Origin of the sequence: Pseudomonas psychrophila HA-4 (assembly GCF_000282975.1) — a bacterium.
Taxonomy (GTDB): Bacteria; Pseudomonadota; Gammaproteobacteria; order Pseudomonadales; family Pseudomonadaceae; genus Aquipseudomonas; species Aquipseudomonas psychrophila_A.
Genome location: NZ_ALJC01000067.1, coordinates 1 through 40,503, shown reverse-complemented (window position 1 = coordinate 40,503; position 40,503 = coordinate 1). Strand labels below are relative to the sequence as shown.

General features: G+C 57.5%; 39 protein-coding genes and 1 pseudogene. 13 read left to right on the top strand and 27 right to left on the bottom strand.

All coding sequences use genetic code 11. The features are described from left to right. Positions 1-110: 110 nt before the first annotated feature. Positions 111-1,898 carry a KinB sensor domain-containing domain gene (locus B347_RS0108435; RefSeq protein WP_019409265.1) on the bottom strand — a complete coding sequence of 596 codons (1,788 nt, stop codon included), beginning with the start codon at positions 1,896-1,898 and terminating at the stop codon, positions 111-113. Between the two features lie 10 nt (positions 1,899-1,908). Further along, positions 1,909-3,255 (bottom strand): sigma-54-dependent response regulator transcription factor AlgB, encoded by a 1,347-nt coding sequence (algB, locus tag B347_RS0108430; RefSeq protein WP_019409264.1) that lies wholly within the window; start codon positions 3,253-3,255, stop codon positions 1,909-1,911. Positions 3,256-3,699: 444 nt separating this feature from the next. Here algB and B347_RS0108425 point away from each other — a divergent pair, with 444 nt between their 5' ends. The 4 genes from B347_RS0108425 to B347_RS0108405 all read left to right on the top strand — a co-directional run bounded on the left by B347_RS0108425 (position 3,700) and on the right by B347_RS0108405 (position 7,461). Then, positions 3,700-3,999, top strand: a complete 300-nt coding sequence (locus B347_RS0108425; RefSeq protein ID WP_019409263.1) for a hypothetical protein — start codon at positions 3,700-3,702, stop codon at positions 3,997-3,999. Positions 4,000-4,092: 93 nt separating this feature from the next. After that, a complete protein-coding gene (locus B347_RS25850) occupies positions 4,093-4,257 on the top strand; it encodes a DUF1328 domain-containing protein (RefSeq protein ID WP_019409262.1) in 165 nt (54 codons plus the stop codon). A 555-nt stretch (positions 4,258-4,812) separates the two neighbouring features. Beyond that, the gene (gltP, locus tag B347_RS0108410; protein ID WP_019409260.1) at positions 4,813-6,126 is read left to right on the top strand and encodes a glutamate/aspartate:proton symporter GltP; all 1,314 of its coding nucleotides are present in this window, start codon (positions 4,813-4,815) and stop codon (positions 6,124-6,126) included. 105 nt (positions 6,127-6,231) lie between these two features. Then, positions 6,232-7,461: a nucleoside recognition domain-containing protein gene (locus B347_RS0108405; protein WP_019409259.1), complete on the top strand. Its 1,230-nt coding sequence runs from the start codon at positions 6,232-6,234 to the stop codon at positions 7,459-7,461. A gap of 54 nt (positions 7,462-7,515) precedes the next feature. Here the strand turns inward: B347_RS0108405 and B347_RS0108400 are convergent, their stop codons facing one another. The 7 genes from B347_RS0108400 to B347_RS0108370 all read right to left on the bottom strand — a co-directional run bounded on the left by B347_RS0108400 (position 7,516) and on the right by B347_RS0108370 (position 14,476). Further along, entirely contained in the window at positions 7,516-8,142 is a 627-nt protein-coding gene (locus tag B347_RS0108400; RefSeq protein ID WP_019409258.1) for an ABC-type transport auxiliary lipoprotein family protein, read from the bottom strand. After that, positions 8,139-9,077: an MlaD family protein gene (locus tag B347_RS0108395; RefSeq protein ID WP_019409257.1), complete on the bottom strand. Its 939-nt coding sequence runs from the start codon at positions 9,075-9,077 to the stop codon at positions 8,139-8,141. Before B347_RS0108395 ends, B347_RS0108400 begins: the two co-directional genes overlap by 4 nt. Position 9,078: 1 nt before the next feature. After that, the gene (locus B347_RS0108390; protein WP_019409256.1) at positions 9,079-9,882 is read right to left on the bottom strand and encodes an ABC transporter ATP-binding protein; all 804 of its coding nucleotides are present in this window, start codon (positions 9,880-9,882) and stop codon (positions 9,079-9,081) included. Continuing rightward, the gene (locus B347_RS0108385) at positions 9,879-11,009 is read right to left on the bottom strand and encodes an ABC transporter permease (RefSeq protein ID WP_019409255.1); all 1,131 of its coding nucleotides are present in this window, start codon (positions 11,007-11,009) and stop codon (positions 9,879-9,881) included. The genes B347_RS0108390 and B347_RS0108385 overlap by 4 nt, the downstream gene beginning before the upstream one ends. 79 nt (positions 11,010-11,088) lie before the next feature. Further along, complete coding sequence (locus B347_RS0108380; RefSeq protein ID WP_019409254.1) at positions 11,089-12,132, bottom strand: DUF5924 family protein; 1,044 nt, start codon at positions 12,130-12,132, stop codon at positions 11,089-11,091. A 186-nt stretch (positions 12,133-12,318) separates the two neighbouring features. After that, positions 12,319-12,984, bottom strand: a complete 666-nt coding sequence (locus B347_RS0108375) for a fumarylacetoacetate hydrolase family protein (protein WP_019409253.1) — start codon at positions 12,982-12,984, stop codon at positions 12,319-12,321. 97 nt (positions 12,985-13,081) lie between these two features. Further along, positions 13,082-14,476 (bottom strand): FAD-binding oxidoreductase, encoded by a 1,395-nt coding sequence (locus B347_RS0108370; RefSeq protein ID WP_019409252.1) that lies wholly within the window; start codon positions 14,474-14,476, stop codon positions 13,082-13,084. A gap of 206 nt (positions 14,477-14,682) precedes the next feature. Between B347_RS0108370 and serA the strand changes: the two genes are divergently transcribed. After that, positions 14,683-15,912 carry a phosphoglycerate dehydrogenase gene (serA, locus tag B347_RS0108365; RefSeq protein ID WP_019409251.1) on the top strand — a complete coding sequence of 410 codons (1,230 nt, stop codon included), beginning with the start codon at positions 14,683-14,685 and terminating at the stop codon, positions 15,910-15,912. A gap of 134 nt (positions 15,913-16,046) precedes the next feature. Here serA and B347_RS0108360 read toward each other — a convergent pair whose 3' ends face one another. After that, entirely contained in the window at positions 16,047-16,472 is a 426-nt protein-coding gene (locus tag B347_RS0108360; RefSeq protein ID WP_019409250.1) for a DUF4399 domain-containing protein, read from the bottom strand. A 138-nt stretch (positions 16,473-16,610) separates the two neighbouring features. Here B347_RS0108360 and B347_RS0108350 point away from each other — a divergent pair, with 138 nt between their 5' ends. Further along, a complete protein-coding gene (locus B347_RS0108350) occupies positions 16,611-17,099 on the top strand; it encodes a transporter substrate-binding domain-containing protein (RefSeq protein WP_019409248.1) in 489 nt (162 codons plus the stop codon). Between the two features lie 119 nt (positions 17,100-17,218). Here B347_RS0108350 and B347_RS0108345 read toward each other — a convergent pair whose 3' ends face one another. From B347_RS0108345 to B347_RS0108335, 3 genes are read right to left on the bottom strand one after another with little or no spacing between them, the layout of a single operon-like run. Then, positions 17,219-18,472 carry a c-type cytochrome gene (locus B347_RS0108345; RefSeq protein ID WP_019409247.1) on the bottom strand — a complete coding sequence of 418 codons (1,254 nt, stop codon included), beginning with the start codon at positions 18,470-18,472 and terminating at the stop codon, positions 17,219-17,221. A 12-nt stretch (positions 18,473-18,484) separates the two neighbouring features. Further along, entirely contained in the window at positions 18,485-20,269 is a 1,785-nt protein-coding gene (locus B347_RS0108340; protein WP_026014067.1) for a GMC family oxidoreductase, read from the bottom strand. 2 nt (positions 20,270-20,271) lie between these two features. Then, complete coding sequence (locus tag B347_RS0108335; RefSeq protein WP_019409245.1) at positions 20,272-21,018, bottom strand: gluconate 2-dehydrogenase subunit 3 family protein; 747 nt, start codon at positions 21,016-21,018, stop codon at positions 20,272-20,274. A gap of 296 nt (positions 21,019-21,314) precedes the next feature. Between B347_RS0108335 and B347_RS0108330 the strand changes: the two genes are divergently transcribed. Continuing rightward, on the top strand, positions 21,315-21,953 hold the full coding sequence (locus B347_RS0108330) for a dual specificity protein phosphatase family protein (protein WP_019409244.1): 639 nt from the start codon (positions 21,315-21,317) through the stop codon (positions 21,951-21,953). Positions 21,954-22,005: 52 nt separating this feature from the next. Here the strand turns inward: B347_RS0108330 and B347_RS0108325 are convergent, their stop codons facing one another. Then, positions 22,006-23,064 (bottom strand): aminopeptidase, encoded by a 1,059-nt coding sequence (locus tag B347_RS0108325; RefSeq protein ID WP_019409243.1) that lies wholly within the window; start codon positions 23,062-23,064, stop codon positions 22,006-22,008. A 332-nt stretch (positions 23,065-23,396) separates the two neighbouring features. Here B347_RS0108325 and B347_RS0108320 point away from each other — a divergent pair, with 332 nt between their 5' ends. Further along, entirely contained in the window at positions 23,397-23,813 is a 417-nt protein-coding gene (locus tag B347_RS0108320) for a hypothetical protein (protein ID WP_019409242.1), read from the top strand. A 3-nt stretch (positions 23,814-23,816) separates the two neighbouring features. Here the strand turns inward: B347_RS0108320 and B347_RS0108315 are convergent, their stop codons facing one another. Together B347_RS0108315 and B347_RS0108310 are read right to left on the bottom strand one after the other, a co-directional pair. Further along, positions 23,817-24,050 carry a DUF1161 domain-containing protein gene (locus B347_RS0108315; protein WP_019409241.1) on the bottom strand — a complete coding sequence of 78 codons (234 nt, stop codon included), beginning with the start codon at positions 24,048-24,050 and terminating at the stop codon, positions 23,817-23,819. A 139-nt stretch (positions 24,051-24,189) separates the two neighbouring features. Beyond that, a complete protein-coding gene (locus tag B347_RS0108310; RefSeq protein WP_019409240.1) occupies positions 24,190-24,621 on the bottom strand; it encodes an OsmC family protein in 432 nt (143 codons plus the stop codon). 214 nt (positions 24,622-24,835) lie between these two features. Between B347_RS0108310 and B347_RS0108305 the strand changes: the two genes are divergently transcribed. Continuing rightward, positions 24,836-25,840: an LLM class flavin-dependent oxidoreductase gene (locus B347_RS0108305; RefSeq protein ID WP_019409239.1), complete on the top strand. Its 1,005-nt coding sequence runs from the start codon at positions 24,836-24,838 to the stop codon at positions 25,838-25,840. 93 nt (positions 25,841-25,933) lie between these two features. Here B347_RS0108305 and B347_RS0108300 read toward each other — a convergent pair whose 3' ends face one another. Continuing rightward, positions 25,934-26,158: a DUF1161 domain-containing protein gene (locus B347_RS0108300; RefSeq protein ID WP_019409238.1), complete on the bottom strand. Its 225-nt coding sequence runs from the start codon at positions 26,156-26,158 to the stop codon at positions 25,934-25,936. Between the two features lie 121 nt (positions 26,159-26,279). Next, complete coding sequence (locus B347_RS0108295) at positions 26,280-26,495, bottom strand: dodecin (protein WP_019409237.1); 216 nt, start codon at positions 26,493-26,495, stop codon at positions 26,280-26,282. Positions 26,496-26,651: 156 nt separating this feature from the next. Between B347_RS0108295 and B347_RS0108290 the strand changes: the two genes are divergently transcribed. Continuing rightward, positions 26,652-26,978: a DUF883 family protein gene (locus B347_RS0108290; protein ID WP_019409236.1), complete on the top strand. Its 327-nt coding sequence runs from the start codon at positions 26,652-26,654 to the stop codon at positions 26,976-26,978. Here B347_RS0108290 and B347_RS0108285 read toward each other — a convergent pair. Continuing rightward, a complete protein-coding gene (locus B347_RS0108285; protein ID WP_019409235.1) occupies positions 26,975-27,871 on the bottom strand; it encodes a LysR family transcriptional regulator in 897 nt (298 codons plus the stop codon). The genes B347_RS0108290 and B347_RS0108285 overlap by 4 nt on opposite strands. Before the next feature lie 113 nt (positions 27,872-27,984). Here B347_RS0108285 and trpB point away from each other — a divergent pair, with 113 nt between their 5' ends. Both trpB and trpA read left to right on the top strand, forming a co-directional pair. Then, complete coding sequence (gene trpB, locus B347_RS0108280) at positions 27,985-29,220, top strand: tryptophan synthase subunit beta (RefSeq protein ID WP_019409234.1); 1,236 nt, start codon at positions 27,985-27,987, stop codon at positions 29,218-29,220. Beyond that, a complete protein-coding gene (trpA, locus tag B347_RS0108275) occupies positions 29,220-30,026 on the top strand; it encodes a tryptophan synthase subunit alpha (protein WP_019409233.1) in 807 nt (268 codons plus the stop codon). The genes trpB and trpA overlap by 1 nt, the downstream gene beginning before the upstream one ends. Positions 30,027-30,166: 140 nt before the next feature. Here trpA and epsC read toward each other — a convergent pair whose 3' ends face one another. The 7 genes from epsC to phoB all read right to left on the bottom strand — a co-directional run bounded on the left by epsC (position 30,167) and on the right by phoB (position 39,703). Next, positions 30,167-31,093 (bottom strand): serine O-acetyltransferase EpsC, encoded by a 927-nt coding sequence (gene epsC, locus B347_RS0108270; protein ID WP_019409232.1) that lies wholly within the window; start codon positions 31,091-31,093, stop codon positions 30,167-30,169. A 95-nt stretch (positions 31,094-31,188) separates the two neighbouring features. Continuing rightward, positions 31,189-32,565, bottom strand: a complete 1,377-nt coding sequence (locus B347_RS0108265) for a M16 family metallopeptidase (RefSeq protein WP_019409231.1) — start codon at positions 32,563-32,565, stop codon at positions 31,189-31,191. 87 nt (positions 32,566-32,652) lie between these two features. After that, a complete protein-coding gene (locus B347_RS0108260) occupies positions 32,653-34,311 on the bottom strand; it encodes a Na/Pi cotransporter family protein (RefSeq protein WP_019409230.1) in 1,659 nt (552 codons plus the stop codon). Between the two features lie 197 nt (positions 34,312-34,508). Beyond that, the gene (locus B347_RS0108255) at positions 34,509-35,816 is read right to left on the bottom strand and encodes a CitMHS family transporter (protein ID WP_026014066.1); all 1,308 of its coding nucleotides are present in this window, start codon (positions 35,814-35,816) and stop codon (positions 34,509-34,511) included. A gap of 307 nt (positions 35,817-36,123) precedes the next feature. Further along, positions 36,124-37,464, bottom strand: a complete 1,341-nt coding sequence (locus B347_RS0108250) for a hemolysin family protein (RefSeq protein ID WP_019409228.1) — start codon at positions 37,462-37,464, stop codon at positions 36,124-36,126. Between the two features lie 125 nt (positions 37,465-37,589). Beyond that, positions 37,590-38,912, bottom strand: coding sequence for a phosphate regulon sensor histidine kinase PhoR (phoR, locus tag B347_RS0108245; protein ID WP_026014065.1), 1,323 nt, complete (start codon positions 38,910-38,912; stop codon positions 37,590-37,592). 98 nt (positions 38,913-39,010) lie between these two features. After that, positions 39,011-39,703 (bottom strand): phosphate regulon transcriptional regulator PhoB, encoded by a 693-nt coding sequence (gene phoB, locus B347_RS0108240; protein ID WP_019409226.1) that lies wholly within the window; start codon positions 39,701-39,703, stop codon positions 39,011-39,013. Between the two features lie 152 nt (positions 39,704-39,855). On the opposite strand from phoB, the gene B347_RS0108235 reads away from it, so the two are divergent. Beyond that, positions 39,856-40,233 carry a COG4315 family predicted lipoprotein gene (locus B347_RS0108235; RefSeq protein ID WP_019409225.1) on the top strand — a complete coding sequence of 126 codons (378 nt, stop codon included), beginning with the start codon at positions 39,856-39,858 and terminating at the stop codon, positions 40,231-40,233. A gap of 87 nt (positions 40,234-40,320) precedes the next feature. Here B347_RS0108235 and B347_RS24770 read toward each other — a convergent pair. Continuing rightward, positions 40,321-40,503, bottom strand: a pseudogene (locus B347_RS24770) (DUF2931 family protein); the annotation flags it as partial.

Genomic DNA, 40,503 nt, shown 5'->3' with positions numbered 1-40,503 from the left:
GGGGGGGGGGACGCCAACCCTTGTGGGACCGAGCTTGTGAGCTTTTAAAAGGTCACGAGTAAGCTCGTTCCTACCTTTGGCTGCCTGTACGCCACAGATCGCGCATCGCCCTACAACGGCAACGCCATATAGAACTGCGTGCCTTGCCCAGGGCGTGAATACACGCCGATACGCCCACCATGCAATTGCACGATCTCCTTGCACAACGCCAGCCCAAGCCCAGCGCCGCCCTTTTTACGGCCTACTTGTACGAAAGGCTCGAAAATACGCCCTTGCTGGCCGTAGGCAATGCCTTCGCCATTGTCTTCGATGCTGATAATGATCCGTTCTCCATGACGCCGAGCTTGTAGGCGAATCAGCCCACCACTCGCGGTATGACGCAAGGCGTTGCCCAGTAGGTTATCCAGCACGCGCTCCAATTGGGCCTGATCGGCATTGAGGCTCGGCAGCGGGGACTGAAGGTCGATCAACAGCTCTATGTTTTTGGCGGCAGCTCGCCCTGCAAAACGAGTACGGGCCTGTTCAAGCATCTGTTCAAGATCACACGGGGCCAGCGTGAGCTTTTGCAAACCATTCTGGTAGCGAGAGAAATTCAGCAGGTCATTGATCAGTTGCATCAGCCGCTGCATTTCTTCGTTGACGGTGTTCAGCAAGTCGGTTTCGCGTGATTGAGGGTCAAAGCGTGCACGCTCCAGAAACAATCCGAACGCCATGTGCATACCGGTGACGGGAGTCCGCAACTCGTGGGAGGCGCGCAACACAAACTCGCTGCGCACGCGTTCAAAGGCTCGCTGTTCGGTCACGTCGTGCAGCACCATCACGGCGCCTAGAATCGGCCCTTTGGGCTGGCTTACGGGTGTCAAGCTGTAAGTCAGCAGGCGGGTTTCACCTTCAATGTCGACGCTTAAGTCCTCGGGGGCGCGATCAAGGTTGCCGCCGCCCAGCACCGTGAGTAATTGCTGGTCGAGCTCAGGGCGTTCCAACGCCTCACCCAACGGCTGACCGAGCCTCCCTTCGCCCCAGCCCAACTGGCGTTGAGCCACGGGGTTTAGATGCTCAAGACGGCCTTGCTGGTCGATCATCAGCAAGCCGTCATCAATGCTGTCGAGCACCGCTTGCAGCCGTTGCTGGCCTGCCAGCAACTCGTCAATATTGGTTGCCTGATGCTGGCGCAAGGCTTCGGCCATGATCCCGAAGCGGCGCGTCAGCAGGTTCATTTCGGTAGCGGATGACAGCGGTAACACCACTTCAAAATTGCCTTTGCCGATATTGTCGGCGGCCTTGGCCAAGGCTTCGATGGGGGCACCAAATCGACGGGCAATCCCGTGGGCAGTAATAAAACCGATAATCAGCACCGCCAACCCAACCAGGCCCAGCAGTGAGGCGATGATGATGGCGCGGTCACGGGCGGAAGACTGCGCGGTGTAAATGTTGTCCAGCGCCTCGCGATGCTCGCGGATCAGACCATTGCGTAAATGGTTGAAACGCTCGGCCAGTTCCTTGTCACTGGTCAAATCAAGCGAATTGGCATGGGCTTTTTTGAACGCGTCTATAAAAAGCTCGTAGTCTTTGCGAGCTTGGGCAAAACCATTTTCCAGGTTGTTTTTGCGTTCATGCGCCATGCCTTCATCGAGCAGCTTGAGGTACGCCTGCGCAGACTCCTCTAGGGCTTTGGGGTCTGGTTGATTGGGAAGCATCAGGATCAGTTGGTCACCCAACGACTGGCGCAGCTTGAGGCCTAGATCGAGGGTGATGAAGTTGTTGCGGATCAGCGCTTCTTGGGATTTTGCCATTTGCATCACGCTGACGACGCCGAGCAACAGCCCGAGCAGTGCCACCGTGATCAATGCCGAAATGCTGAGGAATAACCGGGTGCGCAGCTTGATAGCCAGTTTCATCGGATAGGGCTCACAGGTTGTACTGCTTGCGCTTACGATAGAGCGTCGATGCATCAATGCCCAGGGTTTTTGCTGCTTGATCCAGGGTGTCGCTGGTGGCTAGAACCGCGCCGATATGGGCCTTTTCCAACTGGTCGAGGCTCAGTGCGGCACCAATGCGCGGGGCGTTGGGCACGGTTTGTTCAGCCATGCCCAAGTGGCTGACTTCGACCACTTCTTGCGGACAAATGATACTCGCGCGCTCAACCACGTTACGCAGTTCACGAATGTTACCTGGCCATCGGTAGTTGGACAGCGCCAGGCGCGCTTCCTGGCTAAAGCCACGGGCAGGGCGCGCATACTCTTTAACGAAGCGGGCCAGAAAGCGATCAGCCAAGGTCAGGATGTCTTCGCTACGCTCGCGCAACGGCGGCAAGTGCAAGGTGATGACATTCAGGCGGTAGAGCAAGTCCTCGCGAAAACGGCCGTCGCGCACCATGTCTTCAAGGTTGAGGTTGGTGGCGGCCAGGATCCGCACATCGGCGCGGCGTGTCACCGGATCACCGACGCGCTCGTAGGCTTTGTCCTGAATGAAGCGCAGCAACTTGGGCTGCAAGGCCAGCGGAAAGTCCCCGATTTCATCCAGAAACAGCGTTCCGCCGTCGGCTTGGCTGACCCGGCCCAAGGTGCTTTCACTGGCTCCGGTAAACGCGCCGCGGGTGTGGCCGAACAACTCGCTTTCCATCAGCTCTGCGGTCAACGAGGGGCAGTTAATGGTCACGCAGGACTTTTTGGCCCGTTTGCTCCAGCCATGAATCGCCTGTGACAGCTCGCCTTTACCGGTCCCTGATTCACCGAGAATAAGGATGTTGGCGTCAGTGCCTGCCACTTGGCGGGCGGTTTCCAGCACCGCCATCATTGCAGGGCTATGGGAGTCGAGGCCGTCTTTAGGCTTGCGTACTTCGCCTTCGAGGGCTTCGAGTCGGGCGGACAGTTGGCGTACTTCCAATTGTTTGGCGGTTGCCAGACGTAGTTGGTCAGGGCTGCACGGTTTGACCAGATAGTCAGCAGCACCGGCTTGAATAGCATCCACGGCGGTGTCGACGGCGGAGTGTGCGGTCACGATAACGACCCGCATCCAGGGCGCTTGAATACGCATCTGGGCCAGCACATCTAGGCCATTGTCCTCGCCTAGGCGCAGGTCCAGAAAGCACAAGTCGAACACTTGGCGTTGCAGCAAGGCATCGGCCTGCGCCGCGCTGTTGGCCGTTGCAACGGTATAGCCCTCGTCTTCGAGGCAATACCGAAATGTGCGCAAGATCGCGGACTCATCGTCGACCAGCAGAATGCGGCCCTGTTGATCTTTGGCTGATTCCATATCAGGCGCTCCTTAATGAGTGTCTTGGTTAGTGTCGCAATAATCGGGCAAGTTGCATGATTATTCACGAATGATTCACCGGTGAGCAGAAAAGTCTTGCTGTTATTTTCGTAAACCACTGATTTTAATGAATTAAATTCAGATTTCTCGACGTCTTTTCGCGCATGTTAATTCTCGCGGCGAACTTTTTGTGCCTGATGTGCCCTGACCGACGCTACAGCGCTTTAATCGATCGTGCAGAACGCACGGTTAGGCCCGGGCGTATCGTGCAATCTGCGAGTTAGAGTCTGCGCTAATCGTAATTAAGTCGTTGATTTGTAAGTGATTTATATAAATTTTAAAACTGGCATGCAGCCTGCAATATCTCGTGTATTGAAGTCACACAGCCCAGCAGGGCGTGCCGCAACCCCACAAGAACGACCACCCAGTGGCAGGAGTTTGAGCATGAATCGTCAAGGTTTCGCCAGCATGCGTCTTTCAACGTTGAACGTGCAGCAAGGCCTGTTCGCTAGCCTTGCGCTCGTGGTCACGTTGATCGGTGGTCAGCAATGGGGGCGTTGGGAACAGATGCAGCAACCGGTGGCAACGCCAGTTCAGCACGTCGTGACGCAACAGCAGCACTTCGGCGCGATTCGCTCCAGCTTACAGAACTCAAGCCAAGCGACTGGCCGCTATGACTTTGCCGCGGCTGATGACACACAAATTGCACATTCCCAACCGGCGCCGGAACGTTGGGTGTTTTAAGTGTTCACACGTTTAAGGCCCTTGCCGGGCCTTGAGTAGAAAAACGACTTCACCCTTTCACACAGAAATCACACAGCCATAAGGAGATTCACCATGTTGAGTTGGGCAGTTACCTTCCTGATTATCGCCATCATCGCTGCTGTTCTGGGCTTCGGTGGTATCGCAGGCACCGCCACCGGCATCGCCAAGATCCTCTTTGTCGTATTCCTGGTGATGTTCATTGTGTCCTTCATCTTTGGTCGTCGCGGTCGAGGTTGAAAGCCCGCAAACCTGTAGCCGCTTCGCAACCTGCGGCAGCGGCTACAAAATGACCAATTGCCTGTTCACCGCATAACCTCCTTTCATCGGTAATTCCTTATTACCGTTCATTTTTTTCAAAAATTTGTGGCTCGAACGGCCCTCTTGAACGTCGACCGTATATCGACTACTAGCAAAATGATTGCTTCGCTATTTTCGTTTTGTGTTGTGGGATATTTCTTAAATATCAGCGCCGTTTTTGATTCTTCTTCTGCCCCAAAATGACCTTGAAACAGCCGGTCTACGGCGGTTATGGCGTCTATTCTGTCAGTACACTCCCCTTGGAATTTGATGTCTTGTCCGACAAAACGCATGCCGATTCGGCATAGGGTAGGCGTTTACGGCATTAGACGGTTACGCCGTGCATGGGAATAGTTGCGCCTTTTTTCGCCTGCCAAAGAGCCTATTGGTCTCGATTTGGGCGACCTTCTACGGGGGTACAGGTTCTGGTTTCTGCGCTTTTAAGTGCTCTAGTCGGAACGTGTGCCCGAGTCCACTTGAAGTAAGGGTAATGACATGAAGAAGGCAAAACTTAGCCTCGCCTGGCAGATCCTAATCGGTCTGGTCCTCGGGATTGCAATTGGCGCACTGCTCAACCATTTCAGTGCAGAAAAGGCCTGGTGGATCAGTAACGTTCTGCAACCTGCTGGCGATATCTTTATCCGTCTGATCAAGATGATCGTAATCCCAATCGTGATTTCATCACTGGTTGTCGGGATTGCAGGCGTGGGGGATGCGAAGAAACTCGGTCGCATCGGTTTTAAAACAATCATTTACTTCGAGGTGGTCACCACCATCGCGATTTTGGTCGGTCTGGTACTGGCCAACGTGTTCCACCCGGGCGCCGGGATCGACATGAGCACGCTGGGCACGGTTGATATTTCCAAATATCAAGCCACGGCCGCTGAAGTGCAGCATGAACATGCGTTCATCGAAACCATCCTCAACTTGATCCCGTCCAACATCTTCGCGGCCATGGCTCGCGGTGAGATGCTGCCGATCATCTTCTTCTCGGTACTCTTCGGCCTCGGCTTGTCGAGTCTGAATGCCGAACTGCGCGACCCGCTGGTGAAAACCTTCCAAGGTGTGTCCGAGGCGATGTTCAAAGTCACTCACATGATCATGGGCTACGCGCCAATCGGTGTGTTTGCGCTGATCGCAGTGACGGTTGCCAACTTCGGTTTTGCCTCGCTGGTGCCGCTGGCCAAGCTGGTGATTCTGGTTTATGCGGCCATCCTCTTCTTCGCCTTTGCGGTACTGGGCCTGATCGCCAAGCTGTTCGGCTTCTCGGTGATTAAGCTGATGCGCATCTTCAAAGATGAGCTGGTACTGGCTTACTCCACCGCCAGCTCTGAAACCGTGCTGCCGCGTGTGATCGAGAAGATGGAAGCTTACGGCTGCCCGAAAGCGATTTGCAGCTTTGTGGTGCCAACTGGCTACTCATTCAACCTCGACGGTTCGACCCTGTACCAAAGTATCGCGGCCATCTTTATTGCCCAGCTGTATGGCATTGACCTGTCTATTAGCCAGCAACTGCTGTTGGTACTGACCCTGATGGTCACCTCCAAAGGCATCGCCGGTGTACCGGGCGTGTCCTTCGTGGTGCTGCTGGCCACCTTGGGCAGCGTGGGTATCCCGCTGGAAGGCTTGGCCTTCATCGCAGGCGTTGACCGTGTGATGGACATGGCACGTACTGCGCTGAACGTGATTGGTAACGCGTTGGCGGTGCTGGTCATCTCGCGCTGGGAAGGCATGTACGACCAGGCTAAAGGCGAGCGCTACTGGAACTCGCTGCCGCACTGGCGTAGCAAGGAAGCAGCCAAAGGTTAATCACCTTAGCTAAGAGCCTTACTCCCCAAACCCCGGACTTGTCCGGGGTTTGTTGTTTCTGGGGTCTGGCCGTTATCATTCGCCGTCTATTCCGGGAGTTTTCTGATGCTTAACGGCCTATGGCTCAGCTTTTTCGTTGTCGCAGCCGTGTCGGCACTCGCCCAATGGCTGGTGGGTGGCAATGCGGGGATCTTCGCGGCGATCGTAGAAAGTATCTTCGCCATGGCCAAGCTGTCGGTCGAAGTGATGGTTCTGCTGTTCGGCACCCTGACCTTGTGGCTGGGGTTTCTGCGTATTGCCGAGAAAGCCGGCATTGTCGATTGGCTGGGCAGGGCGCTGGGGCCGTTGTTCAAGCGCTTGATGCCAGAAGTGCCGCCGGGGCACCCGGCACTCGGCTTTATCACCCTGAACTTCGCCGCCAACGGCCTGGGTCTCGACAATGCCGCCACGCCGATTGGCCTTAAGGCCATGCGTGCCCTGCAAGAGTTGAACCCCAGCCCGACCAGCGCGAGCAATGCGCAAATCCTCTTTCTGGTGCTCAACGCCTCCTCGTTGACCCTGTTGCCCGTGACCATCTTTATGTACCGCGCCCAGCAAGGGGCGGCAGATCCGACGTTGGTGTTCCTGCCGATCCTACTGGCGACCAGTGCCTCGACCTTGGTGGGTCTGCTCTCGGTGGCCTTTATGCAGCGCCTGCGGCTGTGGGACCCCGTGGTGCTGGCCTACCTGATACCGGGCGCGTTGGTCTTGGGCGGGTTTATGGCGTTGCTGGCAACTTTGTCGGCTACGGCGCTGGCTAGCTTGTCGTCGATCTTGGGCAACTTGACGCTATTCGGGCTGATCATGCTGTTTTTGGTGATTGGTGCGCTGCGCAAAGTAAAAGTCTACGAAGCGTTCGTCGAAGGGGCCAAAGAAGGCTTCGATGTGGCCAAGAACCTGCTGCCGTACTTGGTGGCGATGCTCTGTGCGGTCGGCGTGCTGCGGGCCTCGGGTGCGCTGGACTTTGGCTTGGACGGCATTCGCCACGTGGTCGAGTGGCTGGGCTGGGACACGCGTTTTGTGGATGCGCTACCCACTGCGATGGTAAAACCGTTCTCGGGCAGTGCAGCGCGGGCGTTGCTGATTGAAACCATGCAGAACCAAGGCGTGGACAGTTTTCCAGCGTTGGTGGCAGCGACCGTGCAAGGCAGCACAGAAACCACGTTCTATGTGCTAGCGGTGTACTTCGGTGCGGTGGGCATCCAGCGCGCCCGGCATGCCGTGGGCTGCGCTTTACTGGCGGAGTTTACAGGCGTGGTGGCGGCGATTGGCGTTTGCTACTGGTTCTTCGGCTAAACCTTCGCCCCAAATCTACTGTGGGAGCAAGCCGCTCCCACAGGTTATAGCTGTTTAGCGTTGCGCCTGCCCTTGTTGCAACACCCACTGCACCACGTGTGGCATCAGGGCATCAGTTGCCTGTCCAAACCCTGCCACAACCCCCGGCACCAATGGATTGGTCAGCGGCTGACGCACTTCGAAGCGCTTAGCGCCAATGATCCGTTGATCGCTGGAGCGCACCAGTCGGGCGTTGTATTGCACGATAACTTCCGGGTCTTTGCCGTTGTAATGGGTCTGGAACGCCAACAGCTCGCCGCCTAGCTCGTAATCGGACTGCAAGTTGCTGTCGTCGGTGCTCAAAGCCTTGACGTGACCGTCTTGCAAGAAGGCATCCAGCAGCCGATTGCGCAGCAGTGCCGGGGCCGGATCGCTCCAGCGCGCCCCCTTGTAGTTGCTGACCAAGTTGCCCTCGGGTATCACGGCAATGTTCTGGCTGTTGAGCGCGTTACTGGCCATTGGCTTGTCCAAACGCAATGACCACGTCACAGGTGCGCTCTGGCTGGTAGCAATCGGCGTTTGTGCATCAGGCAACCGATACACATCAACGACCTCAGGTTTGGGCAAAATCGAGCAAGCGCTGATCAAGCTCAGGCTGGCCGCCAAGAAGAATGAGCCTGCCAGGCGATAAGTAAGGGTCATGGCGTGAATTCCTTGTTCTGCTCGCGGCCTAGCAAGTAACCGCTCGGGTTGGCTTCCAGACGCCGCGAAATACCCCGCAGCGTACCGAGGGTTTCGCGTAACTCATTGACCGCAGGGCCTAACTGATTAAGCCCTTGCAGCCCGCTGTTGAGCGAGTCTTGGTTGTTGTTGATCAGTTTGTTGATGGTCGAAGTGCTTTGCTCCAGCGATTTCATGGCTTGCTCGGCGCTGGTGAACATTTGCTTGCCTTGGTCATTGAGCAAGCCGTTGGCGTTGCGCATTAACGCAGTGGTTTGCTCAAGCGTTGTGGTGGCTTGTTTGCCCACTTGTGACAGCTGCTTGAGGGTTTGGGCAATGTCCCCACGCTGGCTGGAAATCGCCGTGGTGGTTTGCTCAAGGTTATCCAGGGTTTTGCTCACGCGGTCGACGTTCTCATGGGAGAACAGTCGGTTGGCGTTGTGCAGCAGTATGTTGATGTTGGCCAGCATGTCGTTGCCATCGGTCAGCAACCGGGCAATCGGGGAGGGCGCGGCCACAATCACCGGCAGCTTGCCGTCTTTAGCGGTGAGCATTGGGCTGCTCGGGTCGCCGCCGCTGAGCTGGATGATTGAGGTGCCCGTCACGCCGGTCAGCGCGAGTTTGGCTTTGGTGTCGATCTTGACCGGTGTACCCGCCGCTAGGCGAATACGCGCCAGTACGCGACGTGGGTCTTTGTCGTCCAGACGCAATTCGATCACGTCACCGACCTTAATCCCGTTGTATTGCACCGAGCTGCCTTTGGACAAGCCACTGACCGCCTCGTTGAACACCACTTCGTAGTCCTTGAACGTGTTGTCCATGCTCGATTTGGCCAGCCAGAGGCCAAAGAGCATGGCCCCGGCGACGACCAACACGCTGAGCAGGCCGATCAATACATGATGGGCGCGGGTTTCCATGTTATTGCTCCTTACGCTGGGTTGCCGCTTCATACGCGGCGCGGCCACGGGGGCCATGGAAATACTCATGAATCCACGGGTCGTCGAAGTCTTCGACTTCGGCGATAGGTGCTGCCACCAACACCCGTTTTTGCGACAACACCGCCACCCGATCAGTGATGGTGTACAGCGTGTCGAGGTCATGGGTGACCAGAAACACGCTCAAACCCAACGCATCACGCAGGGTCAGAATCAGTTGGTCGAACGCCGCCGCGCCAATCGGGTCGAGCCCGGCAGTGGGTTCGTCAAGAAACAGAATATCCGGGTCCAGAGCCAGCGCGCGGGCCAGTGCCGCGCGCTTGACCATCCCACCGGATAATGAAGATGGGTATTTATCGGCAGCAGACAGTGGCAGCCCGGCCAGAGCCAGCTTGACGCACGCCAGGTGTTCAGCGTCGGGGCGGCTTAGTCCAGCATGCTCGATCAAGGGCAGGGCGATGTTCTCTGTCACCGTTAGCGAAGAAAACAGAGCGCCTTTCTGAAACAGCACACCAAAGCGCCGTTCAATCAGTGAGCGCTCGGCCTCATGCAGGCTGAGCAAGTCTTTGCCGAACACCCGCACTTCGCCTTCAGTGGGTCGACGCAGGCCAACGATGCTGCGCAACAGCACCGATTTACCCGTGCCAGAACCGCCGACCACGCCGAGAATTTCACCTTTGTACACATCCAGGTCGAGGTTCTCGTGCACGCTTTGGCTGCCAAAGCGATTACACAGGCCGCGTACCTCGATCACCGCCTCGCGGGGCGCCTTCGTTGGCGTACTCACCAGCCCATCTCCATAAAGAACAACGCGGCCACGGCGTCGAGGAGGATCACGATAAAGATCGACTGCACCACGCTGGAGGTGGTGTGCGCGCCAACCGACTCGGCGCTGCCGCTGACTTTAAAGCCCTCAAGACAGCCCACGGCCGCGATTAGAAAGGCAAAGAAGGGGGCTTTGACCATGCCCACCAGAAAGTTTTTGACCCCGATGTCGGAGTGCAGCATCGAAATAAACATGTCCGGCGAAATGCCGATGGATACAACGCACACCACCGCGCCGCCGAGAATACCGGCCATCATGGCTAAAAAGGTCAACAGCGGCAGGGCGATCAACAGGGCCAGCACCCGTGGCAATACCAGCAAATCCATCGGATCGAGGCCCAATGTGCGGATCGCATCGATTTCTTCGTTGGCCTTCATAGAACCGATCTGGGCGGTAAAAGAACTGGCTGTGCGGCCCGCCATCAGGATGGCAGTGAGCAACACGCCAAACTCACGCAGAAACGAAAAAGCCACCAGGTCGACGGTGTAAATGCCCGCGCCAAAGTTGGACAGTACCGTGGCCCCCAAAAACGCCACTACGGCGCCCACCATGAAGGTCAGCAGCGCCACAATGGGCGCGGCGTTAAGGCCGATTTGTTCGATTTGCGCCACCACCGGGGTGATACGCCATTGTTTGGGGCGAAAGAAATTGCGGGCCAGGGTTTGCAAGATCACCCCGATAAATCCCAGCAGTTGCAGCGTGTCTTGCCATAACTTGTCGACCGAGCAGCCGATGCGGCTCAGTAATTGGATGCCGAGGTTCACTTCGACCGCTTTAACCGGCACACAGAAGTCGCGCATGGAGGAATAAACGGTTTGCAGCAAGGCGCGATCAGCCGCGGGGAGTTTGGTCGCGGAGTCGGCCAGTTGAGCGACGCGTTCGGAGCCCAGCAATTCGACCAGCAAGGACGCGCCAGCGGTGTCAAGCCGAGAGACGTCATCGAGATCAATCTGGGTGCGAGCGTCGTACTTGCCCGCGAGCTGTTCGGTCAGCAGTTTTAGCCGGGCATAGTTAACCAGCGTCCATTGACCACTGATTTTCAGCCGCGCCGGATTGCTTGACGTGTCTAGTTGGGCATCGCCCGCCATGGCAGTAATAGTCGTAGGCTCCATGCTCAGTACGCTTAAACGCAGACCATATGTAATAGCACAATCTTATAAAAGTGTTTCAGTTTGCTTGCATATTGGTCGCGGGGGATTGATCTGTGTCGGTCACTTCGAAGCGCAGCACACCAATCATTTGCCCGTCTTCGGTCAGTACCTGCACTTGCCAGCGTCCGACCGAGTTGGGCGGGAAGTTTAGCTTGTGGGTCCAAGCCCGGTAGCCTTCCTTGCGCCCGCCGCGAATATCCAGGGCAATGCGATCAACTTCTTGGCTGTTGAGTTTCCATACGTGATAAATCCGCTCGTTCAGGCCGCGCGGGGCATTGATTGAGGTGTAGGCATAAAGGCCATTGCTGCGCAGCTGATTGACGCTGATCTGCTCGATGCTCTCGCCGGGCGTGCGGTCTTGCAACTGAGTCGTGACCGCCACTTCGGTCATCCACAGCGTCGCCGGCGGCACCCACGAGCGTAGCAGCCAGCCAGTGCCGCCCAGCGCAAGAACAATCAGTGGCAGTACCAGCCAGCCGCGCCAGGTTTTCAGCGGCAGGCTGACAGCCATGCTCGGGATGGAAAGCAGCACAGCGGTGCCCAGTGCCAATTTGTAGCTCTCGGCGGTGGTCAGGTTGAGAATGATCGGCAGCGCAGTCAGCAGCGCCGCGAACAAGGCCAGCGTGTGCATGCCCAAGTATAGCCAGCGCCGTGGGGCCAGCCATTTGTAATACAGCGGATCGGTGATCGTCACCAGCGCGGCGGCGCCAAGCAGGCCAGTAAACACCAGTTGGCCGCTGTTCCAGGTGGTGGTGACAAAGAAGAAGGGCAGGACGAAAAACAGGCTTTCTTGATGGATCATCTGCGTTGCATAACGCAGCAGAGGCGGGGGGATTTCGCGTTTAAACACCCGTGCAAACCATTGGGTGAGGGTGTTTTCGAGCATCAACCAGACCCAGCTCACCAGCAGGATTACGGCGATCCAGCGGGCCATGCCTTGTTGGCGGTCCACCAGAATAAAACTGCCCACACCCGAGCAAAAACCGAACAGCGCGATCAGCCCTGGATAGCGCTTCATCAACTCAAGGATGCGCTGTACGTAGTGGTTCCAGTTTGGCATTCGGTGGTTCACATTCTGCGTAGGAAAAATCCACAACAGAATAACGGTTTAGCGCGGTTGGCGTCCGGGGGATTGCGCCCCGGTTGGCGAATACCCCCGTAGGAGCTGCCGAGGAACGATGGCTGCGATCTTTTGATGTTCAAGGTCAAAAGATCGCAGCCTGCGGCAGCTCCTACAAGGGGCGTCTCAGCGCACGTTGCTTTCGAAACGGCTCACGCCTGGCAGCTCCAGCACCAACTCGTCGCCAACGTTCAACGGACCAACACCGACAGGGGTGCCGGTCATGATGACGTCGCCCGCTTGCAGCGAGAAACACGCAGCCATGTGCTGAATCATCGGCACAATCGGGTTGAGCATCAGGGCGCTGTTGCCGTCCTGACGCACTTCGCCGTTGATGGTCAGGCGAATGCCGATGTCCTTCAGATCAGTGAAGGTGCAGCTCGGCACGAACGGCGCGAGGACGCAGGCGCCGTCGAACGACTTGGCGATTTCCCACGGCAAGCCTTTGGCCTTGAGTTCGGCTTGCTTGTCACGCAGGGTCAGGTCCAGTCCAGGAGCGAAACCGGAAATTGCATCCAGCACTTCTTCAGCGCTCGGGTTGTTCGAGAGCGGTTTGCCGATCAGTACCGAGATTTCTGCTTCGTAATGCACCGAACCGCGCTCGGTCGGAATCGCAAACCCGCCTTCGAGGGCTACCACGCAACTGCCGGGCTTTATAAACAGTAGCGGTTCAGACGGGATCGGGTTATCCAGCTCTTTTGCATGCTCGGCATAGTTACGGCCGATGCACACCACTTTGCCGATAGGAAAGTGAATCCGGGTACCGTCGACATATTGGTGCTGATAGCTCATGGGGACTCCTTTGGAGTAGCTGCAAGCTGCAAGTTATAAGCTTCAAGAGAAGAGCTAAAGGCCGTGCAAGTCCGCTTCAAACTTGCTGCGGCCTTGTTCACACGGCGAAAATCTTGCCCGGGTTCATGATGCCGTTCGGGTCGAACACGGCCTTGAGCGCTTTCATGTATTCAATCTCAACCGGCGAGCGGCTGTAGGTCAAGTAATCGCGCTTGGTCATGCCCACGCCGTGCTCGGCAGAGATCGAGCCGTTGTACTTTTGAACCGTTTCAAACACCCACTTGTTGACCGTCGCGCACTTGGCGAAAAACTCGTCCTTGCTCAGGTTTTCAGGCTTGAGGATGTTCAAGTGCAGGTTGCCGTCGCCAATGTGGCCGAACCAAACGATTTCGAAGTCTGGGTAGTATTCGCCGACAATCGCGTCAATTTCTTTCAGAAAGGCCGGTACTTTCGACACGGTGACCGAGATGTCGTTTTTGTACGGCGTCCAGTGTGAAATAGTCTCGGAGATGTATTCGCGCAGTTTCCACAGGTTTTGCAGCTGGGTTTCGCTCTGGCTCATCACGCCGTCTAGCACCCAGCCTTGTTCCATGCAGTGCTCGAAGGTTTCCAGTGCGGCAGTGGCCACTTCTTCAGTGGTCGCTTCAAATTCCAGTAGCGCGTAGAACGGGCAGTCGGTCTCAAACGGTGACGGTACGTCGCCTCGGCCCATGACTTTAGCCAGCGCCTTGTCGGAGAAGAACTCAAATGCCGTCAGATCAAGCTTGTTCTGGAAAGCGTGCAGCACCGGCATGATCGAATCGAAGTCGGCCGTACCCAGCACCATCGCCGTCAGATTTTTCGGCGCGCGATCTAAGCGCATGGTTGCTTCAACCACAAAGCCCAACGTGCCTTCCGCGCCGATAAACAGCTGGCGCATGTCATAGCCGGTGGCGTTTTTGATCAGGTCTTTGTTCAGTTCCAGTACGTCACCCTTGCCCGTCACGACTTTCATGCCCGCGACCCAGTTGCGGGTCATGCCGTAGCGAATCACTTTGATCCCGCCGGCGTTGGTGCCGATGTTGCCGCCGATCTGGCTAGACCCGGCCGAGGCGAAGTCCACCGGGTAGTACAGGCCGTTTTCTTCGGCCAGGTTTTGCAGGTGCTCAGTCACCACGCCCGGCTGGCAGACCACTGTGCGGTCCGTGAGGTTGATGTCCAGCACCTGGTTCATGTAATCGAATGACACCACCACTTCGCCATTCGCCGCCACGGCCGCCGCCGACAGGCCAGTACGGCCACCCGAAGGCACCAGCGCGACCTTGTGGGCGTTGGCCCACAGCACGATGGCTTGAACTTGCTCAGTGGTTTTCGGGAACACAATGGCTATCGGGGCAGGAGCGTAGTGCTTGGTCCAGTCCTTGCCGTAAGCGTTAAGGGAGTCGGCGTCGGTCAAAACCTTGCCAGGCTCAACCAGGGTCTTCAGCTCATCAATCACGGCAGGATGGGTCATCAACAGAACTCTCGAACAATTCATGGTCATCCTGAGAACGCTTCACGTCGCAGGAATGGGTGTTTAGCGGGGCGCTTATGCTAGCATACGGCCCCCCCGCTGAATCGAGCCGTAGGACGATTCTCGGTGCCGGTCTTCATGCCGGCCAGGTCAGCTCAGGCTGTCCATTCCCTGCCATTTTTTCTCTGGGACACAGGTTTACGCAGATGAGCAAGACTTCTCTCGATAAGAGCAAGATCAAGTTCCTTCTTTTAGAAGGCGTCCACCCATCGGCTGTTGAAGTACTGAAGTCTGCTGGTTACACCAGTATCGAGTACATCACGAGCTCCTTGCCTGAAGCCCAGCTTAAGGAAAAGATCGCTGATGCCCACTTTATCGGCATCCGTTCTCGTACCCAGCTGACCGAAGAAGTGTTCGACTGCGCCAAGAAACTGGTAGCTGTTGGTTGTTTCTGCATCGGCACCAACCAGGTCGATCTCAACGCTGCTCGCGAGCGCGGTATCGCTGTATTCAACGCCCCTTACTCCAACACCCGTTCGGTGGCCGAGTTAGTGCTGGCGGAAGCGATCCTGTTGCTGCGTGGCATCCCTGAGAAAAACGCTTCCTGCCACCGCGGTGGTTGGATCAAAAGTGCCGCCAACTCCTTCGAAATTCGCGGCAAGAAGCTGGGCATTGTGGGTTACGGTTCGATTGGTACTCAGCTGTCGGTATTGGCTGAAGGCTTGGGCATGCAGGTGTTCTTCTATGACACCGTGACCAAACTGCCGTTGGGCAACGCGACTCAGGTCGCCAACTTGCACGATCTGTTGGGCATGTCCGACATCGTGACGTTGCACGTCCCTGAAACCGCAGCCACTCAGTGGATGATCGGTGAGAAAGAAATCCGCGCCATCAAAAAGGGCGGCATTCTGATCAACGCTGCACGTGGCACCGTGGTTGTACTGGACGCCTTGGCTGACGCGATCAAGGACAAGCACCTGATCGGCGCCGCTATCGACGTATTCCCAGTTGAGCCGCGCTCCAACGACGACGTGTTCGAAAGCCCGCTGCGCGGCCTCGACAACGTGATCCTGACCCCGCACATCGGTGGTTCTACTGCTGAAGCCCAAGCCAACATTGGCCTGGAAGTGGCAGAGAAGCTGGTCAAGTACAGCGATAACGGTACGTCGGTATCGTCTGTGAACTTCCCAGAAGTGGCCCTGCCGGCTCACCCTGGTAAGCACCGTTTGCTGCACATCCACGAGAACATTCCGGGTGTGATGAGCGAGATCAACAAAGTCTTCGCCGAAAACGGGATCAACATCTCGGGTCAGTTCCTGCAAACCAACGAAAAAGTAGGTTATGTAGTGATCGACGTCGACGCCGAGTCTTCCGACCTGGCGCAAGAGAAGCTGCAAACCATCAACGGCACCATCCGTTGCCGCGTGTTGTTTTAAAACAGCAGCTTCGAGCGGTTAAGCCTCAAGCGGCAAGTTAAAGGCAAAAGCAGATCTGCTTTTGCTTGCCGCTTGTAGCTCAAAGCTTGCAGCTCGAATAAAAAAGGGAGCCCCCTTTCGAGGGCTCCCTTTTTTTATTTCACATTTACGGTGATTTTTTTCGACACGATCACCGGGTCAAACGCTTGGTGGCCGGTGTCACCCAGTTCAAGCTGCAACGTATGTTTGCCGGGCGTCAGGGTCAGTTCGGTTTCAGTCTGCGCCTTGCCGAAATGCACGTGCTGAGCATCTGCCGGAATCACCTGACCTGGGGCAATTGGCTGGTCCACGTCAATCAACAAGTGGTGGTGACCAGAATGCGGGGATACATCGCCAGCGGGCTTTAGGTCGATGCCTTCAATGCCAAACTTTACGGTGAAGGTTTTATCGACAGTGGCGCCATCCGCGGGGGAAATAATCGACACTTTTGCGCCTTCGGGGGCTGGAGTGGCAGCAAAGGCCATTACCGAAGCGCCCATCAACACAGAAGCCAACGCAACACGAGACAGTAGGGTTTTCATTTTTTCTCCAGTTTTTTTGCTAATTCTGTAGGGTTGCGACAACTTTCAGATGATTTGCTGTCCAACGCCGCAATGAACAACATAAAGCAAAGCGGACGCCAATTGCGAATCGCTTGCAACAAGATCAAAGGAGTGACCATGCGTTTTTTGCCGGGCCTGATACTTCTATTGCCATTGGCGAGTCCTATTGTTCACGCCGAACTGATTGATGACGTTAACGACCGTGGTGAGTTGCGCATCGCCCTTGAGGGCAACTTGCCGCCATTCAGCTTCAAGCAACAAGACGGGCGTTTAACCGGTTTTGACGTTGAACTGGGCGAGTTGCTGGCTCAGGAACTGGAGGTGCATCCGTCTATCCTCGTCACAGACAGCAACGACGTATTGCCGGGGGTTGAAAGCGGCAAGTTCGACGTTGCAATCAATCACATCGCTTTGACTCCCGAACTTCAGGATCGGTTCGATTTCAGCGAGCCTTATTTAGCCTCGCCCACACTGGCGATCCCTTTTCAGAAAGGCAACCCGGCGTTTCAGGGTAGCCTGGACAAAGCCTTGCAGCGCATCAAGGCGGATGGCCGTTTGGCCGCGTTGTCCGAGAAGTGGCTGGAGATGGACGCTACGGATCAATAGACCGCTGCACCCTTGTGGGAGCGGGCTTGCCCGCGAGGGTATCGACGCGGTTTAACAGAAAAACCGCATCGCCTGCATCGCTGGCAAGCCAGGCTCCCACAGGTTTTGTAGCGCTGGCGTCAGTCGCGCAAGGCCTTCACGTCCGCAGGCTTCACGTCAGACCCTTTATTGCCCCAACTGGTACGGATGAAGTTGACCACATCGGCCACTTCTTGGTCCGATAGCCGCCAGTCAAACCCCGGCATGGTAAAGGTCGATGGCGCGGTATGCGTCGCGGGCAATGTCCCGCCTTTAAGTACGATATGAATCAGCGATGTCGGGTCATCTGACTGCAACACCGGGTTGCCCGCCAATGCTGGGAACACGCGTGTGTAGCCATGACCATCAGTACGATGGCAGGCCGCGCAGTTGTCGATGTACACCGCTGCGCCGCGCTTGCTGTCATCACCATTCCACAGGGCGTCGGCCACCGCCGGGTCGTATTGATGTGGGGCGTTGGTTGAGTCGACCGCAGGCAAGGTCTTCAAGTAGCGCGCGATAGCCGTCAGGTCCGCGTCAGACATGTATTGCATGCTATGCACGATCACATCGCTCATGCCGCCGAACACGGCGCTGCGATCACTGCGACCAGTCTTGAGAAACTGCACCAGTTGTTCTTCGCTCCAACTGCCCAAACCGTCCTTGTGGTCGCCGCGCAGGTTCTTCGCGATCCAGCCTTCCAGCGGCGCACTGCCTGACAGGAACGTGCTGCCGTCAGTCGCACTCAGCGATTTTTCCTGCAGGGTCAGCGCCCTTGGCGTGTGGCAGGCGCCGCAATGCCCTAGGCCCTCCACGAGGTACGCGCCGCGACTCACCACCGGGTTTTGCCCCAGCATCGGCGTGAAGTCGGCCACCGCAGGGGCAAACGTCCAGCGCCACATTGCCAACGGCCAGCGCATGCTTAACGGCCACGGAATATCGACGGCTTTATTCTCTTGAGCGACCGGCTTTACGCCCTGCATGAAGTAGGCATACAGCGCCTGCATATCGGCCTGGTTGACCCGCGCGTATGACGGGTACGGCATGGCCGGGTACAACGTGCTGCCGTTTTTGGCGACGCCATGGCGCACGGCGTTGTCGAAGTCGTCAAAGCTGTAGGCGCCGATCCCGGTTGGGTCCGGCGTGATGTTGGTCGAGTAAATCATGCCGATCGGAGTTTCCATCGGCAGGCCACCGGCAAACGGCTTGCCGTCCTTGGCCGTGTGACACGCCACACAGTCACCGGCTCGCGCCAGGTATTCACCTTGTTTGATCAACGCGGGCTGATCAACGTCGGCGGCCACCGCCGAAAAGCTGCCCAGCAAGGCCAGGGTCGCGATAACAACTGCTTTCATGGTCATCGCTCCTTATGCCTGAACCAGTGGGCCGGGGTTTTTTAGGTACTGCTCGCGGATCGCTCTGGCCGACCAGTAGGTCAACGCAGCCACAAGACCGGTCGGGTTGTAACCCAAGCCCTGCGGAAACGCCGAAGCGCCCGGCACAAACACGTTGTGCACGTCCCACGATTGCAAGTAACGGTTCAGCGCACTGGTTTTCGGGTCAGTGCCCATGATCGCGCCGCCATTAAGGTGAGTGGTCTGGTAGGACGCCGTGTTGAAATGCTCGCCGACTTTTTTACCCAGCAGGGCTATGGCTTTGGGGTTCATCGCTTCGGCGATCTTGCCCATTTTTTCCATCATGAAACGGTTCATCTTGATGTCGTTTTCTTGCCAGTCGAAGGTCATACGCAATAGCGGCTGGCCGTAGGCATCTCGGTACACCGGGTCGAGATCCAGGTAGTTGCCCCGGTAGGACTGATGCGCGCCGTGGGCGTCCATCGACACTTGGTGGGTGTAGTAATCGGCCGTGGCTTTTTTCCAGGCGCTGCCCCATGCCGGTGTGCCGGGCGGGTTGGACGTGCCGGCAATCGGGCGGCTGCCCGCTTGGTTGACCCACATCGGTGAACCACCCACAAAGCCATGCGGCCCGTGGTCGAAGTTGTCGGCGTTGAAATCATCAATCGCCACGCCATTGCCGCCCGCGCCGATAAAGTTGTTGGTGTGCACCTCTTTATCGAAGTAGGCCTTGATGGTGCCCATGTTCTGGTACGCGAAGTTTTTGCCGACCACGCCTTCACCGGTTTTCGGGTCGTAGGGCTTGCCGATGCCCGACAGCAGCATCAGACGTACGTTGTGGAACTGGAACGCACCTAAAATCACCAAGTCGGCTGGTTGTTCGATTTCGCGGCCCAGCGCATCGATGTACGTCACGCCCGTGGCTTTGCTTTTGGTGCTGTCCAGATTGACCCGAATCACGTGGGCATCAGGCCGCAGCTCAAAGTTTGGCAATGGTTTGAGTGCCGGCAAGATGTTCACGTTGGGCGAGGCTTTGGAATACATGTAGCAGACATAGCCGCTGCAAAAGCCACAGAAGTTGCACGGCCCCATTTGCGCGCCATACGGGTTGGTGTACGGCCCCGATGTGTTGGCAGACGGAAGGTTGTAGGGCTTGTAGCCCACCTCATTGGCGGCCTTCTGAAACAACTGTGCTGACACCGTGTTTTTCTGCGACTCCAGCGGGAAGGGGTTGGAGCGATCTGGCGCGTACGGGTTGCCGCCTCGGCCTTCGCCGACCAATTGGCCGTTGACGGTCCAAGCCTGGCCCGAGGTGCCAAAGACTTTTTCAGCGTAATCAAAGAACGGCTCCAGCTCTTCATAGCTCACGCCGAAGTCTTGGATGGTCATGTCCTTGGGGATAAAGTTTTTGCCGTAACGCTCTTCGTAATGGCTGCGAATACGCAGCTCTATCGGATCAACCCGAAAATGCACGCCCGACCAGTGCAAACCTGCGCCGCCCACCCCGTTGCCAGGCAAAAAGGCACCCAGTTGGCGATTCGGCAAAGCCACGTCATTAACGCTGTGGCGAATGGTCACGGTTTCTTTCGATACGTCTTGAAAGAGCTTTTTGCGCACGCTGTAGGTGAGTTCGTCGATCACCTGTGGATAGTTACCGTCCGGGTAGGTGTCCTGCATGGGGCCGCGCTCAAGGGCCACAACATTCAGACCGGCTTCGGTCAGCTCTTTAGCCATGATCGCGCCGGTCCAGCCGAAACCAACGATCACTGCATCTACTTTTTTCATAACCGTCGACATGCTCAAGCCCTCTCGCCGCGGATGGAAACTGCCGGGAAGGGGTATTGCTCGTTGCGTTCAACCCAGTCCATGAAGTCGGCGCGGGCGCCGGGAAAGCCGATCATGGTCCATCCGACCATGCCTTTGTTGCCACCGTGGATCGGGTCGCAAAAGAACCCTTCCTTGGTGTTTTGCAGCAGAAAACTGAAGAACATCTTGGCCGGGACGTTCTCGAATTGCGGGGTGCCGGCTTCCAGTTGTTTGAGCACGTCGTCTCGGGTAGCGCTGTCTAGCCCCGCAAATGTTGAGTTATAGACCTTTTTGCACAGGGCCTCCGTGGCGGCAATGCCCAGGCGGTAGATCTGTTTTGGCACCAGTTTGCTCTGCCAGCCCATTTCGGGTGCAGCATCGGCATTGAACGGGCCTTGCATGAACCACAGCGCGCCGCTGGCGTAAGGCGTGTGCATTTGACGGTCGATGTATTCCGGAACACCCGCTTCTAAAGCGCCAGGACCTTGCTCGTCTGCGGGGATCAGGCGCGCCACAGCGGCGTTCAAGAATGCCCATTCTTCGGCGGTGAAATACGTCGGCTCATAGGGGGCGGCAGGAGAAGACGTGCGCCCCGCAGGTTCGGGTGCGGCGGGGGCCGCCGCAGCCGGTGTGGCCATCAGCACAGAACCGCCGAGGCCGGTGCTGGCCACGGTAACCACCGGAATCAGGGTCAGGGTTTTGCGCAGAAACTCACGCCGCGGGTTGTCTTGCTCAGACATGGGAGGGGCACCTCTTCAGACATTCACGGGTAGCAGTTGCTCAGTGGCAACTTTCGTTTTGGCAGCGACAAGCGTCGCAGATGACCTGCAAAAATAGGGTGCAGCAATCAATAGTTACAAATACTAGCAGGTCAGGTGCTTGGCTGAAGCGATTCATGCGTAATTTTGTCGCACCTAAAGGCGATAGCTCGGCTGAATTATCACGAAATTTTGACAATTGGCTCACAGAGTTTTGATCCGCCTTAACCCAATCTACGCCACATCCTGAAACTCTTTGTTCAAGTGGTCGAACTGACATGCCGAAAGCCCGGTTTTTTCCTGCTCTGTGCCTGACATTACTGGCTGCCTTCGCGCTGCCACAGGTTCAGGCCGATGACCTCTCCGTGGCGCGCCCAGCGCAATGGGCCCAGCCTGTTGATGCGCAGTACAATCTGTATCAAATGTCACCCACGCTATACCGCAGCGCTTTGCCTGACAGCGAAGCCCAGCCTTTGCTGCAAAAACTCCACATCGGCACTGTGATCAACTTTCTGCCCGAAGCCGATAACACCTGGTTGAAAACCCCTGGCGTCACGCAAATTCAATTGCCGTACCGCACCAACCATGTGGATGACACCGACGTACTGGCCGCCTTACGCGCTATTCAGACCGCACAGGCCCAAGGCCCCGTGTTGATGCACTGTAAGCACGGTTCGGATCGCACAGGCTTGATGTCTGCGATGTACCGCGTGGTGGTAGAGAACTGGAGTAAAGAAGACGCCCTCAAAGAAATGACGCAGGGCGGTTTTGGCCAGAGCACTCATTTCAAAGATGGCGCCAACTACATGATGAAAGCGGACATCCCGGCACTGCGCGCAGCCTTGAGCAGTGGCGCTTGCAGCACCAGCCCGTTCGCTTCTTGTGTGGTAAAAAACTGGATCTCGGGCAAGGCCTGACCGTTCGTTGCATTCGCGCAGAGCCCCTGACCCCAGTCAGGGGCTCGCGTGTTTAAGCCTTCAAATCCTCACCGGCCCACTGTTGCAACGCCGCTTTGCGTTGTGGCGGTGCAAGTTTGCCCAATTGTTCGACGTGGCTATAAAAGACCGCCCAATCGCCGTTGGCGTGTTTGAACAACGCCGCAAAGGCGGGCACCCACTGATCGTACAAACCGAAGGGCAGCAGCTTGGCGTTGTTCATGGGCGAATTTACCCACGCGTCATAGCGAGCGTTACCGGCCCATTGCTGATCGCGAAGGTCACGGTATTCGCGGCGCATTCGATCAAACTCTGCCGCCTTGCGCTGGCGCATTTGCGTCGCTGGCAAAGGCTGCGCGTAGAGCTGTTGCAGGCGCTGGCGGGTGCTCAGTACCAAGGCAATAAACTGATCGCGTTGCGCCAAGCCATCGACACTGGCTGGCGGCAAGCCTTGATAGGCGCGCCATTGGCGTGTGCCTTCCTGCTCCACAAAGCTGGCGAATGACTCATTGAACTCGGTGTCGTCCTTCACGTAGACGCGTTGATGCGCCAGTTCATGAAAAACCAGCGTGGCCAGTCGCTCATCGCCCCAATGCAGCATGCTGTTGAGGATCGGGTCGTCAAACCAGCCCAACGTGGAATAAGCCTCAACCCCGCTGACAAAGACATCCATGCCTTGCTGGCGCTTGAGCGCCGCATCGCCGCGGGCGCCGCCCTGTGCGTAATAACCTCGGTAGGCCACACACCCAGCTACTGGAAAGCAATACGTGACCGGGTTGAGCGAAAACTCAGGCGTGGCAAAGACATTCCACACCACATAAGGCCGTTTGAGGTCGGCATAACGGCGATAGCTTTGGTTGTCAGGCAACAGCAAATGCTGGCTGGCAAAGGTGCGGGCGGCCTGAGACTTGGCCAGATGTTCGCGCAGGACGGGATCGCGCTGCGAGTCGGCCACCACCTTGGCCACAGGTTCGCGGGCCTGTAGCAACTGCAACTGGCCTGTGATCAGTTGCGAGTAATAGCGCGCACTTGAGCAGCCATTGAGCAGCGCCAACATAACGAGGGTGAGCAGGCAACGGGTGATCAGCGGCATAGTGCGGTCCAGTGGGAGATTCTAGGGTGTGCAGCAAGCTGATTTCGTAGCAGTTGCCGAGCCTGCGAGGCTACGTCCGGCTGCGCAGCAGTCGTAGAATCAAGCGCTGCGGTATGTCAGTTAAACCCTGCGCTTAGGGTTTTACGATCGCTTCGCAATCGGACGTAGCCTCGCAGGCTCGGCAACTGCTACGCGTTCGCACGCCATAGATCTGTGAGAGCTGCCGAAGGCTGCGATCTTACAACCCTCAGATCAAAACATCGCAGCCTTTAGCAGCGTTCACAGGCGGTGTGGCGCTATGCTTATCGCTTCATCCCTGTGTGGAAGTCCCCATGCGTACGTCTTTGCTGTTACTGATGGCCTGCCTATTGAGCGCTTGCGCCAGCACGCCATTGCCGCCACACGATCCAAACATGGCGTGGGTCGATCTCGAAACGCAAACCGGCAAGCTGGTGATGGCCGAGCGTCTGGATAACCAGCGCCTGAACGACGGCCGCTATTTTCAGGTGACGCCGGGCAGTCACGAGCTAATGGTGCGCTTCGATTACGAGGTATTTATCGGCGGGATGGGGATGTTCAGCGAGCCGCAAGAACGGCTGTGCTATATCACGGTCAATTACGCAGATTTTCAGCCGGGGCAACGCTACCGGCTACAAGCCCGCTCGCTGGGCTTTAACGCCTACGCCCGGCTGTATAACGCCGATGGCAAGGTGTTAGCCGAGGAGCGACTTATTAACTGCCTGCCTTAACACTCAGGTGTCGTTTTTCTGGTAGATGATCTTTTTGGTGCCGTTTTCGCACGATCCGACTACCAGATTCTGGTCGTGTACTTCGTCATTGGTCACGATTTCGAGTGTGTAAGACGACACGTTGTTGGCTTGAATCTTGGTTTCGATTTCAGCCTTCAACTCTTCGCAGGGCTTGGGCGCGGCCAGCACCGAGGTGGTGAGGGCGCAAGCGATAACCGCTAAAGCAAAACGTTTCATGGTGAGACTCCCTTCATTCAGTACGCAACGTCAGGGTATGACGCCAGTGGCGATCATTCGATCACATTGGGTGCGATGTGCGAACTGTCCGGGCTAACGCCGCCCCGCTCGTCGTGAGCGGGGCGTGCGTTGACTTCAATTACGACACCAAGGTCGCGTCGAGGGTGATTTTAGCGTTCAGCACCTTAGACACAGGGCAGCCTTCTTTTGCCTTCGTGGTCAGCTCTGTAAATTGTTCCTGGGTCGCGCCTGGCACTTTGGCTTTGAGGATGAGGTGCACAGCGGTGATCGCAAAACCGCCGTCTACCTGATCCAACGTGACCTCAGCGGTGGTGTCGATGCTGTCAGCTTTGAGCCCGGCATCGCCGAGAATCATAGACAGCGCCATGGAAAAACACCCGGCATGCGCCGCGCCAATCAGCTCTTCAGGGTTGGTGCCTTTGCCGCCTTCAAAGCGTGCCTTGAAGCCATACGGGGCTTCGCGCAGTACGCCGGTCTCGGTAGAGATGGAGCCAATGCCGGTCTTAAGGTCGCCTGCCCAATGAGCCGATGCTTTCTTTTTAATACTCATGCGTGCCTCCTGAAAACGGCGTGAAGGTTTCACGCCTTGTTGGGAGTTGTGAGAGTAGTCGGCTCCATAAAGTTCATCCTGTCGGACAAATCGCACTTTTAGGTAGCCCAATTCACTGATGCCATTGAAACTCGGGTATATGCCCATATTTCTGTAATCACTGGCGGGTTTTGGCGAGCGCCCAAACCTGCATCCCACTTGGAGTAGCCGGCTGATGAAACGCTTGTCTGATGTCAAATTCTCGACCCTCGACCTGGTACCGGTGCGCGAAAACGGCAGCGCGGCCCAGTCGTTGCACAATTCGCTGGATTTGGCCCAACACGTAGAAAAGTTTGGCTATAACCGCTTTTGGGTGGCGGAACACCACAATATGGACGGCATCGCCAGTTCGGCCACGTCGGTATTGATCGGCTACTTGGCTGGCGGCACGTCGACTATTCGCGTCGGTTCGGGCGGGGTGATGCTGCCCAACCATGCGCCGCTGGTGATTGCCGAGCAGTTCGGAACGCTCGAAAGCCTGTATCCGGGCCGAATCGATCTGGGCCTTGGCCGGGCGCCAGGTTCCGACCAGATGACTGCCCGCGCCTTGCGCCGTGAACGTTCGGGCAGCGCCGATGATTTTCCGCAAGACGTGGCCGAGTTGATGCGCTATTTGGGCCCGCGCACCCCGGATCAACGCGTTATCGCCATGCCGGGCACTGGCACCAACGTGCCGGTGTGGTTGCTGGGCTCTAGTTTGTTCAGTGCGCAATTGGCCGGTGAGCGTGGCTTGCCGTATGCCTTCGCCTCACATTTCGCCCCGCGCTTGATGCACGAAGCGATCCGCGTCTACCGCAATCACTTCAAACCTTCGGCGGTACTCGACAAGCCGTATGTGATGCTGGGTGTGCCATTGGTCGCGGCGGATACCGATGAGCAGGCTGAATACCTGTCCACCTCCGTGTTGCAAAGAATTCTGGCGTTGATGCGTGGGCAAAGCCTGGTCCAGCGCGCGCCGGTCAAGACCATGGACGGGCTGTGGTTGCCGCACGAGAAAGAAGCGGTGATGAGCTTTTTGGGCCTAGCGATGGTCGGTAGCCCGGAGAAAATCCGCGCCAAACTTAACGTGCTGGTTGAGCAGACTCAAGCGGATGAACTGATCTTCACCTGTGACCTGTATGAGCATGCAGACCGCATTCACTCTTACGAACTGCTGTCGCAGGTGATGAAAGAGGCGTAACAGAAGCCCCGTGTAAGTGCGAGCTTGCCTCGCGGTCTTTTAAACGATCAAAAGATCGCAAGCACGCGCGCTCCTACACGGGGTTACGCAGTGTTAGCCACGCTTGTAGACGATTTCTTTGGTGCCGCCTTCACAGGAACCCACGACTTTGCCGTCTGACGAAGCGCCTTTGCTAACGACTTTCAGCGAGTAGTGCGGGACGCCACTGGCATCAATCTTCGCGGCGATTTCGCTTTTCAGTTCTTCGCAAGGCTTGCCCGCTGCAAAGGCGGTGCCTGCCAGACTCAGTAAACCTACAGCCACTAAAATCTTTTTCATTGGTCAGATCCCCAGATCAAAACAAAAAGGGTGCGACACGCTTGACCACGTCGCACCCAGACGGTGTAGCGGACTTTATGGCAAACGGCCAGTCCGTAAGTTCAAAAAGACTTTCTGTTTCTTAGCTGCTGGCAATCCGGAAACCGACCTTGAGCGTGACCTGGTAGTGCGCCACCTTGCCGTCTTTGATGTGCCCGCGGGTGTCGATGACTTCAAACCATTCCAAGTGTTTGATGCTTTTGTTGGCCTCGGCCAGTGCATTAGCGATGGCGTCTTCTATGCTGCTCGGGGACGAGCCTACGAGTTCGATTTTCTTGTAGGTGTGATGGTCAGACATAACGTTCTCCTTTTGTCGTAGATCAAAGCCTAGCAGCGAATCTGCTCAATACTTCGTGGGTTGTTCAAAAGGAAAAGTTCAGGTTTTTTGCACTTTTGAGAAACGCCGGAGTCGGACTTAACACGCACCCTCACTCATCAATGCAGGAGAGCCCTAATGGCTAGCAATTCCCTACGTAAAGCCTCATTGCAAAGCATGGAAGCAGAGATCGAGAGCCTGCTCAAGTCTCTGGAAAGCCTTAAGCACGACGCTTCCGACGAGTCCAAGAAAACCCTTGGTGCTCTCAAAAATAACGCTGAGAACGCACTGAAGCACTCGCGCCATCTGCTCACCGACGCGTACGAAGAAGTGAAAGACAAGACGCGCGAAACCGCGATTGCTACCCGTGAATACGCTCAAGAGCATCCGTATGCCACGGCAGGGGTTGCGATTGGCGCACTGGGTCTGTTGGCAGCATTTGTACTGTGCAAGCGCGGTAACTAAACCGCGCCACGCGCAAGCTCAGCCTTGAGCCATTGCGCCAGTTGCCGAGCGCGCCCGTCTGCGGCGCGCTTAGGTAGCCATAACGCCAGCTGTGCCGGGGTTTCCTTGAAGCCCCACGGCGCAGCCAGGCGACCGGCCCGCAGGTCTTCAGCCACCAACGGCTCGGGGGCAATCGCAACCCCCAATCCCGCCACCGCCGCTTCGAGCAAGTAATACAAGTGCTCAAAGCCCTGCCCATATTTCAAGTCATTGGCGTCGATAGCGTTTTGTTGTGCCCAGCTTGGCCATGCTTGTGGCCGCGAGGTGGTATGCAGTAAAGGCTCATCCAGCAGGGCGCTGACGGGTGCCTGACACAAGCGTGGGTAATGGGCATAACGCGGGCTCAGCACCGGGCCGATGCGCTCGCTGGCCAATTCGTACACCTGCATGTCGGCGGGCCATGGCGGCTCTGCAAACACCAGCAGGGCGTCTAGCCCAGGGCGGCGCGGGTCCAAGTCACCTTCTCCGGCCGACAGGTGCAGGCGCAGGTCGGGCAAGTCCGCATTCAAACGGCCCAAGCGTGGAATAAACCAGCGTGCGAGCAAACTGCCCGAACAGCCAAGCACAAAGGGTGCGTCGATATGGCGTTGCGTGAGTTCAGTGCATACGTTACGCAGGCGGTCGAAGGCTTCTGCGCTGGCATCGCGCAGGCGAATACCAGCCTCTGTGAGTTTCAGGCCGCGACCTTCCTTAACGAACAGATTCACGCCCAAGTGTTCTTCAAGCACTTTGAGTTGCCGACTAACGGCGCCGTGCGTGACGTTAAGCTGTTCAGCCGCCTGGCTCACGCTGTTCAGGCGGGCGGTGGCTTCAAACGCGCGCAGGGCGTTTAGAGGGGGAAGGTCACGGCTCATGGTATATGTGAGTTTTCCTGACAGGTCGCGGCGATCTTATCGGTTTTAATCCTGTGCTGTCGCGGGTAAAGTCAGGCCCATCGACCTTCGCACCTCTTTACCTGGAGCGTCACATGACTCAATCCACCTTGCGTAACGGCCCGGACGACAATGGCCTGTTCGGCTTATTTGGCGGCCGTTACGTCGCTGAAACCCTGATGCCACTGATCCTTGACCTGGACCGTGAATACGAACTGGCCAAGACCGACCCCGAGTTCATTAAAGAGCTAGCTTACTTCCAACGCGACTACGTGGGCCGTCCAAGCCCGCTGTACTTCGCCGAGCGCCTGACCGAATTCTGTGGTGGCGCCAAGATCTACCTCAAGCGCGAAGAGCTGAACCACACCGGCGCGCACAAGATCAACAACTGCATCGGCCAGATTTTGCTGGCGCGGCGCATGGGCAAAAAACGCATCATCGCCGAGACCGGCGCGGGCATGCACGGCGTGGCCACTGCCACCGTTGCTGCGCGTTTTGGCCTGCAATGCGTGATCTACATGGGCACCACCGACATCGAGCGCCAACAGGCCAACGTGTTCCGTATGAAACTGCTGGGCGCCGAAGTGATTCCGGTCGTAGCTGGCACGGGCACCCTCAAGGACGCGATGAACGAAGCGTTGCGCGACTGGGTGACCAACGTCGACAGCACGTTCTACCTGATCGGTACCGTGGCGGGGCCACACCCTTACCCTGCGATGGTGCGCGATTTCCAGGCTGTGATCGGCAAGGAAACCCGCGACCAGATGCAAGCCCAGGAAGGCCGCCTGCCAGACAGCCTAGTGGCGTGCATCGGTGGTGGTTCCAACGCGATGGGCCTGTTCCATCCGTTCCTGGATGACACCAGCGTCGAGATCATCGGCGTTGAAGCGGCCGGCTACGGCATTGAAACCGGCAAACACGCGGCCAGCCTCAATGGCGGCGAGCCGGGCGTGTTGCACGGCAACCGTACTTTCCTGCTGCAAGACGACGATGGCCAGATCATCGACGCCCACTCCATCTCGGCGGGCCTGGACTACCCAGGTATTGGCCCGGAACACGCGTGGTTGCACGACATTGGCCGGGTTGAATACACCTCGGTAACTGACGCAGAAGCCCTGGATGCGTTCCACAAATGCTGCCGCCTTGAAGGCATCATCCCGGCACTTGAAAGCGCCCACGCGCTGGCCGAGGTTTTCAAACGTGCACCCACCCTGCCAGCCGATCACCTGATGGTAGTAAACCTGTCTGGCCGAGGTGATAAAGACATGCAAACCGTGATGCACCACGCCGAACACTCTCTACAAGAGCATTCTCAGCAGGAGAAACACTGATGAGCCGCCTGCAAACGCGTTTTGCCGAACTCAAAGAACAGAACCGCGCCGCACTGGTCACGTTCGTCACTGCCGGTGACCCGGACTACGCCACCTCGCTGGCGATTCTCAAGGGCCTGCCTGCTGCGGGCGCTGACGTGATCGAGCTGGGCATGCCCTTCACCGATCCGATGGCGGATGGTCCAGCGATTCAGTTGGCCAACATTCGTGCGCTGGGTGCCAAACAGAATTTGGCAAAAACCCTGCAAATGGTCCGCGAGTTCCGTGAAGACAACACCGACACGCCGCTGGTGCTCATGGGCTACTTCAACCCGATCCACCATTACGGGGTGCCTGCATTCATCGCTGACGCCAAGGCAGCCGGTGTGGACGGCCTGATCGTGGTCGACATGCCGCCGGAGCACAACTCAGAGCTGTGCGACCCGGCGCAAGCGGCAGGCCTGGACTTTATCCGCCTGACCACCCCGACCACCGACGACGTGCGCCTGCCTAAAGTGCTCAACGGCAGCTCGGGTTTCGTCTACTACGTGTCGGTTGCTGGCGTAACGGGTGCAGGTTCTGCGACCACCGAACAAGTGAGCGAAGCGATTGCGCGACTGCGTCGTCACACCGACTTGCCGATCAGCGTTGGTTTCGGGATTCGCACCCCGGAGCAAGCAGCCGCCATTGCGCGACTCGCGGACGGTGTCGTGGTGGGCTCGGCGTTGATCGACAAGATTGAAAATGCGGCCACGCCTGAGCAGGCAGTGGATGGCGTGCTGAGCTTGTGCGCGGCACTGGCAGAAGGCGTGCGTAAAGCGCGCTAGACGAAGCCTCGTAGCAGTTGCCGAGCCTGCGAGGCTACGTCCGGCGCTGCGGTATGTCAGTTAAACCATGCGCTTAGTGTTTACGATCGCTTCGCAATCGGACGTAGCCTCGCAGGCTCGGCAACTGCTACGAAATCCTCTTACTTCTGTGTGCCGTCATCGTGTTGCAGGTTGGCTTGGGTCAGGTTGCAACCCGCTGGCACGCTGCGTGTGAGCCAGACGTTACCGCCGATGGTCGACCCTTTGCCGATGGTGATGCGCCCCAGAATGGTCGCCCCGGCATAGATCACCACGTCGTCTTCAACAATCGGATGGCGCGGGTGGCCTTTTTGCAGTTGGCCTGATTCGTCCGCCGGGAAGCGTTTTGCGCCCAAGGTCACAGCCTGGTAGATACGCACACGTTCGCCGATGATCGCGGTTTCACCAATCACAACGCCCGTTCCATGGTCGATAAAGAAGCTGCGGCCAATCTGCGCGCCAGGGTGGATGTCGATCCCCGTGGATGAGTGCGCGATTTCAGCGCTGATGCGCGCCAGCAACGGCAACCCGGCACGGTACATGTGGTGCGCCAGTCGGTGATGAATCACCGCCAGAATCCCCGGGTAGCACAACAACACTTCATCAACACTGCGCGCCGCCGGATCGCCGTGGTAGGCGGCCAGCACGTCGGTGTCCAGGATGCTGCGCAAACGTGGCAACGCTAAGGCAAAGTCTTGGATCAAGATGGTCGCCGTAGCATCGACACCGTCGTCCGGCAGGCCCGCTTGGCGCGCGGCATAGCGCAATTCCAGCCGTGCTTGTCTCAGCAGCGCGTTGAGTGCTACGTCCAGCGTGTGTCCGACGTAGAAGTCTTCGCTCTCTTCGCGCAGGTCCACTGGGCCTAGACGCATCGGGAACAAAGCGCCGCACAGGGCTTCAAGAATCTCGGCCATCGCGGCACGCGACGGCAGCTCACGGCCTCCCAACTCACCGCTGACACGCCCGTTTTGCGTACGCCACTGATTACGGGCGGTGCGCAACTGGCTGACGATGGTCTGCAGTTGCCAAGGATTGGAACGATCACTCACGATGAATTCTCCGCACGCTGGCGGCTGATGGATCAGCCGCGAATTTGGCAATGATTTTACGGTATCAAACAGTTTCAGACTCGGGCAATTAAAGCTTAACGCCGACGCCAGACGCGCCAGCCCACGGCAATCAGTAACAGTAAGAGCAGCACCACGCCAATTGCCACGCTCAGGGTGTTGTAGCTGAACAAGGGTTTTTCGATGCGTACGTAGCCGGGTTCAGCGAACAATTGGCGCAGCGCGGCATTGGCTTGTTCAAGCGACACGGCCTGTAAGCGTTTGGACGGGTCGGCGAAGCGGCCTTTGTCGTAGTCGCCCAAGGCGCTCCAGTAGTAGTCGGCCAGTGCACTGTTGCCCTGTACGGCCCAGGCCTGGCGCACCACGGCTGCGTTTTTGAGGCGGGCAAAGACTTCAGGGTCAAGGCCGTCCTTGAGTAAGTGCGCCTTGAGTTGCGCCATGACCTGTTCGGCCTTGGACACGTCATCGCGGGCGAGGTCGGCATTCAAGCTTAAAAAGCCGACGCCGCCAAACACTTCACGCTCGGCCCAGGGTCCGTAAGACAAACCGTGCTTGAGCCGCAGTTCGCTGTACAACGCCCACTCCAGGTAATCACGCAGCAGGTCCCAGGTTTCATCGCTCTGGTCGTCGATGACGGGTTCCGGTAACAACCAGTGCAGTTTGGCCGTGTCGCCCACCACACCGCGCATCAAGGTGCGTTCGGTATCGGCTTTGGCTTCGATGTCTGGTAGCGGCAGGTGCTCGCTGGGTTCAACCGGCTCGAGTGCGCCGTACGTGCGCTCCAGATAAGCGGGCAGCAAGCGGTCAAGGTCACCGACCACAATCAAGGTCATGTTGTTGGGGGCGTACCAGGTGGAGCGCACGGCTTCGAGCTGTTGGCGTGTGAGGGCATGCACCTCGGCACGTTCGGCGCATTTGAGGCCCAATTCAACGGCCAATTGGTTGCTGGCGCTGTGGCCTAGGTCTTGGCGGTCGAGCCAGCGCTGCAAGTGCGAGTAATGACCGCCGTCTTCGCGCTCAACCACGTGTTTGGCCTCACTGATGCGCTGTTCAGTCAGTTGCGTGCGGGTCAGCAGGCTTAGCAGCAGGTCGAGGATTTTGCGTTGGTTTTTCGCCGGGGCTTCGATCACAAACGTGGTGTCGGCGTGGCTGGTGTAGGCGTTCCATTCGCCACCCAGCGCCTGCATGCGCTCCTCCAGGCCGCCTTCGCCGGTGTCGTCAATGCCGCTGAACAACAGGTGTTCCAGCAAATGTGGCAGTTGTTGGTCGCCGCAACTGAAGTCATCCAGGCCCACGCCGACCACTAAGCGAATGGACACATGCCCACGTTCATAACCGGGCTTGAGGATCAGTTGCAGTCCATTTGGTAGTTGGTATCCCTCAACGCTGTAGCGGTCGAGGGCAAAGCTCTGAGCTGCACCAAGCAGCAAGCAGATGAACAGCAGGCAACGCATAAAAAGTCCCTTTATCCCTGAATCCCTGATCCAGCCTGTGCAGGTTAGACGCTGTTAACAGACTGACACCAGCCCTGCGTGCAACGTTCAAGGCGAATGCACGGTGTCGATGCTGTTATCGGGTTCTAGGGCGCCCGTGTCGGTGTTTTCGAGCACTACGTAGGCGCTGCCGCAAAACAGTGAGTTAAGGCGCTGCATGTCGGCAATCAGTTCCAGGTGCATGGAACTGGTTTCGATACTTTGGGTGATTTTGAGTTGCAGGCGTTTCACGTGGTTGTGGGCCAGGCGCCGTTCCTGAGCGCGAAAGCGGCGTTTTTCACGCAGCAATTGGCGTGCGCTTTCCGGGTCGGCGTTTAAGAACACCGTCAGGCCCAAGCGCAGGTTTTCGATCAACTGCGTTTGCAGGCCTACCAACTCCTCAAGCCCTGTCTCTGAAAACGAGCGGCGCTGCGAGGTTTTTTGCTGCTGGACTTTACGCAGCATGCGTTCGATGAGGTCGCTGGCGAGTTTGAGGTTGATCGCCAACTCAATGATTTCAGCCCAGCGCCGACTGTCGTGCTCGCCCAAGTCCTCGCGAGGCATTTGCGCCAAGTACAGTTTGACCGCGCTGTACAGCACTTCGACGTCATCGCTGAGGGTACGCATTTGTTGAGTCATGGACGTTTGTTTGCCACGCAAAACGTCGAGCATATTGACCAACATGGTGTCGATCAGGTCGCCAATGCGCAGGGTTTCACGCACGGCATTGGTCAGCGCTAGGCTCGGTGTGTCCAGGGCTGCCGGGTCGAGGTGGCGAGGTTTTATGCTGGCGTTGAGTTGCTCACGCTCCGGCAATAGCCAAGCGCACAGTCGGGCCATGGGGGCCACGGTCGGCAATAGCAAGAAACAGCGGCTGGTGTTGTAGAGCAAGTGAAAGCCGATCACCAGTTCTTGGGCGCTGAAGCTCAGGGTGTCCATCCAGTTCACCAGCGGCGTGAGCACAGGCGTGATTAACACCAGGCCAATCAGTTTGTACAGCAGGCTGCCGAGTGCCACTTGGCGGCCGGCGGCGTTCTGCATGCTGGTACTCAGAAACGCCAGCACACCGCTGCCGATGTTGGCCCCGATCACCAGGCCAATCGCGACCGGCAAGCTGATCACCCCGGCGCCGGCTAATGTGGCGGTTAGCAGCACGGCGGCCAGGCTTGAGTACGAGACCATCGCAAACAGTGCACCGACCAAGGCGTCGAGCAGCAGGTCACCGGTCAGCGAGGCAAAAATCACCTTCACGCCTTGCGCATGGGTGATGGGCGCGGCAGCTTCGACGATCAGTTGCAGCGCCAGAATAATCAGGCCTAAGCCAATCCCAACGCGGCCCAGTTGGCCTGCGCGGGTTTGTTTGCGCGACAGGAAAAAGATCACACCCAGAAAAATCAGCAGCGGCGACAGCCACGAGAGATCGAAGGTCAGCACGCGGGCCATCAGCGCGGTGCCGACGTCGGCCCCCAGCATGGTCGCTAGCGCAGGCGTGAGCGCCATCAAGCCTTGGCCAACAAAAGAGGTGACCAGCATGGCGGTGGCGTTGCTGCTCTGCACCATGGCCGTGACCACAATACCGGCGACAAAAGCCAGCATGCGTTTGGACACGTTCTGCCCGATGACATGACGCAGGTTAGTGCCGTAGACCCGCAAGATGCCGGTTCGCACGATGTGCGTGCCCCAAATAAGCAGGGCAACAGCGGAAAGCAGATTGAGCAGGGTCAGCATGCTGGCTCCCTGTGTAGGAAATTTCGAAGGATCAAATAGCTGCAGACCGTTCTTACAGATGTTTCTTAAGCTGTAGACGGAAATTGAGCAGAGCGCCAGCATTGCATAGCTGGCTGGGCGTTGAAACATGTGTGAAACATAAACCTGTAGCCGCTGCCGCAGGCTGCGTTGCCTTCGGCAGCGGCTACAAGAATCGATTAAAGGGTGCTGTACAGCGGGAAGGTGCCCAGCAGCAGTGCCGCGACCAAGATGCACAAGCACACCAGAATCGCCCATTTGAGGGTGAAACGCTGGTGCTCGCCAAACTCGATACCGGCCAACGCCACCAGCAAGTAGGTCGATGGAACCAGCGGGCTGAGCAAATGCACCGGCTGCCCCACAATCGAGGCACGGGCCATTTCGACGGCAGTAATGCCGTAATGGCTGGCGGCTTCGGCCAAGACCGGCAATACGCCGTAGTAGAACGCGTCGTTAGACATGAAGAAGGTAAACGGCATGCTCACCAGCGCTGTAATCACCGCCAGATAAGGCCCCAGCGCAGGCGGGATCACGCCCAGCAGGCTTTTCGACATGGCATCGACCATGCCCGTGCCGGACAGGATGCCGGTGAAAATACCGGCTGCGAAGATCAGGCCGACCACCGCTAACACGCTGCCCGCATGGGCTGCAACGCGGTCTTTTTGCTGTTGCAGGCACGGGTAGTTGACGATCATGGCGATGCTGAACGCGACCATGAACAACACCGGCAATGGCAGCAGGCCTGCTATCAAGGCGACCATCAACACAAAGGTCAGCGCACCATTGAACCAGATCAGCTTAGGACGGCGAGCGTCCGGGAACTGCGACACGCTGATCTCGCTGTGGTCAATTTCGTCGCCTTGCACGTGCAGTTCACCCAGACGGGCGCGCTCACGTTTGCCGTAAAACCAGGCAATCGCCAGAATCGCCAGCACCCCGGCGAACATGGCCGGGATCATCGGCACAAAAATATCGGAAGGGTCGACATGCAGCGCACTGGCAGCACGAGCAGTCGGGCCGCCCCATGGGGTCATGTTCATTACCCCACCGGCCAGAATAATCAGGCCGGCCATGATCCTCGGGCTCATACCAATGCGGCTGTAGAGCGGCAGCATGGCCGCCACGCAAATCATGTAGGTGGTTGCGCCGTCGCCGTCCAGAGACACCACCAGCGCCAGTACGGCGGTCCCGACCGAAATTTTGAGCGGGTCACCTTTGACCAGTTTGAGGATCTTGCGCACGGCGGGGTCAAACAGCCCGGAGTCGATCATCAGGGCGAAGTAGAGGATGGCGAACATCAGCATCACGCCCGTGGGGGCGAGTTTGGTGATGCCAGCGAGCATCATCGGGCCGATTTGGGTGGCAAAACCACCGAAAATAGCGAACAGGATAGGGACAAGAATCAGCGCGATCAGGGCAGACAAGCGCCTGGTCATGATCAGGTACATGAACGTAATGACCATGGCAAAGCCAAGGAAGGTCAGCATCATAGCAATCACCGTTTTTATTGTTGTGCACAAGGCACTGGCCGCGAGTGGCGGTCAGGCGAGCCGGTCTATGCCGGAGGTGACGGGATGCTAGAGGGGATTGCTTTCAGCCAGCTTTCGCCGGGGAAATATCGGAGGGGCGGGCAGGTTTCGTAGCCGTTGCCGAGGGACGAGGCTACGTCCGATTGCGCAGCGATCGCAAAGACTAAGCACGTGTTCTATCAGCAAGACCACGCAGCCTGAATTTACGATGGCTTCGCCACCGGACGCAGCCTCGCTGAACTCAGCAACTGCTACGTAAATCGTGTCAGTCGAGCTTAAGCACTTTGGCCAATACGATTTTCGGGCCTTTCATCTTTTTGATGATGATGCGCAGGCCTTCGACTTCCAGTTGCTCTTCTTCTTCGGGCACACGCTTGAGGGTGTCGTAGATCAGCCCTGCAATGGTTTCGGCCTCGACGTGGTCCAGGTCGACGCCCAGCAGGCGCTCGATTTTGAATAGCGGCGTGTCGCCACGCACCAGCAGTTTGCCCGGCTGGTACGAGAGGATGCCGCGCTCAGCCTTGCGGTGTTCGTCCTGAATATCGCCCACCAGCACTTCGAGTACGTCTTCCATGGTCAGGTAGCCGACCACTTTGCCGTCAGCTTCTTCGACCAGCGCAAAGTGCGCGCCGCCTTTACGGAACTGCTCCAGCAGCTGCGACAGTGGCATGTGGCGCGACACACGTTCCAGTGGGCGGGTCAGTTCTTCAAGGTTGAAGGTCTCGGGCAAGTGCTCAAGATCGGCCAGTTCAAGCAGCAAATCCTTGATGTGCAACAGCCCCAAAAAGGTGTTTGTTTGGGCGTCGTAGACCGGGTAGCGGCTGAACTTGTGACGACGGAACAGCGCCAGGATTTCCTTGAGCGGGGCTTTGGAGTCGAGGGTTACTAGGTCTTCGCGGGAGTTGGCCCAGTCGACCACTTCCAGCTCGCCCATTTCAACGGCTGAGGCCAGTACGCGCATGCCTTGGTCGCTTGGATCTTGACCACGGCTGGAGTGCAGGATGAGCTTGAGTTCTTCGCGGCTGTAGGCGTGATCGTGATGAGCGCCGGGCTCGCCTTGGCCAGCAATACGCAAGATGGTGTTGGCGCTGGCGTTAAGCAGGTAAATCGCCGGGTACATGGCCCAATAGAACAGGTACAGCGGCACGGCGGTCCACAGGGACAACGCCTCTGGCTTGCGAATGGCCCACGATTTAGGGGCCAGTTCGCCGACCACGATGTGCAGGTACGAAATGATGAAGAAGGCGGCAAAGAACGATACGCCCTTGATCACTTCAGGCGACTGAACGCCCAGCGCGCCGAGCAGTGGCTCAAGCAGGTGCGCAAACGCCGGCTCGCCGACCCAGCCTAGGCCTAGCGATGCCAGCGTAATGCCCAACTGGCAGGCGGACAGGTAAGCGTCGAGTTGGTTGTGCACGGTGCGCAGGATCTGTCCGCGCCAGCCGTTCACGTCTGCGATGGCCTCGACGCGGGTCGAGCGCAGTTTGACCATGGCAAATTCAGCCGCAACGAAAAAACCGTTGAGCAAAACCAGGATCAGAGCAAAAAGAATCATGCCGAAATCGGCGAAGAGTGTTGCGAGGGTCAAGCCAGGGGAAGGGTCCATGATGGAGTTTTACGGGTTCCGTTATTGCGAATAGGGGGGATGGACTCGGGGCCTGAAAAACAGGCCCCGGCCGAGCAATGTAGCGGCTGATGCGGCACTTGCCTAGTGGGTTATTGCCACATGTGTCAGTGGATCGACGCCCGGATGTTCGGTTTTATGACCTGCGCCGGGGCGAACTGGCAGGTAAAGGTGCTGCCGTGGCCCAGTACGCTGCTGATTTCCAGATGCCCGCGATGGCGCAGCAGCACGTGTTTGACGATGGCCAGCCCCAGCCCTGTGCCGCCAGTGTTGGCGTTGCGGCTGGAGTCAACGCGATAGAAACGCTCGGTCAGGCGTGGCAAGTGCTTGTTGTCGATGCCCACCCCCGAATCTTGCACGCTCAGGTGTGCGCCCAAGTGGTCTGCCCACCAGCGAATACGAATGGAACCCCCGTCAGGGGTGTATTTGACGGCGTTGAATACCAAGTTGGAAAACGCGCTGCGCAGCTCGGCTTCACTGCCTTTTAGCGCGACATCGGTTTCAACGTCGAGGGTAATGGTTTGGTTGCGCTGCCCGGACAAGGCCTGCGCGTCACCTTTGATCGAGCGCAGCAAGGCGTCAATGGGCACGGGCTGGTTGTCCGAGGGGTAGTCAGTGGCTTCGAGCTTGGCCAGTAGCAGCAGGTCGTTGAGCAGCGTCTGCATGCGTTCGCCCTGTTGCTGCATTTGTGACAGCGGGCGTTTCCAGCGCGGGTTCACGTCTTCGACGTTATCGAGCAGGGTCTCTAAATAGCCGCAGATCACCGTCAATGGTGTGCGCAGTTCATGGGACACGTTGGCGATGAAGTCTTTGCGCATTTGTTCGAGCTGGTGAAGGCGGGTGACGTCGCGCACGAGCATCAGGTGCTCGTTATTGCCATAGCGGGTGATGTAAAGCTGGATGCGCAGGTGATCGTTGACCGGCGAAGGAATGTCCAACGGCTCGTTGTAGTTGTTGCTCTCGAAGTACTCCTTGAAGCGTGGGTGGCGCACCAAGTTGGTGACCGGCTGGCCACTGTCTTGCGGCGTCTTGAGGCCCAGCAAGGTCTCTGCGGCGCGGTTCCACCATTCGAGGTTGCCATCGCTGTCGAGCATCACCACCGCGTCTTTGAGCGCGGCCGTCGACTCTTGCACCCGGTCGATCACCGCTTGCAGGCGCCCGCGTACCCGTTGGTCGCGGCGTTGCAGGTTGTAGATGCTGTCAAACACATCACCCCACAGGCCATAACCATCTGGCGGCGCTTCGTCGGGTTGGTGATGGCGCAGCCAATCGTGCAGACGCAGCAATTGTTTGAGGGTCCAGCCTAGGTAGAGGCCCAAGCCAACGGCCAGGCTCCAGCCGTAGTAACCACTGATCAGCCCGACTAACAGACAGCCGGTGATCAACAGCAACAAATGACGAATCAGAGTGCCATGCCAATTTTGATTCAAGGTCACAAGTCCTGTTGTGAGCGCCAAGTTACAAGCCTCAAGCTAAAGACTGAGCCGCTTTAATCTTGCCGCTTGAGGCTGATAGCTTGCAGCTGCTTTTAAGCCTTCGTGGAAAACCGGTAGCCGGTGCCGCGCACGGTTTGTACCAGATTTTCGTAAGCCTCGCCGAGGGCTTTGCGCAGGCGGCGGATGTGTACGTCCACGGTACGCTCTTCAACGTATACGTTGCCGCCCCATACCTGGTCCAGCAGTTGGCCGCGGGTGTAGGCGCGTTCTTGGTGGGTCATGAAAAATTGCAGCAGGCGATATTCGGTCGGGCCCATTTCAGCCGGGGTGCCGTCGATGGTCACACGGTGGCTGATGGGGTCGAGCAGTAAGCCGCCGATTTCAATCGGAGACTCGTTGTCAGCCGGGCCTGCTCGGCGCAACACGGCCTTGAGGCGCGCCACCAGTTCACGCGGGGAAAAAGGCTTAGTGATGTAATCATCAGCGCCCACTTCCAGACCCTGGATCTTGTTGTCCTCTTCGCCTTTGGCGGTGAGCATGATGATCGGAATATCGTTGGTCAGCTCTTCGCGCTTGAGGCGGCGGGCCAACTCGATACCCGACGTGCCGCCCGGCAGCATCCAGTCGAGCAGAATCAGATCAGGTTTACGGTCCACGATGATGGCATGGGCGTCCTGGGCATTATCGGCTTCAAGGCAGTCGTAGCCAGCCATTTCCAAGGCCACGGCGATCATCTCGCGGATCGGGGCCTCGTCATCAACGATCAAAATGCTCCTGCCAACCATGCCGTAACCCTCGTGTCATTTAACTGTCTTGTGGCGCATTAGATAACGGAATTATTGCAGTCGTGTGACAGCTTTGGGGGTGGAACACGCTTGGCAGCTTAGTGAACTACGCTTTGAGTTCAAATCGTACAACCACAAAAAGGACGATTCCCATGACTCACAGTAGTTTTTCCCTAAAAGCATTACTGGTCGCTGCCGCATTGGCTTTGCCGGGGCTGGCGTTTGCGGCTGATCCGGCGATGACCAAGGACGGGATGCTGGTCGACCACAACGGCATGACGCTCTACACCTTCGACAAAGATGCGGGCGGCAAATCGATGTGTAATGACACGTGCGCCAAGAATTGGCCGCCATTGATGGTGCAAGGAGACCACAAAAATATGGGTAAGTGGAGCATCGTCACACGCGATGACGGCTCTAAACAGTGGGCTTATGACGGCAAGCCGCTGTACACCTTTGTAAAAGACGCGAAAGCGGGTGATATGGCGGGTGATGGCATGAAAGACGTGTGGCACGTGGCCAAACCTTAACCGACGAACCTCTGTGGTCGCTGGCGCAGACTGCGATAAGCGCCTCAACAGCAGGGCCGCTGCGCAGCCCAGCGACTACAGATGACACTACCAACTGCCATAGGGGATGCCATAACGTTCGATGTAGCGTTTGGTCGACTCTTTGATTGGGTAAGCGTACCTACCGTGGTTCATACCTTGATCAGGGCCTAATGGCTCAATCTCTGCTTGGGCGCTGGCGACCAGGTGTTGATTCAAGCAGTTATCGTCTACCCACAGCCGAATTACGCC

Excerpts from the sequence above, each read along its gene's own strand:
- B347_RS0108360 (WP_019409250.1), bottom strand. The coding sequence starts at position 16,472 with ATGAAAACCCTACTGTCTCGTGTTGCGTTGGCTTCTGTGTTGATGGGC.
- B347_RS0108250 (WP_019409228.1), bottom strand. The coding sequence starts at position 37,464 with ATGGACCCTTCCCCTGGCTTGACCCTCGCAACACTCTTCGCCGATTTC.
- phoB (WP_019409226.1), bottom strand. The coding sequence starts at position 39,703 with ATGGTTGGCAGGAGCATTTTGATCGTTGATGACGAGGCCCCGATCCGC.
- B347_RS0108325 (WP_019409243.1), bottom strand. The coding sequence starts at position 23,064 with ATGCCGCTGATCACCCGTTGCCTGCTCACCCTCGTTATGTTGGCGCTG.
- B347_RS0108320 (WP_019409242.1), top strand. The coding sequence starts at position 23,397 with ATGCGTACGTCTTTGCTGTTACTGATGGCCTGCCTATTGAGCGCTTGC.
- B347_RS0108340 (WP_026014067.1), bottom strand. The coding sequence starts at position 20,269 with ATGTCGACGGTTATGAAAAAAGTAGATGCAGTGATCGTTGGTTTCGGC.
- B347_RS0108380 (WP_019409254.1), bottom strand. The coding sequence starts at position 12,132 with ATGCCAAACTGGAACCACTACGTACAGCGCATCCTTGAGTTGATGAAG.
- B347_RS0108335 (WP_019409245.1), bottom strand. The coding sequence starts at position 21,018 with ATGTCTGAGCAAGACAACCCGCGGCGTGAGTTTCTGCGCAAAACCCTG.
- algB (WP_019409264.1), bottom strand. The coding sequence starts at position 3,255 with ATGGAATCAGCCAAAGATCAACAGGGCCGCATTCTGCTGGTCGACGAT.
- B347_RS0108345 (WP_019409247.1), bottom strand. The coding sequence starts at position 18,472 with ATGAAAGCAGTTGTTATCGCGACCCTGGCCTTGCTGGGCAGCTTTTCG.
- B347_RS0108375 (WP_019409253.1), bottom strand. The coding sequence starts at position 12,984 with ATGAGCTATCAGCACCAATATGTCGACGGTACCCGGATTCACTTTCCT.
- B347_RS0108260 (WP_019409230.1), bottom strand. The coding sequence starts at position 34,311 with ATGCTGACCCTGCTCAATCTGCTTTCCGCTGTTGCCCTGCTTATTTGG.
- gltP (WP_019409260.1), top strand. The coding sequence starts at position 4,813 with ATGAAGAAGGCAAAACTTAGCCTCGCCTGGCAGATCCTAATCGGTCTG.
- B347_RS0108290 (WP_019409236.1), top strand. The coding sequence starts at position 26,652 with ATGGCTAGCAATTCCCTACGTAAAGCCTCATTGCAAAGCATGGAAGCA.
- B347_RS0108370 (WP_019409252.1), bottom strand. The coding sequence starts at position 14,476 with ATGACCCATCCTGCCGTGATTGATGAGCTGAAGACCCTGGTTGAGCCT.
- B347_RS0108305 (WP_019409239.1), top strand. The coding sequence starts at position 24,836 with ATGAAACGCTTGTCTGATGTCAAATTCTCGACCCTCGACCTGGTACCG.
- B347_RS0108435 (WP_019409265.1), bottom strand. The coding sequence starts at position 1,898 with ATGAAACTGGCTATCAAGCTGCGCACCCGGTTATTCCTCAGCATTTCG.
- B347_RS25850 (WP_019409262.1), top strand. The coding sequence starts at position 4,093 with ATGTTGAGTTGGGCAGTTACCTTCCTGATTATCGCCATCATCGCTGCT.
- B347_RS0108330 (WP_019409244.1), top strand. The coding sequence starts at position 21,315 with ATGCCGAAAGCCCGGTTTTTTCCTGCTCTGTGCCTGACATTACTGGCT.
- B347_RS0108265 (WP_019409231.1), bottom strand. The coding sequence starts at position 32,565 with ATGCGTTGCCTGCTGTTCATCTGCTTGCTGCTTGGTGCAGCTCAGAGC.
- B347_RS0108310 (WP_019409240.1), bottom strand. The coding sequence starts at position 24,621 with ATGAGTATTAAAAAGAAAGCATCGGCTCATTGGGCAGGCGACCTTAAG.
- B347_RS0108235 (WP_019409225.1), top strand. The coding sequence starts at position 39,856 with ATGACTCACAGTAGTTTTTCCCTAAAAGCATTACTGGTCGCTGCCGCA.
- B347_RS0108255 (WP_026014066.1), bottom strand. The coding sequence starts at position 35,816 with ATGCTGACCTTCCTTGGCTTTGCCATGGTCATTACGTTCATGTACCTG.
- B347_RS0108285 (WP_019409235.1), bottom strand. The coding sequence starts at position 27,871 with ATGAGCCGTGACCTTCCCCCTCTAAACGCCCTGCGCGCGTTTGAAGCC.
- B347_RS0108425 (WP_019409263.1), top strand. The coding sequence starts at position 3,700 with ATGAATCGTCAAGGTTTCGCCAGCATGCGTCTTTCAACGTTGAACGTG.
- B347_RS0108385 (WP_019409255.1), bottom strand. The coding sequence starts at position 11,009 with ATGGCGGGCGATGCCCAACTAGACACGTCAAGCAATCCGGCGCGGCTG.
- B347_RS0108400 (WP_019409258.1), bottom strand. The coding sequence starts at position 8,142 with ATGACCCTTACTTATCGCCTGGCAGGCTCATTCTTCTTGGCGGCCAGC.
- serA (WP_019409251.1), top strand. The coding sequence starts at position 14,683 with ATGAGCAAGACTTCTCTCGATAAGAGCAAGATCAAGTTCCTTCTTTTA.
- B347_RS0108315 (WP_019409241.1), bottom strand. The coding sequence starts at position 24,050 with ATGAAACGTTTTGCTTTAGCGGTTATCGCTTGCGCCCTCACCACCTCG.
- B347_RS0108350 (WP_019409248.1), top strand. The coding sequence starts at position 16,611 with ATGCGTTTTTTGCCGGGCCTGATACTTCTATTGCCATTGGCGAGTCCT.
- trpA (WP_019409233.1), top strand. The coding sequence starts at position 29,220 with ATGAGCCGCCTGCAAACGCGTTTTGCCGAACTCAAAGAACAGAACCGC.
- B347_RS0108300 (WP_019409238.1), bottom strand. The coding sequence starts at position 26,158 with ATGAAAAAGATTTTAGTGGCTGTAGGTTTACTGAGTCTGGCAGGCACC.
- B347_RS0108405 (WP_019409259.1), top strand. The coding sequence starts at position 6,232 with ATGCTTAACGGCCTATGGCTCAGCTTTTTCGTTGTCGCAGCCGTGTCG.
- trpB (WP_019409234.1), top strand. The coding sequence starts at position 27,985 with ATGACTCAATCCACCTTGCGTAACGGCCCGGACGACAATGGCCTGTTC.
- B347_RS0108395 (WP_019409257.1), bottom strand. The coding sequence starts at position 9,077 with ATGGAAACCCGCGCCCATCATGTATTGATCGGCCTGCTCAGCGTGTTG.
- B347_RS0108295 (WP_019409237.1), bottom strand. The coding sequence starts at position 26,495 with ATGTCTGACCATCACACCTACAAGAAAATCGAACTCGTAGGCTCGTCC.